The following is a 57,671-nucleotide window of genomic DNA, read 5'->3' on the forward strand; positions in this document are numbered from 1 at the left end:
GCTGATGGCGAATACGAATCCCCATGTCGATCAGGAGGAAACGCTTTCCTATGTTCTGGAAAAAGGTGCAAAGACCGGCATCCATGTCTATACCTGCGCGAACGTGACGATGGACATGGAGGGGGACGAGCTGACGGATATGGAAGCGCTGGCAAAGGCTGGCGCGGTCGGCTTTACGGATGACGGCAAGCCCCTGTTGGATGCCAAAATTGCGAGAAAAGCGATGCAGGAAGCGGCAAGGGTGCACAAACCCATCAGCTTCCATGAGGAAAACCCGGCATATATTCAAAATAATGGGGTCAATGCCGGAAAGGCGAGCGAATATTTCGGCATCGGCGGTTCGGACAGGCAGGCGGAGATCGATATGGTGCGTCGCGATCTGTCGATTGCGCTGGAAACGGGTGCGGAGATCGTGATTCAGCACATCAGCGCGGCGGAGGCGGTCGAACTTGTCCGCCAGGCGAAGAAAAAGAGCACGAAAATCCACGCAGAGGCGACACCCCATCATTTCACGCTGACGGAGGACGCCGTGATGGAACACGGTACGATGGCGAAGATGAACCCGCCGCTTCGCACGGAAGCTGACAGGCAGGCGATTATCCGCGGTTTACAGGACGGAACGATCGACCTGATTGCGACAGACCATGCGCCGCATGCGGATTATGAAAAAGCGAAGCCCCTGACGGAAGCGCCCAGCGGAATCATCGGATTGGAAACGTCTCTGGCGCTCGGCAACGAGGCGCTCGTCGATACAGGGGAACTTACGATGATGCAGCTGCTGACCTGTATGACCATGAACCCCGCAAAGCTTTACCGCCTGGACGCTGGCTATCTGGCAGAGAACGGACCGGCAGATCTGGTTTTGTTCGATCCTGCAAAAGAGTGGGTTCCGGAACGTTTTTATTCGAAATCCCAGAACTCGCCGTTTTTGGGCCAGAAGCTCAAAGGAAAAGTGGAATACACGATCTGTAAGGGCAAAGTGATTTTTGAGGCGTAAAAACCGGTTGCGCCGGCACGTAAAAACACTATGGGCATAAAAGCTGGCAGCTTTTGTGCAGCAAGCGCCCGTAAACCGAGTGAAAATGGAGAAAATTATGGCACAGAAGAAAAAGACAAAGGCAATGGTAGTCAGTCAGGAAAAGCTGGCGGACGGAATTTATGATCTGAGACTGGAAACAGAGCTGGCGCAGGACGCTGCGTGCGGACAGTTCGTAGGCGTTTACCCTAAGGATAAAAGCACGCTCCTGCCCAGACCGATCAGCATCTGCGAAATCGATAAAGAAGAAAATCAGCTTCGTCTGGTTTATCGCGTGGCAGGCAAGGGAACGGCAGAATTTTCGAATCTTAAGACAGGCGACAGTGTGTATCTGCTTGGCGTTTTGGGAAATGGTTTCCCGGTGGACAAGGCAAAGCCGGGCACGAAGGCGATGCTGTTTGGCGGCGGAATCGGCGTTCCTCCGATTTTACAGCTGTCTAAAGAGCTTTCCTGTGAAAAACAGATCGTTGTGGGTTATCGCAACGCACAATGCTTTTTGAAAGAAGATTTTGAACAAAACGGCGCTGTCTATGTGGCAACCGAGGACGGAAGCGTTGGCACAAAGGGAAACGTCATGGATGCGGTAGCTGTAAATGGACTGGAAGCGGATATTATTTATGCCTGCGGACCGATGCCGATGTTGCGCGCGATTCGGCAGTATGCGATCGAACATGATATTCCGGCATATATTTCCCTGGAAGAACGGATGGCATGCGGTGTGGGCGCCTGTCTTGGCTGCGTTTGTAAAACGACCCACAAGGACGCGCATTCCCATGTAAACAACGCAAGAATCTGTACCGACGGACCGGTATTTGAAGCACGGGAGGTGGAAATCTGATGAATACAGCGGTAACAATTGCAGGAGTAACCTTTCAGAACCCGGTCATGACCGGCTCGGGGACCTTTGGCTCCGGAATGGAATACAGTGAATTTGTAGATTTGAACCGTCTGGGTGCGGTGGTGACAAAGGGCGTTGCAAACGTGCCGTGGCCGGGCAACCCGACACCGCGTGTCGCGGAGGTTTACGGAGGCATGTTGAATGCAATAGGTCTGCAGAATCCCGGTATTGACGTGTTTATCGAGCGCGATCTCGCATTTTTAAAACAGTTTGATACAAAGGTTATCGTCAATGTCTGCGGCAAATCTGTCGAAGATTATCTGGAAGTCGTAGAGCGCTTGGCGGACACGGACATAGCGATGATGGAAATCAACGTTTCCTGCCCGAATGTCAAGGAAGGAGCCATCGCGTTCGGACAGAAAGCGGATGCATTATTCGACATCACGTCCAGGATTAAAAAGGCTGCAAAGCAGCCCGTTATGATGAAGTTGAGCCCGAACGTAACAGACATCACGGAGATGGCAAAAGCCGCAGAGGCAGGCGGCGCGGACGCGATTTCCCTGATTAACACGCTGACCGGTATGAAAATCGACATCCGGCGCAGAAGCTTTGCCCTTGCCAACAAGACCGGCGGCATGTCCGGCCCTGCAATCAAGCCGGTTGCGGTGCGGATGGTATGGCAGTGTGCAAACGCGGTCAAAATCCCCATTGTCGGCATGGGCGGCATCATGACCGCAGAGGACGCGATTGAATTTCTGATGGCAGGCGCAACGGCAGTTTCCGTCGGCGCGGCAAACTTTATCAATCCTTATGCGACGGCAGAAATCGCAGACGGAATTGAAGCATTCATGAAAGAGCAGGGCATCGAGGATATCAACGAAATAATCGGCTGCGTACGGTAAGACAGATTGCGGGAGTGCGAAGCACGGAGCAATCCGCGGATATCATTTGAAAAAAGAATCTCCCTCCCGGCTGCATATCGTCTTTGACGGCAGCATACTGTTAGATAGAACAGCATGTTGTCTGGAAAAGGCGAAGGTGCCCGGGAGGTATTTTTATGGAATTTCTCAAAAAAAGCATACATATGGATCAGATCGGATGTGAGGAACAGACGCAGATTACGCTCGAGGACGACGTCAATATCGCGGACGCAAAGCCGGACGTCTATCAGGTCGTGACGCAGCAGGGGCACGTCGAGCTGGAAGAGGTGCGTGCCTCGGATGGGCATGTGCATGTAAAGGGCGTGCTGCATTTCAATGTGCTTTATCTCGCAGATGAGGAAACGCACCATCCGGCATGCATGGAGGGGGAGCTGGCGTTTGAGGAACAGATTCTGATGGGCAGCGTGTCGGGGACGGATCAGGTACAGGCGCAGGCGATTTTGGAGGATTTAAGCGTCGGCATGATCAATTCCCGGAAGCTTTCGGTGCAGGCACTTTTGCAGATCCGCCTGTTTACAGAGCGGATGAAGCAGCTGGATGTGGCGGTGGGTCTGGACGGCACAGAGCAGATCGAAGTAAAGAAAAAAGACCTGCAGGCGCTGGATCTGATCGTTGCAAAAAAAGATATCCTGCGGGTAAAAAAAGACCTCCTGTTGCCGGGCGGCATGCCGAACATTTTTGCACTGCTGTGGAAATCCTGCCAGATTCGGGAAATGACGTTCCGGGTGCTGGACGGAAAGCTGCAGGCGACAGGCGAGCTTTCGCTGTTTTTCTTTTATGAAGAGGAAAGCGAGACTAAAAAGGCGGTATGGTATGAAACCACTGTGCCGGTGAGCGTTGCCATTGAGTGTCAGGGCGTCCGCGAGGGGATGCTGGAGCAGATCGGCTGCAGCATCGGGCATCTGGAAATCGAAGCGAAGGCGGACGAGGACGGGGAAGAACGCGTGATTTTGCTCGACCTGGTACTGGATCTGGATATTCGGATTTACGAGGAAACGAATCTTTCGATGATTGAGGATCTCTACGGCGTTACGAAGCAGGCGGACGTCGTGAGAGGAAAAGGGCAGTACCGGAGGCTTCTGGTCAAAAATACCGCAAAAACGAGAGTGAACGACCAGTTTTCGATTTCGCCGGGCATGCCGCAGCTTCAGCAGATCTGCGGAAGCTTTGGAGAAGTGTTCGTGCAGGAAATAAAAAAGCAGTCCGACGGCGTGCTCGTAAAAGGGACGGTAAACGTGCAGATTCTGTATGAGTCTGCGGAGGAAGAGGTTCCGTGCGGCTGTCTAAAGGGCGAGCTTGTGTTTGAAGAGCTTCTGGAAACCGCAGAGCCGGTAAAAAATACATGCAGCTGCAGGATCGAGGCGTCGCTGGAACAGCTTTCCGTGCAGGCGCAAAACGAGCAGGAAGCAGAGGTTCGAGCAGTTGTGTGCGTCAAAGGACTGATCTGCGCCGACTGCGAGGAAGAGATCGTGACGGATGCCCTGCTGCGTGCTCCCGACCCGGAAAAGCAGGCGAACCAGCCGGGCATCGTAGTGTATCTGGCGGGCGAGGGCGAGACGCTTTGGGATATCTGTAAAAAGTACGACGTTCCGATGGATGGAATGCGCGAAATGAACAATCTGACGCAGGATGAAATCCGTCCTGGCGATCAGCTCCTGATTGTGAAGGGATATGCAGTTGACAAAGAGATGCAGATTGTATAAAATTAAATACAATCAGTGTATACAAAATGCAGAGGCAGACGGCTTTTCGGATCGCCTGCCTTTTCAACGGAAATGAGGATTGAATTGAAAATGAAAACCTTTCGGATAAAGGCATATGCCAAAATCAATCTCGGGCTGGATGTGCTGCGGCGCAGACCGGACGGATACCATGAAGTCAAGATGATCATGCAGACCGTCGATTTATATGACGATTTGGAATTTACAAAGCTGGCAGAGGATGAGATTCGGATTTTTACCGATAAAGAAGAGCTTCCGGCGGATCAGGGCAATCTGATCTGGCGGGCGGCAGCGCGGATGAAGGAGCTGTATCAGATCTCAGAGGGCGTGAGCGTGAAGCTGACGAAGCGGATTCCGATTGCGGCTGGCATGGCAGGCGGCAGCGCAGATGCAGCGGCGACCATTCATGCGATGGATGCGTTGTTTTGTCTCGGACTTTCCCTGGAAGAAAAACAGAAAATCGGCGTAAAGCTCGGCGCGGATATCCCGTACTGCCTGATGGGCGGCACGGCGCTTTCGGAGGGCATCGGAGAAATCCTGACAAAGCTGCCGGACGTCCCGAAGGCGAAGCTTGTGATCGCAAAGCCCGATCTGGATGTTTCGACGAAATTTGTCTATGAAAATCTGCATGCAGACAGCCTGCAATATCATCCCGACATCGACGGAATGGTTGCGAGCATCGAAAAAGGCGACCTTTGCGGCATCACAGACCGGATGGGAAATGTGCTTGAGACGGTTACCTGCAAGCACTATCCGGTGATCGAGCAGATGAAAGGGATTTTAAAGGAGCACGGTGCGGTCAATGCGCTGATGAGCGGCAGCGGCCCTACCGTATTTGGTATTTTTACAGACGATCAGAACGCAAAAGAGGCGTATGAGGCGATGCAGGAGGCAGGTCTTGCCAGACAGCTGTTCCTGACAGGATTTGCCGACGGCAGAGGGAGAGAAGAATGAAAGAATTTGAAGCAAATAACGAAAATGATTACCTGCCCCTGCGGGACGTGGTGTTCAATACGCTTCGGACGAGTATTCTGACCGGTGAGTTAAAGCCGGGGGAGCGCCTGATGGAAATTCATCTGGCGGATAAGCTCGGAGTGTCCCGGACGCCGATCCGCGAGGCGATCCGCAAGCTGGAGCTGGAGGGGCTCGTTACGATGATTCCAAGACGCGGCGCAGAGGTGGCGCAGATCACGGAAAAGAACCTGCGGGACGTTTTGGAGGTGCGCCGGGCGCTGGACGCGCTGGCGGTAGAGCTGGCATGCGAGCGCATCACGGAAGATGAGCTTGCAGAACTGAAAAAAGCGTGCGAGAACTTCGAACTGGAAACAAAGCGCGGCAACGCCAACCAGGTTGCACAGGCGGACGTGGAGCTGCACGATATTATTTTAAAGGCGAGCGGAAACGAGCGGCTGATGCAGATGATCAGCAAGCTTTCTCAGCAGATGTACCGCTACCGCCTGGAATATGTCAAGGACGAGGCAAACTACAAACGCCTGATCGCAGAGCACCGCGTGATCTACGAGGCGATCCGCGACCGCGACAGACAGACTGGAGCAGAGGCGATCAAAAACCATATTGACAATCAGGAAAAGGCTGTGATCCGGATGATTACATCGGCGTCCGGGAAGACAAAACGCTGACCGGGTGTATAACCGGCGCGCGGATGGGTATGCTCTTTCGAAACAGAGAAGGGAGAAAGAGTATGCAGAAGAAACCGCGCGCCGGTATTTTATTTTTGACAATTATGATGTTATGGGGGATAATATACCCACAGTATGCATTTACGGAAGAAATGTATGAGACAGTGCAAAGCGCTGACGCAGCGGATGGCAGCGACAAAACCGCTGTAGCTGCGGGCAGGGACTGCCTGCGGGATTACCGCCGGATTCTGACTGCGGCGCCTGGGGAGGTATCGGTGCGCTTTGCAATCGTCGATCAGATAGAAGAGTGGTTTGGAGAAAAAGATGAAAACAGTACAGGATAAAAATCTGCTGGAAATGCCCATCGGCGTATTTGATTCCGGCATGGGCGGTCTGACTGTGATGCGTGAGATCATGCGTCAGATCCCCAATGAAAAGGTGATTTATTTTGGAGATACGGCGAGAGTTCCCTATGGAAGCAAGTCAAAGGAGACGGTGACACGCTTTTCCAGGCAGATTGTCCGTTTTTTGCAAAGCAAACAGGTCAAGGCAATTGTTGTCGCCTGCAATACGGCGAGCGCCTATGCGCTGAATGATCTGGAAAGGGAAATCGATATTCCAATCATCGGCGTGGTAAAGCCGGGCGCAAAGGTTGCAGCGGAGGTAACCCGCAACGGACAGGTCGGCGTCATTGCGACGGAAGGGACCATCAGCAGTAATATTTATACAACTTACATCCGCCAGCTTCGGCCGGAGGTACAGGTAACCGGCAAGGCGTGCCCATTGTTTGTGCCTCTGGTAGAAGAAGGACTCTGGCAGGATCCGGTGACGGACGAGATTGCAAAACGTTACTTAAGCAGCTTAATCGATACCGGAATCGACACTCTGATTCTTGGCTGCACCCATTATCCGCTGATCCGTTCCACGGTCGCAAAGGTGATGGGCGACCATGTGACACTGGTAAACCCGGCGTATGAGACGGCTCGGGAATTAAAAGAGCTTTTGATGGAAAAAGGGTTATTCAATCCGGTTCCGCCGCAGCTTGGGACAAATAAATACGAGTTTTTTGTCAGTGACGGCGCGGAGAAATTTGTCCATTTTGCCAATTCAATTATCAAATACGGCATTTTGGGCGCGAAAGTAATACAGATAGAGGATTATTGAGCATGACAAAGGATGTAGTGATATCCGTCCGCGGTCTGCAGGTGATGGACAACGAATCTGCGGAGGACATCGAGACGGTACAGCAGGGCGAATATTTTGAACGAAACGGCAGCATTTTTTTATTGTATGACGAATATTATGAGGGCTTTGACGAGCCGGTCAAAAATGTCATGAAAATCAGGGGAAACGAAATGACTCTGACCAAACGCGGCATCATCAACGTCCAGATGAACTTTGAGGCGGGCAAAAAGAACCTGACCCGTTACCAGACGCCCTACGGTGTAATGATGATCGGGCTGGACACCAGCCGCGTCGTCTGTCTGCAGGAAGAAAAAAGCCTTGCGATAGAAATTGATTATACGCTGGAAGCAAACTACCAGTACGTTTCGGATTCCAAAATCCGGATCATGGTACGGGAGAGAAAACAGCAGGCATAAAATGCGTCCCTGCGTCGGCACGCATTCAACAGCGTGCTGTGCAGGGGCTTTTATTCATGACAATAGAATGCTCGCAGAGCATGCATTCTATTGTTGAAAGAAAACCAATTGACAATTCGAAATGATGCGCCTACAATATTTGCATATGCAAATATTGTAGGCGCATTTTTTGCACACGCAAAAATTCGTCTGACCACGGAGGAAAGCAATCATGCTGAAGGAACTGTTTTCTTATATGAAGCAATACAAAAAGTATGCCTGGATCAGTCTGGTCTGCATTGCGGTGGAATGTATCTTCGAGCTGGTTATTCCGCTGATTATGGCGGACATGGTGGATGTCGGAATCGCTAACGGGGATCAGGACTATATTTTGCATAAGGGGCTGGTGATGATAGGCTGTGCAGGGCTGGCACTGGTGCTGGGGATCTGCAGCGCACGGTTCTGCGCACTGTGCGGTCAGGGCTTTGGGGCGAATCTGCGGGAAGCAGAGTACCGCAAGCTGCAGAGCTATTCCTTTTCCAATATCGACCATTTTCAGGTGTCATCACTGGTAACCCGCCTGACCAGCGATGTGACGGTGATCCAGAATTCAGTTTCAACGGGGATCCGTCCGCTGTGCCGTGCACCGGTCATGCTGTTTATGGCCACAGGCTCGGCGTTTGTGATCAACGCGCGTCTGGCACTTGTTTTTTTGGTGGCGCTGCCGGTGTTAGGATTTTTGCTGTTTGAGATCGTCAGTCATGTCGGACCTTTGTATACAAAGATGCAGACCGGCATCGACCGCGTCAACCGCATTGTGCAGGAAAATCTGACAGCTGTGCGCGTCGTCCGTTCCTATGTCAGAGAAAATTACGAGCAGGCAAAGTTCGATGAAGCAAATCTTGCCCTTCGTACAGAATCCGAAAAAGCCTTCGGCTTATCTTCTATGAATATGGCAGCGATGCAGTTTGTCATGTATGGAACGATCTTGGCGATCCTGTGGTTTGGCGGCAGCTCTATCCGTACCGGAAAGATGCAGGTTGGGGAGCTGACCGGCTTTTTGAGCTATGTGCTGCAGATCTTAAACTCCCTGATGATGCTGTCGAACGTTTTTATGATGCTGACCCGTTCGATGGCGAGCGGAACCCGAATTCTCGAGGTTTTGAACGAAAAGGTGGAGATCACGGAGGAAAAGGCACGTCCGGTCAGCGTGAAAAAGGGCGCGATCCGTTTCGACCATGTATTTTTTCAGTACAGCAAAAACGCGGAGGAATATGTGCTTTCGGACATTTGTCTGAATCTGGAAGCCGGACAGACGATCGGAATTATCGGTCAGACTGGTGCAGCAAAATCGACCCTCGTGCAGCTGATTCCGCGCCTGTACGAGGCGACAAAGGGCTGTGTGTATGTAGACGACGTGCCGGTGCAGGAATATCCGCTGGAGCATCTGCGGGATGCGATTGCCATGGTGCTGCAGAAAAATACGCTGTTTTCCGGGACGGTACGGGATAATCTTCGCTGGGGCAAAGAGGACGCGACGCAGGAGGAAATCGACGAGGCGTGTCGGATCGCCTGTGTGGATGAATTTATCGACCGGCTGGATAACGGCTATGATACAGAGCTTGGACAGGGCGGTGTGAACGTGTCCGGAGGACAGAAGCAACGGCTCTGCATTGCGCGCGCGATCTTAAAGCAACCGAAGGTACTGATTTTGGACGATTCGACGAGCGCAGTGGACACGGCAACGGAAGCAAAGATCCGGGAAGGTCTAAAAGCAAAGCTCCCGGAGATGACGAAAATTATTATCGCACAAAGGATTTCTTCTGTACGCAGTGCCGATCAGATTGTCATTTTGGACGATGGAAAAATAAACGCGGTCGGCACCCATGAGCAGTTGCTTGCAGAGAACCGGATTTATCAGGAAATTTATCATTCCCAACAGGAAGGAGGTGCTCTGTAATGGCAAAATATGTCGGCTATAAGCGCCCGAAAAATACGAAAAAAGCCATGAAAAATCTGCTGAGATATCTTGGATATCACAAGTGGCTGTTGCTTTTAGTTGCAGTTTTGGTAGCGATCAGCAGTGGGGTGAGCATTGCAGGCACTTATCTTATCCGCCCGGTCATCAATGATTACGCGATCCCGGGGGATATTCCGGGACTGATCCGGATGATGCTTGCGATGGGGATCCTGTATTTGTGCGGTGTGTGCGCGACCTTTGCCTATAACCGGCTGATGGTGCACACATCCCAGCAGGTAGTGACGGAAATCCGGAGAGATCTGTTTGCCCATATTCAGAAGCTGCCGCTGGCCTATTTTGATGCGCACACCCACGGGGAGCTGATGAGCCGTTTTACAAACGATGTCGATACAGTACAGGAAGCATTAAACGGCACGTTTTCCATGCTGATCCAGAGCTTTTTGATACTGACAGGAACCCTCAGCATGCTGTTTGTTTTGAGTGCGCGTCTGACACTGATCGTATTACTGTTTTTAGCAGCGAGCGGATTTTTTATCTGGTACAATGGAAAACGCAGTAAAAAATATTTCAACGCACAGCAGGAGGCACTGGCTGCAGTCAACGGCTTCGTGGAGGAAATGACTGCGGGGCAGAAGGTGGAGAAGGTATTCAATCATGAAAAGCAGGATCTTGAAGAATTTTTAGTGCGAAACGAAAAGCTGCGCAAAGCCTCTACCAACGCCCTGACCTGGTCCGGTATGCTGGTTCCGGTCAATGTCAGCATGTCCTACTTCAACTATGGAGTTTCTGCGGCAGCAGGCGGTATATTTGCACTGACCGGACACATGGATCTTGGAACCCTTGCCTCTTATCTGGTTTATGTGCGTCAGAGCGCGATGCCCTTAAATCAGTTTACAAACCAGTTCAACTTTCTTCTGGCGGCTCTCTCCGGTGCAGAGCGGATTTTTGACCTGATGGAGCAGGAGCCGGAAATCGACGAGGGAACAGTAACTCTTTGTCCGGTTGAGGTCAGGATGGACGGTTCCCTGAAGGAGACAGAAAACTATACCGGAAGCTTTGCCTGGAAAGATGCAGACAGCCTGACTTTATTGCAGGGTGATGTGCGGTTTCATCAGGTTGTATTCGGATATACGGAAGAACATAAAATATTGGATGGCATCAGTCTGTTTGCAAAGCCGGGACAGAAGATCGCCTTTGTCGGTTCGACAGGCGCAGGAAAGACAACGATTATTAACCTGATCAACCGATTTTACGAAATCCAGAGCGGGACGATCACCTACGACGGCATCGATATTCGCAGGATCAAAAAGGATGACTTGAGGAAATCGCTGTCGATGGTGATTCAGGATACTCATTTGTTTACCGGAACGATCGCGGAGAATATCCGTTACGGACGGCTCAATGCAACAGAGGACGAGGTCAGGGCGGCTGCGAAAATCGCGAATGCTGACTCCTTTATCCGTCGTCTGCCCAAGGGGTATGACACGATACTGCACAGCGACGGCAGCAATCTATCCCAGGGACAGAGACAGCTGCTTGCGATTGCCCGGGCAGCAATTTCCCGGCCGCCGGTGCTGATCCTGGATGAAGCCACCAGCTCCATCGACACGAGAACGGAGCGGCTGATCGAAAAAGGCATGGATCGCCTGATGGAAAACCGTACCGTTTTTGTCATCGCACATCGGCTTTCAACGGTGCGAAACTCAAAGGCAATTCTTGTGCTGGAAAAGGGCACGATCATCGAGCGCGGAGACCACGAGGAGCTGCTGGGGCAAAAGGGTCGCTACTATCAGCTGTATACCGGACAGTTTGAACTGGAGTAATGCCTACGGTGCTGGTTGTACGTGTTGCAGTTTCTCTGCGCGCACTTGACACAAACTCGACATGCGCAAAAAAACGTGCGCAGAAATGAGGGAATATATGGAAAAAGATATCAGACAGAGTCTGCAGGAGCATATTTTCAGACTGGAAAACCGGCGCAGGGAACTGATGCGTCCGGAATATTTACGGCTGGGGCTGACGATCGGGCAGGGACAGCCGCGGATTTTGATGTATCTTTTGACAGAAGACGGCTGTAGTCAGCGGGAAATTGCAGAGAACTGTCACCTCGATGTGACGACGCTCTCGCGCACGCTGGACCGGCTGGCGGAAAAAGGGCTTTTGGAGCGGCGTATCAATCCACAGTCGCGTCGGGAGTGCCAGATCTTTCTGACAGAGGAGGGAAGGAAGACGGCAGCAGAGGTCTGCAGCTGCTTTCGCGAAACGGAAAAAAAGATGTGCAGCGGGCTGACTGAAAAAGAACTGGAAGCGCTGGATGCCGGATGCTGCCGGATGCTGGAAAATTTGACCGAAGCCTGAAGAAAACTGGAATCTTAATAAAAAGTTTATACACATATCCGCCGCCAATGTTTTACAAGGCGGCGGATTTATGATATCCTGAGAGCAGATGCGAATTTAGGGCAATCGGAATGGATTGGAGCAGGATATGAGCGACAAACAGGATTTTTCGGAAATTGGAGACAGAATCAAGGATGCAGTACAGGATGCGGTAAATTCAGGTGACTTCGGACAACTAAACCATGTCATCAATGATTCCGTAAACGGAGCGCTGGATGAGGTGCGCTGGCAGGTCAATCAGGCGCACGAACGGGTTTATAAGCGAACGGACAAAACCGTGGAATACAAATCCGCCAAGCGCAGTATCGCTTCTTCCTACAGCACATCGCAGTCGCCCTACAGACGACAGATGGAGCAGAAGCAGCGTTATACGACGGCAAAGCAGTATCAGCGCCCGGACGGCACGATCATTTATAAGAACACCATCAACGTGCCGCAGATTTTTGTAAAAAAGGGTAAAGTCAGTGGTGTTTTATTGAGCGTATTTGGAGGAATCGGGCTTGGAACCTTCGGGCTGACCGCACTGATCATGGCGATCATTTGGGCAGCAACCTCCAGCGCGTCTCTGGGTGGGATGACCATATTGTTCGGTCTTATGGCAGCAGCCTGCGGAGGTGTATTAAAACGCGGCGGAGGACTCTGCAAACGGCTTGGAAGAGCAGAACGATATCTGAGGCTTGCAGGGGAGGAAATGTATATCCGAATTTCTGAGCTTTCTGAAAAAACCGGATGGACTCCAAAGAAGCTGGGACGGGATATTCGGACGATGATCGAGAGCGGCATGTTCCCGGAAGGACACATGGATGAGAAAAACGATATTTTTGTCATCGATGACGAAACATGGGAGCAGTATCTCGAGGAAAAAGAAGAATATGAACAGCAACTTGCGGAAAAAAAGCGCAAAGAGCTGACAGCGGACGTCGGGCAAAGTGCTGGCGGAGCAAACCGTGCAGATGGCAAGGCTGCCGGACAGAACCAGACAGCTGATGGTGCGGCGGCGCACAGCGAGGAAGCGCTGACAAAAGAGGCGCAGATCGAAAAAGACGGTCAGGCCTACATGGAGCGGCTTCGGGAGTTAAACATCCAGATCCCGGGAGAGGTGATTTCCAACAAGCTTTACAAGCTGGATTATCTGCTGAAGCGGATTTTTCAGACGCTTCGGGAGCATCCTGAGAAGAGTGACCAGATGCGGCGGTTTATGGAGTATTATCTTCCTACGACGGTCAAGCTTGTGGAATCCTATGCAGAATTTGACAGCGCCGGGGTTGAGGGCGAGAACATCCGCACCGCTAAGGAAGAGATCGAAAAGACGATGGATACGATTAACGAAGCGTTTGAAAAGCTTCTGGATGATCTGTACCAGAACGCGGCATTTGAAGCGTCCGCAGATGCAAGGGTGCTGAAAACAGTGCTGGCGCAGGACGGGTATATGAAGAGTGATTTTGAAAAACAGGAGGAGTAACCGATGAACGAAGATATGGAAAAGATGCTGCAGGAAGCGCCTGCGCCGACCCTGACTCTGGAGCCTTTTGCAGAGGAAAAGGAAGAACCGGCAGTTGTGGAAAAAGAAGAAGCGGTGCAGCCGGTTGATGAAAAAGAAAAAATAAAGGCGATTTTAACTCCCCAGGAACAGAAGCAGGTTGATGCGTTTGTCAAGCAGATCGACATCACGAATTCCCAAATGGTGCTGCAGTATGGCGCAAGCTCCCAGAAGAAGATCGCAGATTTTTCAGAATCAGCTCTGGGCAACGTCCGGACAAAGGATCTTGGCGAGATCGGCAACGAGCTGACCGCCGTTGTGAACGAATTAAAGAGCATCGAGGACGGTGACGAGGAAAAGGGCTTCCTCGGACTGTTCAAAAAAGGCGGCAATAAGATCGCAAATATGAAAGCAAAATATGCCAAAGCAGAAGTTAATGTGGATAAAATTTGTAAGGTGCTGGAAGGACACCAGATTCAGCTGCTGAAGGATGCGGCAATGCTGGATCAGATGTATCAGCTGAATCTCACCTATTATAAAGAGCTTTCCATGTACATCCTTGCCGGAAAAGAAAAGATCCAGCAGGTAAAGGAGCAGGAGCTTCCGGAGCTGATCAAACGCGCAGAAGAAAGCGGACTGCCGGAGGACACGCAGAAGGCGAAGGATTTGGCAGAGCTGTGCAATCGTTTTGAGAAAAAGATTTACGACCTGGAGCTGACGCGGACGATTTCCATGCAGATGGCGCCCCAGATCAGACTGATCCAGAGCAACGATACTGCAATGTCTGAAAAGATCCAGTCCACGCTGGTCAACACGATTCCGCTCTGGAAGAGCCAGATGGTGCTGGCGATTGGCGTCGAGCATTCCGCGCAGGCAGCCAAGGCACAGCGTGAAGTGACGGATATGACCAATACCCTGCTGAAAAAGAATGCGGAAACCTTAAAGCTTGCAACCGTTGAGACGGCAAAAGAGTCTGAACGCGGTATCGTAGATATTGAAACGTTAAAGCAGACGAACGAAACTCTGATCTCCACGCTGGATGAAGTGCTGCAGATTCAGGAAGATGGCAGAAACAAACGCCGCGAAGCGGAAGCAGAGCTGACACAGATCGAAACAACTATGCGCAACAAACTGATGGAGATGAGCAGAACGAAATAAAATAGAATGCGCGCTCTGTGAGCATTCCAGCATTCCATTGCCAGAAATAAAGGAAAGGTCAGGTGGCTGTTTGGGAATCCGAAAAAAACTGAAAGAAAAGCTGAAGGAGGCGCTGCAGGCAGTGCTGCCCATCATCGGGCTGGTGCTGCTGCTATCCTTTACGATTGCGCCGATTTCTCCGAGTATTTTGCTGTGTTTTCTGATTGGAGGGATATTGCTGATCGCCGGAATCGTGTTTTTCACGCTTGGCGCGGAGCTTGCAATGTCCCCGATGGGAGAACGGGTCGGCACGGCGATGACACAGTCCAAAAAGCTGTGGGTCGTTGTGGCGCTGTCTTTTTTGCTGGGCTTTATTATTACAATATCTGAACCGGATCTGCAGGTGCTTGCACAGCAGGTTCCGGCTGTTCCGAATCTGACATTGATTCTCGCAGTTGCCTGCGGAGTCGGTGTGTTTCTTGTGGTGGCGCTTCTCCGTATGCTGTTCAGCATCGCGCTGCCCCCTTTGCTTGTCTGCTTCTATGCGGTGATTTTTATTCTCGCGTTTTTTGTTCCCAAAGAATTTTTGAGCGTAGCGTTCGATTCCGGCGGTGTGACCACGGGACCGATGACGGTGCCGTTTATTATGGCGCTGGGCGTTGGTATTTCTGCAACGCGAAGCGACCGCCATGCAGCGGATGACAGCTTCGGTCTGGTTGCGCTGTGTTCGATCGGTCCGATCCTGGCAGTCATGATGTTGGGGTTGATTTACAATCCGGACAGCGCGGCGTATACGCCTCCTGTAATCCCGGAAATCGCAGATTCAAAGCAGTTGTGGAACCTGTTTGCGGTAGAGCTTCCCACATATATGAAAGAAATCGCACTGTCCCTGCTTCCGATTGTGCTGTTTTTTGCAGTGTTCCAGGCATTGATCCTGAAGCTTTCGGGCAGAAACCTGACGAGAATCCTGATCGGTCTGGTTTATACCTATATCGGTCTGGTACTGTTTTTGACCGGCGTAAACGTCGGCTTTATGCCGGCGGGCAACTATCTGGGACAGGTGCTGGCGGGGCTTTCCCATCCGTGGGTAATTGTGCCGATTGCGATGGTGATGGGTTACTTCATCGTAAAAGCGGAGCCTGCCGTTTATGTCCTGAACAAACAGGTTGAAGAAATCACGGACGGCGCGATCCCGGCGCGTGCAATGGGTACGGCGCTTTCCGCAGGTGTGGCGATCTCCCTCGGAATTGCGATGATCCGCGTGCTGACCGGCATTTCAATTCTCTGGATTCTAATTCCGGGCTATACGATCGCCCTTGTGATCTCGTTTTTTGTACCGAAAATCTATACGGCGATCGCATTTGACTCCGGCGGTGTTGCTTCCGGACCCATGACGGCGGCATTTCTGTTGCCACTGGCACAGGGGGCGTGCGTGGCGCTCGGCGGTAACATCGTAACGGATGCGTTTGGCGTAGTAGCGATGGTTGCGATGACGCCGCTTATCACGATTCAGGTGATGGGGCTGTATTCCAAACTGGCAGAAAAGAAAAAGACAGCAGCGGTTCCTACGCCTGCCTATGCCTTCGACCTGCTGGATGACGATGCAATCATTGAGCTGTAATACGCGCGGGGAGCGCGTATTACAGCGATGGCAGCACGGAGAGGCAGGAAGGAAGCAGAGGATATAGGAGCGCCGTGCTGCAGAGAACATACGCGCGGGGAGCGCGTATTACAGCGATGGCAGCACGGAGAGACAGGAAGAAGGCAGAGGATTTAGGAGCCCCGTGCTGCAGAGAATATACGCAGCGCAACGCTGCGGAATGTGAGGATAAATGAGCGAATTATATTTAATGGTTACGATCAGTGACCGGAATTTTCACCGCCGGCTTCTGGCGTTTTATAAAGAATACGGCGTGACTGTGACGATGGTGACGCTGGGCAGGGGAACGGCGACGAGCGAGGTGCTGGATTCTTTCGGCCTGGAAGCGGCGGAAAAAGCAATCCAGTTTGCGTTCGTGACAGGCAGGGAATGGAAGGAAATCCGCAGCGGGCTGGAAAAGCGGCTGAAAATTGATATCCCCGGAACCGGAATCGCCTTTGTGATTCCCGTCAGCAGCATCGGCGGAAAGAAGCAGCTGCAGTTTCTGACGGAAGGGCGTGGATTTGAAAAAGGAGAGGAAAGCACATTGAAGGACACAAAGTATGAACTTCTGGTAGTGGTGGCGAATCAGGGCTACACGGAATATATCATGGAAGCGGCGCGCAGCGCGAACGCGGCGGGCGGAACGGTCATTCATGCAAAGGGAACCGGCATGCAGAAAGCGGAGCAGTTCCTCGGTTTTTCTCTTGCAACCGAAAAAGAGATGATCCTGATTGTCGTCAAGAACTGTGACAAAAATGCAATTATGAAAGCGATCATGGAAAAGGCGGGGCTGGAAAGCAAGGCAAAGTCGATCGTTTTTTCGCTTCCAGTGACGGAAACCGCCGGAATGCGGCTGGTGGAAGACGAATAAAAGAAACTTTAAACCTGCCCTGGATAGTAAGTTTGCACAGAAAAATGGTCTGGGTTTTGTATGATATATTTACAAAAGAAAATTGACAAAGCGAAGAAATTACAGTAAAATATCGATTAGTTGTAGGGAAGAATAAGAGAGGGGGGCTCTCTTTCTCTAAGAAGGAATTTATAATTTTGAGAAGAGAGTGTTGCAACACGCGATGCCGTTGTGTACAATAGAACGGTGAGCCCATAAGTCAATTCATGACAAGATGATTTACGAAACAACAATGGAGGGAAAGAAATGACGAAGGCACAAATTCTGAAAAAGGAAATTTTAAGTCAGTACAGAAGTGTAAGACAGTTTGCGATGGATATGCAGATTCCTTACAGCACATTGGTAACGGCGCTGGAGAGAGGCATCGATGGCATGGCATATGGTACCGTAATCAAAATGTGCAATAAGCTGAACTTAAATCCAGTGGACTTCAGCTCTTTGGAAAGAGACACCACCATCAGCGAGCAGCTGCTGGAGAACCGTGTCATGCAGGCATATGTAAAGCTGAACCAGGAAGGACGTGACAAGGTCATGGATCTGATGGAAGACTTTGGGCAGATTAAAAAATACAAAGCGAAATAATCGCTGACAAAGCAGGAGACAAAGTATGCACTATGATTATCTGATTGCAGGAGCTGGGCTCTTCGGCGCTGTATTTGCACATGAGATGCACAAACAGGGACGTAAGGTTCTGGTAGTGGAGAAGAGAGATCATATTGCCGGGAATATTTATACGGAAAAGGTTATGGGCATCAACGTACATCGGTATGGTGCCCATATTTTTCATACTTCCGATGAAGAAGTTTGGAATTATGTAAACCAGTATGCCCGGTTCAACCACTATGTCAATTCTCCGGTTGCAGTTTATCGGGATGAACTCTATAACCTTCCTTTTAATATGAACACATTCAGCCGGATGTGGAATATTAAGACGCCGAAAGAGGCGAAGAAAATCATCGCAAAGCAGACCGGAGAGTTTGCCGGGATTACGCCGCAGAACCTGGAAGAGCAGGCACTGCAGCTTGCGGGACGCGACGTTTATGAAAAGCTCATCAAGGGCTATACGGAGAAGCAGTGGGGACGTGACTGCAAAGACCTTCCGGCGTTTATTATCCGCCGCCTGCCACTTCGGTTTACCTATGATAACAACTATTTTAATGACCGTTTTCAGGGAATCCCCGAGGGTGGTTATACGCAGATTGTTGAGAAACTGTTGGAAGACATTCCGGTTCTGACCGGTGTTTCCCTTCAGGAATACCAGACAGCCAATGCGGCCAGGACTGCAGACGAACAGGACAGCTGGGACAGACTGCTCTATACCGGTATGATCGACGAGTATTATCATTATCGCCTCGGGACGCTCGAATACCGTTCCCTGCGGTTTGAAACCGAAGAGCTTCCGGAAGAGGATAACTATCAGGGCAACGCAGTTGTCAACTACACGGAACGCGAGGTTCCTTACACCCGCATCATCGAGCACAAGCATTTCGAGTTCCAGACCGGAGAAGGAACCGTCATCACGAGAGAGTATCCCGCGACCTGGAAAAAGGGTGACGAACCGTACTATCCGATCAACGATGAGAAAAACGGCGCACTCTATGCGCAGTATGCAGAGCTTGCGAAGAAGGAAGCAAATGTCCTGTTCGGCGGACGCCTGGGACAGTATAAATATTATGATATGGATAAAGTTATCCGGAGTGCACTGGACATGGTAAAAGAGGAGCTGGCACGATAAGTCCTTCCTGTGTTTACCGCGCCATTCGCAAAACGCATCTTCGATGCTCGCCGCGCTGGCTGCGCCATCGCTCCTTTTGCTCATAGAGAGGCGCTTCCTTCGTGTCCTGCGTCAGACGAATTTTCATGCAAGCATGAAATTCGCTTGCAGGCGCATTCCAGGAGGTTACGAAACAGTTTACCGCGCCATTCGCAAAAACGCATCTTCGATGCTCGCCGCGCTGGCTGCGCCATCGCTTCTTTTGCTCATAGAGAGGCGCTTCCTTCGTATCCTGCGTCAGACGAATTTTCATGCAAGCATGAAATTCGCCCGTCGCAGGATACGAGTAAACTGTGTAAAAATGTATTGACGAAAGGCCTCAGTTTATGGTATAGTCGAAAGGCAAGATAGATCTGAGGTCTTTTTTTTGTGCGCAAATTTTGAAAGTTTTCAGAAGGCGCGGGCAAGAAGGAGTGACCCAGGCAGACGACCTCATACCGCCGTTTGACGGGATTTTGAGGGAGTGCACGAGAGACGCGCAGAGCGACGGACGGATGTAAAAAGTCGCTGACAGAGCGATCTGGCGGAAGTTTTTTACAGCAGGACGTAAGAAGGCGCGCGAAGAATAAGAGCACGCACGGAGGTGGAAAAATGCGTACAAGAATCACACTGGCATGTACAGAATGCAAACAGCGCAACTATAACACAACCAAGGATAAGAAGGCGCATCCTGACAGAATGGAAACCAAGAAATACTGCAGATTCTGCAAGAAGCACACAACGCACAAAGAGACAAAATAATTGCCGTGATGTGTCCTGAGGGACCGCTGTCGGCGGCGCGTTGCTTTTGAAAGGAGTTTGCAGAGTATGTCAAACGAACAAAAAGTGTCCAAGACGCCTAAGGCACCCAAAGTAAAATTCTTTGACGGTGTCAAAGCCGAGTTCAAGAAGATCATCTGGCCGGATAAGGATACCCTGTTAAAACAGTCCGTTGCTGTCGTATTTGTTTCTATTGTTATGGGCATTATTATTTCGCTCATCGATGTAGCAGCGCAGTACGGTGTCAATTTCTTGACAATGTAAGTGAGGAGATTCTTATGGCAGAAGCAAAATGGTATGTAGCTCATACCTATTCCGGATATGAGAACAAGGTCAAAGCTGACCTGGAAAAAACCATCGAGAACCGGCATTTAGAAGATGAGATCCTGGAAGTTCGCGTCCCCATGCAGGAAGTTGTGGAGATGAAAAACGGTGCGAAAAAGACCGTTCAAAAGAAGCTGTTTCCGGGATACGTTCTTGTAAATATGATTATGAATGATGACACATGGTATGTTGTCCGCAACACCAGAGGTGTGACCGGATTCGTTGGACCGGGAAGCAAGCCTGTTCCGCTGTCTGAAGCCGAGATGAAGCCGCTGGGCATCAAATCGGACAATGTCTCCATCGATTTTGCAGAAGGAGATACCATCGTAGTCGTTGCCGGCGCATGGAAAGATACTGTCGGCGCTGTTTACAAGATCGACTATAACAAGCAGACCGTAACCATTAACGTAGAACTGTTCGGCAGGGATACCCCTGTAGAGATCAGCTTCTCGGAGGTTCGGAAATTAGATTAAGCGTTTTAGGACGCGGTCACAGAGACGTTCAGTGGAGCGATCCGTTGAGCAGTGGAAGCAGTGTCCTGCCGCTGGAGCAGGAGAAAACGCTGCGCCATACCACAATATATTTAGGAGGTGCCTGACATGGCAAAGAAAGTTACCGGTTACATTAAGTTACAGATCCCTGCTGGCAAGGCAACACCGGCTCCCCCGGTAGGTCCTGCACTGGGTCAGCATGGTGTAAACATTGTAGAGTTTACAAAGCAGTTCAATGCAAGAACAGCTGACAAGGGCGATGTTATCATCCCTGTTGTAATTACCGTTTATGCGGACAGAAGCTTCAGCTTCATTACCAAGACTCCGCCCGCTGCTGTATTGCTGAAGAAGGCATGCAATCTGAAGTCTGCTTCTGCAGTTCCGAACAAGACAAAGGTTGCTACGATTTCCAAGGACAAGGTTCGTGAAATCGCAGAGCTGAAGATGCCTGATCTGAATGCTGCAAGCATCGAATCTGCTATGAGCATGATCGCCGGCACAGCAAGAAGCATGGGTATTGTTGTAGAGGACTGAGTAAATAGAACTGGGAGTAATGCAGAGTAGAAAGCATTACGTTAACAACCAATGGAGGTAATGAACATGAAACATGGAAAGAAATACGGCGAAGCCGCTAAACTGGTGGATCGCGCAACACAGTACGATCCTGCAGAAGCGATTGGCCTTGTAAAGAAAACCGCAACAGCTAAATTCGATGAGACTGTAGAAGTGCATATCAGAACAGGCTGCGACGGCCGTCACGCTGAGCAGCAGATCCGTGGTGCAGTTGTACTGCCCAACGGAACTGGTAAAACCGTTAAGGTTCTGGTATTCGCTAAGGGCGCTAAGCTCGATGAGGCTCAGGCAGCAGGCGCTGACTTTGTTGGCGGCGATGAGCTGATCCCCAAGATCCAGAACGAAGGCTGGCTGGATTTCGATGTTGTAGTTGCAACTCCTGACATGATGGGCGTTGTAGGTCGTCTGGGTAAAGTCCTTGGACCGAAAGGTCTGATGCCTAACCCGAAGGCCGGCACAGTTACCATGGATGTAACCAAAGCGATCAATGATATCAAAGCAGGTAAGATCGAATACAGACTGGACAAGTCCAACATCATCCACGTTCCGGTTGGTAAGGCTTCCTTCTCTGAAGAAGCTCTGGCTGAGAACTACAAAGCGCTGATGGATGCTATCATGAAAGCAAAACCGAGCGCACTGAAGGGTCAGTATTTAAAGAGCATCACCCTGGCTACCACCATGGGCCCTGGTGTGAAGGTTTCTACCGCTAAATACTGCTAATCCAAAGGGAATAAATGTGAGTATTGCGTGTGACGTGAGCTTACGTATAAAAGACAGGTTCTGCAGAGCTTCGGCTCGCAGACCTGTCTTTTTTTATGTGTGCAGTGTGCCGGGTGGTGTAGTTGTTGCTGCAGTCAGCGCTTTTGCAGGTACCTGCATGAAAATAGAAAAGTCCCATGTCTGTTCCTTTTCGGGTTCAGACATGGGACTTTTTAATTTCATAGGAAAATGCGTCCTATGAAATTAAAACGCTCCGCGAGGATGCGCACTCGGCGCAGGGGTAGATGGTTGCCGAAGCAACCGCGCCTCGGCGCGAGAATGTGCCAAGGCACATTCTTTTTTATTCATGGCAATAGAATGCTCGCAGAGCGTGCATTCTATTGTTTCATAGGAAAATGCGTCCTATGAATTTTATCAGCCATCAGACCACTCACACATTCTCCAGGGGCTCTACGCAAGGGCAGATGATTTCGGGCTTTTTGGTAGCAGGTGCTGCCCAGCGAACTGCGTTGGTGATGACCTTCTGAATGTTTTCATTATGGAAGGTCGGGTTGGCTTCGTGTCCGGGCTGGAAGTAAAATATGTTGCCAAGACCACGCCGGAAGGTTACGCCGCTTCTAAATACTTCGCCGCCGTTGAACCAGCCGATGAATACGGTTTCAAGAGGTTCGGGAATATCGAAGAATTCGCCGTACATCTCTTCCACGTCCAGTTCGAAGTGCTCCGGAAGACCCTGTGCAATGGGATGACCGGGATTTGCGCACCAGAGACGTTCTCTGGCACCGTCACGCCATTTTAAGCTGCAGCTGGTTCCCATCAGTCTTCTGAAGATCTTGGAAAAATGTCCGGAATGCAGGACGATCAGGCCCATGCCGCGCAGAACGTGATCCTGAACCTTATCTACAACTGCGTCGGATACCTGATCGTGAGCCATATGACCCCACCAGATCAGAACGTCGGTGTTGTCCAGAACATCATCGGTCAGACCGTGCTCAGGATCATCCAGACATGCCAGGCGGCATTCGATGTCATCATTTTTGCCCAGGAACTCGGCAATTGTTGCATGCAGGCCGTTCGGATAAATGGCTGCAACCTCTTTGGAGGCTTTTTCATGGCGGAACTCATTCCATACAGTTACTCTGATCATGTGATTACTCCTTTTCTGCTTTTTATGAAAAAAGAATCGTGTTCTTTTTTTCTTCATCATACCTGAAAACAGTAAAAACATCTAGCCTGCTTTTGCTGTTTTTTTCATATGAAATTGCTGTTTTACGGCAAAGGACTTCTGGGATTTTTTCGGTCCATGTCTGCGCCTTCAGAAAAAAAGAGGATGTGGAAAAACAAGGAATAATGTTGTAGTATGTGGATTTATATGTTATTATGTGTAAAGATCTTGTAAAAGAAATGAAACATGTTGAGCTTTCAGGAGGAAAAGGGATGCTTGCAATCGAACGACAGGAACAGATCGTAAGCCAGATCAGGAGGAACGGAGCAGTTCGGATTCATGAGCTCACAAAGCAGTTTGGTGTGTCAGTTGAGACGATCCGCAGAGATCTTCTGGAATTGGAACGGCAGGATTGTCTGCATCGGGTACACGGCGGTGCAGTCGGCATAGCTGTGGCAAAGCAATATCACCGGCTGGAAGAAAGGACAGAAGAAAATCCGCAGAAGAAGGAAGAGCTTTCCGGGTATGCTGCAGGCCTGATCCGGGAAGGAGATGTGCTGATGGTGGATTCCGGAAGCACTGCGATAGCGTTTGCAAAAATGCTTGCAGAAGAGTTTGAACGGCTGACAGTGATTACCTATTCCTTGCATGTGTTTGAGATATTGAAGAAAAAAGAAGGATTTACCCTCTATCTGTGTGCAGGGGCATACCTTCGGGATGAAAGTGCATTCTGCGGGCAGTGGGCATTGCAAATGCTGGAACAGTTTCATGCAAAGACAGCATTTTTGTTTCCATCCGCTATTTCTCTGCAGAACGGCATAATGGACTATGATCAAGAGCTGTACCATTTACAGCGGGCGATGATGAAGCATGCGGATCGGAGTGTTTTTCTGGCGGACAGTGACAAGTTTGAAAAGAGTGCGCTGCTAAAGCTTGCGGATGTCAACGAAGCCGTAACATTTGTCACGGACAGCGGCCTGCGGAAAGAAATCCTGGAGCTCTATCAGGAAAACGGAATAGAAATGATCAGAGGAGAGCAGAAGAAGTGAAACAACAGGATCATCAGGCGGAAAGAATATTAATCGGATTTTGTGTTGCTGCATATTTTGTCAGCTATATTACACGGATCAACTACGGCACAGTGCTTCTGGAAATTGTCAATTCAGAAGGAATCACGAAAATGTCAGCATCCATGGCGGTAACCGGAAGCTTCGTGACCTATGGTATCGGACAATTGATCAGCGGATGGCTCGGAGACCGGATCAAGCCGCGCTATCTGATGTTTATCGGACTGATGGTATCTGCAGGTATGAATGTCTGCGTTCCACTGTTTTCAAGACCGGCCGCGATGCTTGTTTTCTGGTGTATCAACGGTTTTGCCCAGGCACTGATGTGGCCTCCGATGGTCCGGCTTTTGTCAGATTATCTTGACCAGGATACCTATAAGAAAAGCTGCGTCTGGGTCGGCTGGGGATCTTCTGCCGGCACGATCTTCCTTTATCTGTTTGCACCTGTCTGCATTGTGTGGAAAGGCTGGAGAAGCCTGTTTTTCCTCTGTGCAGGCTGTGCGGTCCTCTTTGCATTTGCGTGGATAAAAGCCATCGGTTCTGCGGAAAAAAGAATGCAGAAGAGTTCTGCAGGGAGCTTTACGAAGGCAACTGCAGGTGCCTCCCGTGGCGATGCGGGCACGAAAAATGGCACAAGCCTGGAAGAAAATACATCTGCTTTGCAAAAAACAATTCCCTTACCGGAACAAACCGCGCCGATGCTTGCAATTATCATGCTTGCAATTATGATGCAGGGCATTTTGCGTGACGGTATTACGACCTGGATGCCAAGCTATATTTCCGAAACCTTTCATTTGGCAAGCTCTATTTCGATCCTGACCGGTATTGCTTTGCCTCTGTTTGGTATTATGTGTTCACAGATCGCATCCCTGATCAATCGAAAGCTGATCCACAACGAATTGCGCTGTGGGATGGCAATCTTTGTTCCCGGATTTGTGGCAGCGTTTCTATTATGGCTGATGCCAAACGGCAATGCAGTGTTGTCCGTTTTTCTGTCTGCGCTGATTACGGGATGCATGCACGGCGTCAATATGATTCTGGTCAGTATGATTCCGCCGTTCTTCAAAAAGTTCAACCGTGTCGGTTTTATCTCCGGCCTGGTAAACTCCTGCACCTATGTGGGCAGTGCAATTTCCAGCTATGGGATTGCGTGGATTGCGGATAAGAGTGGCTGGAACTTAGTTATCCTGTTCTGGACAATCGCCGCACTGTGCGGTACGCTTCTGTGCCTGATGGGGATCAAGCCCTGGAAAAAATTTGTGAGAAAGTGTGTGTAAAATTCTAAAAGTACAACGTGCGAAAGCTGTAGAAATCTTGTTCCAGCGGGAGGAAAAAACCCAGAAACATTTTTAAAATATAGAAGAAAACCAGGCGGCATGCTGTCCGAATCAGGAGCATGCCGCCTGGTTTTGGCTTCCGCCCACTGCGGTTGACAAACCGCCTAAAACAGGTCACAATGTTAGATACAAGGGAATAACTGTAGGAAAAAGTCCGGGAGATGTCCGGAGGGAGAATTATGGAAAAAGAAATCAGAAGACACTTTTCGAAAATTGGTTTTGCTTATCTGGCAGGATCGATTGTAATATACGCTGTACAGTTTCTGGCGGCGATGGTCGGTAAAAAATTCGTGCCGGGTGTAATGGCGGATGCAAACGGCTCCTTTATCTTACTGATGCTGACGATGTATGGGATTTCCATGCCGTTTATGGGCTGGCTGGTCAGCAGAATTCCGGCCCAGAAGATCGAAGAAAGGAAAATGACCGCAGGACAGTGGATCATAGCATTTCTCATGTGCTACGGTCTGATGTACGCAGGAAACCTGATCGGGACGGCGCTGACCTTTGGGATCGGAATGGTAAAAGGAACCGGCGTTGATAATCCATTGGTATCGACGGTGATGCAGCTGAATCCGTGGGTGACGTTTGTTATTGCAGTTTTGATCGCGCCGACGGCAGAAGAACTGCTGTTTCGGAAGCTTTTGACGGAGCGGATTGTAAAATATGGAGAGCTCGCGGCGGTGCTTGCCTCCGGACTGTTTTTTGGACTGTTCCATGGAAATTTGAATCAGTTTTCCTATGCATTCCTGCTCGGTCTGTTTTTGGGATTTATATATGTAAAAACCGGAAAACTGCGATATACCATCGGACTCCATATGGCGATCAATTTTATCGGCTCTTCCCTCGGCACATGGATGCTTCGGGTGACGGGCTATATGGATACGATGGAAACACTGACGAAATTTTTAAATACAAAGGATCTGACGGTTCTGGCGGATCTGGGGAACGGAATTGTCGGAATGTTCATTTTCGGCTCTTATGCGTCCCTGATTCTGATGATGGCAGGAGCTGGACTGATTCTGACGTGGCTGAACCGCAAAAAGTTTGTATGCTGCGCACCGGAAGAGAAAGTTGCTTCCTTAGGTAAAAAGAAAGCGGCGGTCATGATTGGAAATCCCGGAATCTTACTGTATGGCGCATTCTGGATTGGAATCATGATCTGGCAGTTGCTACAGTAAAATGTTTACAGGAAAAGTGAGGAGCTATGATCGAAAAAAGACGAAGAAAAAGACATGGAAGCCATATTTTTCTGATTACACTGATTTTGACGATTGCGCTCGGAAGCGTAGTTTTGGGCTGCAGCATGATCTGGGCTGTTGGAAGCCCACAGCTTGTAGCGGTGAAGCTGGAAAGCCAGCTGGCGAACCTTGTGGAAGATGTCCAAGCAGCGGAAAACGTTTTGGCGAGTGCACAGTCGGCAAAGCCCGTAGGAAAATACGACGCGTTGCTTGCAGATGAGGCGTTGTGTCGGCAGCAGAATATTTATGCAAAAACGGCGGCAAGCCCGAATGAAACGACGATTGTGTTTGCGGGGGACATTCTGTTCGACGACCATTATGCGGTCAAGGTAAAAATGAACCAGCGCGGCAGGGGCATTGAGGGCAGCATTTCGCAGGAAATGCTGGATGTGATGCGCAGCGCGGATATTTTTATGGTAAATAACGAATTTCCCTACAGCAACCGTGGAACTCCGACAGAAAACAAGAAATTCACGTTCCGTGCCAAGCCGGAATATGCATCCTATCTGCTTGACATGGGGGCTGACATCGTTTCTCTGGCGAACAATCACGCGTATGACTACGGCAAGATAGCGTTTCTGGATACATTGGATACCTTAAATGGAATCGGAATGCCCTATGTCGGCGCGGGGCGCAATCTGGAAGAAGCGATCAAGCCGGTTTATTTTATTGTAAATGACCAGAAGATCGCATTTGTTGCCGCAACGCAGATCGAGCGGACAGAGAATCCGGATACAAAGGAAGCGACGCAGAACAGTCCGGGTGTATTTCGCTGTTGGAATGTGGACAAACTGTTAGAGGTAGTTGCAAACGCAAAACAGGTCAGCGACTATGTGATCGTTTATATTCATTGGGGAACGGAAGCTACGGATCAGCTGGATTGGGCACAGAAGGATCAGGCGGTCAAAATTTCGAATGCAGGTGCGGATCTGATCATCGGAGATCATCCGCATGTGCTGCAGCAGTTCGGTTACTGTGAGGATACACCGGTGATGTACAGCCTTGGAAACTTTCTGTTTAATTCCAAAGCACAGGATACCTGTCTGGTAAAGCTGACGCTGGATGCAAATGGCTTTAAGAGCCTGCAGTTTATTCCGGGCAGACAGCAGGACTGCAGCGTAACGATGCTGCAGGGGACGGAAAAGGAGCGCGTGCTTTCCTATATGAGAAAGATTTCTCCGGGCGTAACGATTGATGGGGATGGATTTGTGACAAAGAAAGGATGAGAAAATTATGTGTACAGCAGCAACGTATCAGACAAAAGACTTTTATTTCGGCAGGACGCTGGATTATGAGTTTTCTTATGGAGACGAGATTGTGGTAACACCGCGTAAATTTCCGTTGGATTTTTGCCATATGGGAAAATGCGATGCGCATTATGGGATGATCGGTATGGCACATGTGGCGAATGGATATCCGCTGTACTATGATGCGGTCAATGAAAAGGGTGTCGGCATGGCAGGATTGAATTTTGTCGGCAACGCAGTGTATCAGAAAGTGGAAGAAGGACGAGAAAATGTGGCGCAGTACGAGCTGATTCCATGGGTGCTTGGACAGTGTGCCAATCTGCAGGAGGTCAGAAAACTGCTTGCAAAGATGAATCTGGTCGGAACGCCCTTTGGAGATTTTCCTGCTGCACAGCTGCACTGGATCATTGCGGATGCAAGTGGGGCGATAACGCTGGAATGCACGAAGGACGGGCTGCAGGTCTATGACAATCCGGCAGGAGTTTTGACGAATAACCCGCCCTTTCCGATGCAGATGTTCCAGTTAAATAACTATGCAGGATTATCTCCGAAGCAGCCGGAGCACAGATTTTCCGGCCAGATTCCGTTTACAAGCTACAGCAGGGGTATGGGTGCGATGGGGCTTCCGGGAGATCTCTCTTCGGAGTCGAGATTTGCGCGCGTGGCGTTTGTGAAATGCAATTCCGTTTCCGGGGATTCTGAAAAAGAAAGCGTCAGCCAGTTTTTCCACATTCTGGGCTCGGTTGATCAGCAGAGAGGCTGCTGCGAGGTGGCGGAGGGAAAGTATGAGATCACGATTTACACGTCCTGCTGCAACGCTTCCAAAGGAATTTATTATTATACAACCTATGACAACCACCAGATCAGCGCAGTAGACATGCATAGAACCGATCTGGACAGCAAGACACTGAGCTGCTACAAGCCGGCTATGGAGGAGCAGATTTTCTGTCAGAACTGACGCAGGAGGCAGAGCTATGTCAGAGGAACGGGAAAAAATCGTTGGCGTAAATCTTGGCAACTGGCTTGTTCTGGAAAAATGGATGCAGCCATTTTTGTTCGAGGAAAACTGCGCAGAGGACGAGGTCTGGCTAAACCGCAAGGTTCCGGCAAAAAAGCTGCGTCCGCTGATGAAAAAACACAGGGATACCTATATCGAAGAAGTGGATTTTGCAAAAATTGCTGCGCACGGCATTAACGCGGTGCGCCTGCCGGTTCCATATTTCGTGTTCGGGGACAGAAAACCATATTCCGGCTGCATCGAATATGTCGATCAGGCGATGGACTATGCGGAAAAGTATGGGTTAAAGGTGCTGATCGATCTGCATACCGTGCCGGGCGGGCAGAACAGCTATGACAACGGCGGCATCACCGGCGTCTGCAAATGGCACCGGAATCCGAAAGAGGTCGCTTATGTATTATATGTGTTAGAACGGCTGGGGAAGCGTTACGGGCATCGGAAAGGGTTGCTTGGCATCGAAGTGCTTAACGAGCCCATCAGCTTTCGGGTCTATCTGTTTGCGCCGAGTCGGAAGCAGGCGCTCGATCAGGGAGAAGCAATCGGCAGCAGCCATGTGCCCATGCGTTTCCTGAAAACCTTCTATAAAGAAGCCTATGAAACGCTTCGGGCGGTCATGGATCCGGAGAAGCTGATCGTGTTTCATGACGGGTTCCGGCTGAGCCGCTGGAAAGATTTTTTTGTAAAAAACGGTATGAAAAATGTCATGTTGGATGTTCACGTTTATCTGTGGGTGCTGGACAGCTTTCTGCATTTACATAATCTGCTGCCGTATCAGCTTCTTTTACGCTTTTACGAACGCCAGATCCGGCGGGCGGGACGCTATACGCCGGTGCTGGTGGGGGAATGGTGCCTGTGCAACCGCGTGGCGGATCGCTATGGGAAATCTTCCTATGAAAAAGACGAAGCATGGCGTAAAAAGGTCTACCGGAGGGTTGCGCGGATGCAGTTAAAAACCTGGGACGACTGCAACACAGCAGGCTCGTTTTACTGGAATTACCAGCTCTACCGCGACAGACAGGAACCGATGTACACAACGAGCCTGGACAGCTGGGACCTGTGCCGCTGCTGGAGCCACGGGTGGATGCCGAAGAACATGCGGTGAAACAGTAGTTTACCGCGGGAAGATTCCACGAGGTTACAGTTCACCCGCGCCATTCGCAAAAGCGCGTTTTCGACGCTCTCCGCTGCTTCGCAGCTCCTTTTGCTCATAAAATGGCGCTCCCTTCGTACCTTCTTGTAAGCAGATTTCCATGCGAGCATGAAATCTGCCCCTCGCTCCGGGAGGTTACAGTTCACTCGCGCCATTCGCAAAAGCGCGTCTTCGACGCTCTCCGCTGCTTCGCAGCTCATTTTTGCTCATAAAATGGCGCTCCCTTCGTACCTTCTTGTAAGCAGATTTCCATGCGAGCATGAAATCTGCTTACAAGAAGGTACGAGTGAACTGTAATAAAAAATTAGAAAAAACTCCTTGACAACCCCTTCCTTTTTATGCTAATGTAAACAAGGTCGTTGAGACCGTGCCGAAGACAGCAGGTACCGGATAACCGGTGTAAGAAGAAACGCCTGCCGAGGAGTGAAAGAAATGCGATGAATTTCCCTCTCTGTCTTTGGATAGAGAGGTTTTTTTGTACAAACAACTTCTTTTATTCGGCAGAAGAATCTAAAAGGAGGTAAGAAAATGGCAAAAGTTGAACTGAAAGCACCTGTAGTAGCAGAGATCGCTGAAGCAGTGAAAGATGCGCAGTCTGTTGTTCTGGTAGACTACCGTGGTCTGACCGTTGATCAGGATACCGCACTTCGTAAGCAGCTTCGTGCAGCTGGTGTTACTTACAAGGTGTACAAAAACACAATGATGAACTTTGCGTTCAAGGGAACAGATTTCGAGGCACTGGCTCCGTATCTGGAAGGCCCCAGCGCAATCGCAATCTCTACTACCGACGCAACCGCTCCTGCAAGAGAGCTGGCTAATTTCGCTAAGACAGCTGAAAAGCTGGAGATCAAGGGCGGCGTTGTAGAAGGCAATGCATACGATGCAGCAGGAATCATGGAGATCGCTAAGATCCCTGGAAGAGAAGCTCTTATTTCCAGATTGCTGGGCAGCATGCAGTCCCCTATCACCAACATGGCTCGCGTTCTGAATCAGATCGCAGAGAAAGGCGGCGCAGCAAACTGCGAAGCAGCACCTGCAGAAGAAGCACCCGCTGCAGAATAATCTTTTTTCCGAAAAAGAAACTGAGCCGCAGATGCGGCTGACAAAACAATAATTTAAAACGGAGGTAAATTAAAATGGCAAAATTATCCGCTCAGGAATTTATTGAAGCAATCAAAGAGATGACCGTATTAGAGTTAAACGATCTGGTAAAGGCTTGCGAAGAGGAGTTCGGCGTATCCGCAGCAGCAGGCGTTGTTGTAGCAGCAGCAGGCGGCGAAGCAGCAGCAGCTGAAGAAAAGACCGAGTTCGACGTAGAACTGACCGAGGTTGGCCCTAACAAGGTTAAGGTTATCAAGGTTGTTCGTGAAGTTACCGGTCTGGGCCTGAAGGAAGCTAAGGAAGTTGTAGACGGCGCTCCTAAGGTTCTGAAGGAAGGCGTTTCCAAGGAAGAAGCTGAAGATATCCAGAAGAAGCTGGATGCTGAAGGCGCTAAGGTTACTCTGAAATAATTGAGACCATATCTTACCACAAAGGCGTTCGCGAATGCGGACGCCTTTCCTTTTCGCGATTTTTTAAAAATATCAGTTGACAGACAGAATGGATTGTGTTAGATTGTAGTGTGCACTATTGTGTTAGAGTATGCCATTTTTTATGCAATGGATTTACTTGCTTAGATACCGAAAAGTAATAGTTTCAAGAAATCAATGATAAGAACGGGGTGAAGTGTCAATGGAAAAAAACAGAATACGTCCAATTGCCACCGGCAAGAACATGCGTATGAGTTATGCACGACGGAAAGAAGTATTGGAAATGCCCAACCTTATAGAAATTCAGAAGAATTCCTATAAGTGGTTCCTTGATGAAGGTTTAAAAGAGGTGTTTGATGATATTTCTCCGATTTCCGATTACAGCGGACATCTGAGTCTGGAATTTGTAGACTTCGAGCTGTGTGAAGAAGACGTGAAGTATTCTATTGAGAAGTGCAAGGAAAGAGATGCAACATATGCAGCTCCTCTCAAGGTGAAGGTACGTCTGTATAATAAGGAAAAAGAAGAAATCAGTGAACACGAGATCTTTATGGGCGATTTACCGTTGATGACCGAGACCGGCACGTTCGTTATCAACGGCGCGGAGCGTGTAATTGTCAGCCAGTTGGTGCGTTCCCCCGGCATCTATTACGGCATCGGTCATGATAAGATTGGTAAAAAGCTGTATTCCTGTACAGTAATCCCGAACCGTGGCGCATGGCTGGAGTATGAGACTGATTCCAACGACGTATTTTACGTTCGTGTGGACCGTACCCGTAAGGTACCGATCACCGTACTGCTGCGTGCCCTGGGTCTTGGCACCAATGACGAGATCCGCGAAGTGTTCGGCGATGAACCCAAGATTGAAGCCAGCTTTGCAAAAGACACTTCTGAGAACTATCAGGAGGGTCTGTTAGAGTTATACAAGAAAATCCGTCCGGGTGAGCCTCTGAGCGTAGAGAGCGCAGAAAGCCTGATTAACGCGATGTTCTTCGATCCCAGAAGATATGATCTGGCGAAAGTAGGACGTTATAAATTCAATAAGAAGCTGCTGCTGCGCAACCGTATCCGCGGCCACGAACTGGCTGAGGATGTTGTGGATACCACAACCGGTGAAATTCTGGCAACAGCAGGCACCAAGGTAACAGCAGAACTGGCTGACCTGATTCAGAACAGCGCAGTTCCCTATGTATATATCCAGACTGAGGAAAGAAAAGTCAAAGTGCTTTCCAGCATGATGGTTGAGCTGACCCACTATGTAGATTGTGATGCCAAGGAGCTGGGCGTGACAGAGCTGGTATACTATCCGGTACTGGCACAGATTCTGGAAGAGTATTCTCAGGATCCCGAAGCGCTTGCAGAAGCAATCCGCAAGAATGTGCACGAGCTGATTCCGAAGCATATCACCAAGGAAGATATTTTAGCTTCCATTAACTATAACATGCATCTGGAGTACGGCATCGGTAACGAAGACGATATCGACCATCTGGGCAACCGTCGTATCCGTGCGGTCGGCGAACTGCTGCAGAACCAGTACAGAATCGGTCTTTCCAGACTGGAAAGAGTTGTTCGTGAGCGTATGACCACTCATGATGCAGAGGAGATTTCTCCTCAGGTTCTGATCAACATCAAGCCCGTACAGGCTGCAGTTAAGGAATTCTTCGGATCTTCCCAGCTGTCTCAGTTCATGGATCAGAACAACCCGCTGGGCGAGCTGACGCACAAACGTCGTCTGTCCGCACTGGGACCTGGCGGTCTGTCCCGTGACCGTGCCGGATTCGAGGTTCGAGACGTACACTACTCCCATTACGGAAGAATGTGCCCGATCGAGACACCAGAAGGTCCTAACATCGGTCTGATCAACTCTCTTGCAAGCTATGCAAAGATCAACGAATACGGCTTCATTGAAGCGCCTTACCGTAAGATCGACAAAACCGATCCGGAAAACCCGCGCGTAACCAATGAAGTTGTATATATGACAGCGGATGAAGAAGATAACTACCATGTGGCGCAGGCAAACTCCGAATTGGACGAGGAAGGACATTTCGTAAATGCCAACGTATCCGGTCGTTATCTGGATGAAACATCCGAATATCCGAAGACAGTTTTCGAGTACATGGACGTATCCCCTCAGATGGTATTCTCCGTTGCGACTGCACTGATTCCGTTCCTGCAGAACGACGATGCGAACCGTGCGCTGATGGGTTCCAACATGCAGCGTCAGGCAGTGCCGCTTCTGACAACCGAGGCTCCTGTAGTCGGAACCGGTATCGAAGTAAAGGCAGCCGTTGACTCCGGTGTCTGCGTTGTTGCAAAGAAGTCCGGTACCATCGACTATGTATGCTCCAATCTGATCCGTATGACGGCAGATGACGGCGAGAAGATGGAATACCACCTGACCAAGTTCTCCAGAAGTAACCAGTCTAACTGCTACAACCAGAGACCGATCGTATTTAAAGGCAACCACGTTGAAGCAGGACAGGTAATTGCAGATGGTCCTTCGACATCCGAAGGCGAACTTGCACTCGGTAAGAACCCTCTGATCGGGTTCATGACCTGGGAAGGTTATAACTACGAGGACGCTGTACTGTTGAGTGAACGTCTGGTTATGGATGATGTTTATACCTCCATCCATATTGAAGAATATGAGGCAGAAGCCCGTGATACGAAGCTCGGACCGGAAGAAATCACAAGAGATGTTCCCGGTGTCGGCGACGAAGCGCTCAAGGATCTGGATGACAGAGGTATTATCCGTGTCGGCGCTGAGGTTCGTGCCGGAGATATTCTGGTCGGCAAGGTAACTCCCAAGGGAGAAACCGAGCTGACAGCTGAGGAGCGCCTGCTGCGTGCGATCTTCGGTGAAAAAGCGCGTGAGGTGCGTGATACCTCTCTGAAGGTACCTCACGGTGAATATGGTATTATCGTAGATGCCAAAGTATTTACAAGAGAGAATGGCGATGAACTGTCTCCCGGTGTAAATCAGGCGGTTCGTATCTATATCGCACAGAAGAGAAAGATCTCTGTCGGCGATAAGATGGCAGGCCGTCATGGTAATAAGGGTGTCGTTTCCCGTGTACTGCCTGTAGAAGATATGCCGTACCTGCCCAACGGTCGTCCGCTGGACATCGTACTGAATCCTCTGGGCGTACCTTCCCGTATGAATATCGGTCAGGTCCTTGAGATTCACCTCTCTCTGGCTGCAAAAGCCCTCGGCTTTAACGTAGCAACCCCGATCTTCAACGGCGCAAACGAAAAAGATATTCAGGATACCCTGGAACTGGCAAACGATTATGTAAACCTGGAATGGGATGAATTCAAAGAGAAGCATGGCGAAGAGCTGCTTCCTGAGGTTCTGGATTATCTGTATGAAAACCGCGATCACAGAAAGCTCTGGAAGGGCGTTCCGATCTCTAAGGAAGGTAAGGTAAGACTGCGGGATGGCCGTACCGGCGAAGAATTCGACAGCATGGTAACCATCGGTCACATGCATTACCTGAAGCTGCACCATCTGGTAGACGATAAGATCCATGCACGTTCTACCGGTCCTTACTCTCTGGTAACACAGCAGCCCCTGGGTGGTAAAGCTCAGTTTGGTGGCCAGCGTTTCGGTGAGATGGAGGTTTGGGCACTGGAAGCATACGGTGCATCCTACACCCTGCAGGAGATCCTGACTGTGAAGTCTGATGACGTAGTAGGACGTGTCAAGACCTACGAAGCGATCATCAAGGGCGACAACATCCCTGAACCCGGTATTCCGGAATCCTTCAAGGTACTGCTCAAAGAGCTGCAGTCCCTCGGCCTGGATGTCAGAGTGCTGCGGGAGGATAATACAGAAGTTGAGATCATGGAAACTGTCGATTACAGCGATACGGATTACCGCTATGAGATGGAAGGAGATTCCAAGGGCTACAACTACAACGAAGAAGAAAATCTGGGCAAGATGGGTTATCAGAAGCAGGAATTCGACTCCGAGAAACAGGAACTGGTGAACGCAGATGATGATTACACCGAAGATGCTGCAGACGACGGATTTGAGGAATCTTTTGACGAAGAGTAAGCCGAATCGAAGATATGTAAAGGAGTGCCAAGATGTCTGAAACAAAAAACGAAGTTTATCAGCCGATGACGTTTGATGCGATCAAGATCGGACTTGCGTCCCCGGAGAAGATTCGTGAGTGGTCCAGAGGCGAGGTAACAAAGCCTGAGACGATCAACTACAGAACACTCAAGCCCGAACGGGACGGTCTGTTCTGTGAGCGGATTTTCGGACCCAGCAAGGACTGGGAGTGCCACTGCGGCAAATATAAAAAGATCAGATATAAAGGCGTTGTCTGCGACCGCTGTGGTGTTGAAGTAACCAAGTCCAGCGTCCGCAGAGAGCGTATGGGACATATTGAACTGGCAGCGCCGGTTTCCCATATCTGGTATTTCAAGGGAATTCCGAGCCGGATGGGACTGATCCTGGATCTGTCCCCCCGTGTTCTGGAGAAGGTGCTTTACTTTGCTTCCTATATCGTACTGGACAAGGGCGACACCAATCTGGAATACAAGCAGGTTCTTTCCGAGAAAGAATACCAGGATGCAAGAGAAACCTGGGGCAACCGTTTCCGTGTCGGCATGGGTGCAGAATCCATTAAGGAGCTGCTGCAGGCCATCGATCTGGAAACTGAAGCGGTTGACCTGAAAAATGAACTGGTGGATGCAAGCGGACAGAAGCGTGCGAGAATCATCAAGCGTCTGGAAGTTGTAGAAGCGTTCCGTGAGTCCGGCAACCGCCCTGAATGGATGATTCTGGATGCCGTACCGGTAATCCCTCCGGATCTGCGCCCGATGGTACAGCTGGACGGCGGACGTTTTGCAACGTCTGACTTAAATGACCTGTACAGAAGAATCATCAACCGTAACAACCGTCTGAAGAGACTGCTGGAGCTGGGTGCTCCGGATATCATCGTCCGCAACGAAAAGAGAATGCTGCAGGAAGCGGTAGACGCTCTGATCGATAACGGCAGAAGAGGCCGTCCGGTAACCGGCCCCGGTAACCGTGCACTGAAATCACTGTCTGACATGCTGAAAGGTAAATCCGGTCGTTTCCGTCAGAACCTGTTAGGAAAGCGTGTTGACTATTCCGGACGTTCCGTTATCGTCGTTGGTCCCGAACTGAAAATTTATCAGTGCGGTCTTCCGAAGGAAATGGCAATCGAGCTGTTCAAGCCCTTTGTAATGAAGGAGTTGGTAAGCAGAGGCATTTCCCAGAACATCAAAAATGCGAAGAAGCTGGTAGAACGGCTGGATACGCAGGTTTGGGACGTTCTGGAAGATGTCATCAAAGAGCATCCGGTTATGCTGAACCGTGCACCTACACTGCACAGACTGGGTATCCAGGCATTTGAGCCGATCCTTGTAGAAGGTAAGGCGATCAAGCTGCATCCCCTTGTTTGTACCGCGTTCAACGCCGACTTCGATGGTGACCAGATGGCTGTACACCTTCCGCTTTCTCAGGAAGCACAGGCAGAGTGCCGTTTCATGCTGCTGTCTCCCAACAACCTGTTGAAGCCTTCCGATGGCGGACCGGTAGCCGTACCTTCCCAGGATATGGTCCTTGGTATTTATTATCTGACCCAGGAACGTCCCGGTTCTGTCGGCGAAGGAAAATACTTCAAGAGCGTAAACGAAGCCATTCTGGCTTATGAAAATAAAGCCTGCACCCTGCATTCCCGCATCCATGTCCGCATGAGCAAGGTCAATGCAGAGGGCGAGACCGTAACAGGATTCGTAGAATCCACACTGGGCAGATTTATCTTCAACGAGATCCTGCCTCAGGACCTGGGCTATGTAGACCGTACCCAGCCGGAAAACCTCTTAAAGCTGGAGGTTGACTTCCATGTTGGTAAGAAGCAGTTAAAGCAGATTCTGGAAAAAGTAATCAACACCCACGGCGCTTCCAAGACCGCAGAGGTTCTGGATGACGTTAAGGCAATCGGTTACAAGTATTCCACCAGAGCTGCGATGACCGTATCCATTTCCGATATGACTGTGCCTGCACAGAAGGCAGAGATGCTGGCTGAGGCTCAGAAAACTGTAGATAAGATCGGCAGAAACTTCCGTCGTGGTCTGATCACAGAAGAAGAGCGTTACCGTGCCGTTGTCGAGACCTGGCAGGAAACCGATAAAGAGCTGACCGACGTACTGTTAAAGGGTCTGGATAAATACAACAACATCTTCATGATGGCGGACTCCGGTGCCCGTGGTTCCAACCAGCAGATCAAACAGCTGGCAGGTATGCGTGGTCTGATGGCGGATACAACCGGTCGTACGATCGAACTGCCCATCAAGTCCAACTTCCGTGAAGGTCTGGACGTACTGGAATACTTCATGTCTGCCCATGGCGCACGAAAAGGTATGTCCGATACCGCTCTGCGTACTGCGGACTCCGGTTATCTGACCCGTCGAATGGTAGACGTATCCCAGGAGCTGATCATCCGTGAGATCGATTGTGCAGAAGGTAAGGATAAGATTCCGGGCATGTCTGTAAAAGCGTTCATGGACGGCAAGGAAACCATCGAAGGCTTAAAAGACAGAATTACAGGACGTTATTCCTGTGAAGACATTTATGATAAGGACGGCGAGCTGATCGTCGGTGCAAACCACATGATCACACCCGGCCGTGCAAAACGGATTATGGAAACAGGTGTCAATAAGAAGGGCGAGCCTGTGGAGGAAGTGAAGATCCGTACCATCCTGACCTGCCGTTCCAAGAGCGGTATCTGTGCAAAGTGCTACGGCGCGAACATGGCGACCGGCGAAGCGGTACAGGTTGGTGAAGCAGTTGGTATTATCGCAGCGCAGTCTATCGGTGAGCCCGGTACACAGCTGACGATGCGTACCTTCCACTCCGGCGGTGTCGCTGGTGACGATATCACACAGGGTCTTCCCCGTGTCGAGGAGCTTTTCGAAGCAAGAAAGCCGAAGGGTCTTGCGATTATCGCAGAGTTCGGCGGAACTGCTGTTATTAAGGATACCAAGAAGAAGCGGGAAATTATCATTACCAATAAGGAAACCGGCGAGAGCAAGACTTACCTGATCCCTTACGGTTCCCGTATCAAGGTTGTTGACGGTCAGGAATTAGAGGCCGGCGATGAGCTGACAGAGGGTTCTGTAAACCCGCACGATCTGTTAAAGATCAAGGGCATCCGCGCCGTTCAGGATTACATGCTCCGTGAAGTACAGCGTGTATACCGTCTGCAGGGTGTAGATATCTGTGATAAGCATATCGAGGTTATCGTTCGTCAGATGCTGAAGAAGATCCGCATCGAGGAAAGCGGCGATACCGAATATCTGCCCGGCACAATGGTTGACGTTCTGGATTACGAGGACTTAAACGAAGAGCTGATCGCAGCCGGCAAGAAGCCTGCTGAGGGCAAACAGGTAATGCTCGGTATTACCAAGGCTGCTCTGGCAACCAACTCCTTCCTGTCTGCCGCATCCTTCCAGGAAACCACGAAGGTTCTGACGGAAGCAGCGATCAAGGGTAAGGCTGATCCACTGATCGGTCTGAAGGAAAACGTTATTATCGGTAAGCTGATTCCTGCTGGTACCGGTATGAAACGTTACCGCAATGTCAAGTTAAACACGGATGCGATGATTGCCGCTGAGGAAGCAGAGCGCGCAGCCAGAGCAGAAGAGGAAGCGAGACTTGCTGCAGAAGCTACAGCAGCGGAAAAGAAATCCAAAGAGGATGACGAGCTGCTGGAAGAAACCACTGACGAAGATGTAACCGATGAAGAACTTCCCGAAGAGGAAGCGATTCTGGACGAGGACATCGACGAAGAACTGGACGAGGAAGCCGAAGCAGAAGAAAACGGCGAGGAGTAATCTGACCCGGGTGTTCCATTCAACAATAAAAAGTACACCTTGCAAAAATGCCGGTGTCGTACACAATAGAATGCGCGCTCCGCGAACCTTCTATTGTTACAAATGAAGAAACAGAGCAGGCGGATGTTCCTCAAAATGAGCATCCGCCTGTTTTGTGCGTCTGATGGTGTGTTTGTGCTTACCCTTCAGCAAATCCGGAAAGCGATTTTTCCTGCCGTTTCTTTGCCGGAAAATCCCGCAAAAAAGTAGAAAAACCGCTTGACACGGCAATTAAAAGCACTTATACTAGGAGAGCATGCATTGGGAGAGGATTTTATTTTGATGCGCGAAAATTGCTGTAAAACAGCGGTTTTATCCTGATAGAACCGCAGGTTGAGTGTAGCTTGTCCCTGACATAGTTACGCATAGCTTCGCATGAAAGAAAACCTTTGCTATGTATGAATAAGACCGGAGAACCGGTCAAGAATAGAGCAAGAGAGAAAAATCGCAGGAGGTGAAACAGAATGCCAACATTTAACCAGTTAGTAAGAAAAGGACGTCAGACATCTGTAAAGAAGTCTACAGCACCGGCTCTGCAGAGAGGTTACAACTCCCTTCACAAGAAGGCAACCGATACCTCTTCCCCGCAGAAGAGAGGCGTGTGCACAGCTGTTAAGACAGCGACTCCTAAAAAGCCTAACTCCGCTCTTAGAAAGATCGCCAGAGTACGTCTTTCCAACGGAATCGAAGTAACCAGCTACATTCCCGGTGAAGGCCACAATCTGCAGGAGCACTCCGTTGTTCTGATCAGAGGCGGACGTGTTAAGGACTTACCTGGTACCAGATACCACATCATCAGAGGTACCCTGGATACCGCAGGCGTTGCAAACAGACGTCAGGCAAGATCCAAATACGGCGCTAAGAGACCTAAAGCCGCTAAGAAATAATCCGCGGTAGCTGGAAGTACCACAAACGGAAACTAATTTTAAGTGTTGGAATTCTTATGCAGAGAAATCTGCAGTTCGCTTACGCGATGAGATAGACCGCACGAACACATTAGATGACACATGTGAGTACCGATGAATTAATTGAGATGATTAAGGAGGGAAGAAACGTGCCACGTAAAGGACATATTCAGAAAAGAGACGTATTAGCAGATCCTTTATACAACGACAAGGTTGTAACCAAGCTGATCAATAACATCATGCTGGATGGTAAGAGAGGCGTTGCACAGAAGATTGTATACGGCGCATTTGCAAGAGTAGAAGAAAAAGCCGGCAAACCGGCTCTGGAAGTATTTGAAGAGGCAATGAACAACATCATGCCTGTTCTGGAAGTCAAAGCAAGACGTATCGGCGGCGCAACCTATCAGGTGCCGATCGAAGTCAGAGCTGACAGACGTCAGGCTCTTGGTCTTCGCTGGCTGACCATGTTCTCCCGCAAAAGAGGCGAGAAGACCATGGAAGAGAGACTGGCTAACGAGATCCTGGATGCATCGAACAATACCGGTGCTTCCGTGAAGAGAAAAGAAGACGTTCATAAGATGGCTGAAGCGAACAAGGCATTCTCTCATTACAGATTCTAATCGAATCTGTAATGCAGAAGAGCGTTGCAGTTGCTTCTGGCTGATTCAATTAGGAGGAAAAACCTTTGGCTGGAAGAGAATATCCCTTAGAGAGAACCAGAAATATCGGTATTATGGCTCACATCGATGCTGGTAAAACTACCACCACCGAGCGTATCCTGTATTATACCGGTGTTAACTATAAAATTGGTGATACTCATGAAGGTACTGCAACCATGGACTGGATGGCTCAGGAGCAGGAGAGAGGTATTACAATTACTTCTGCTGCTACCACCTGTCACTGGACCTTGCAGGAAAATTGCAAAGCAAAGCCCGGCGCAGAAGAGTGTCGTATCAATATCATTGATACCCCTGGACACGTTGACTTCACAGTAGAAGTTGAGCGTTCCCTGCGTGTACTGGACGGCGCTGTCGGCGTGTTCTGTGCAAAGGGCGGTGTAGAACCTCAGTCTGAGAACGTATGGCGTCAGGCTGATACCTACAATGTACCCCGTATGGCATTCATCAATAAGATGGATATCCTGGGTGCAAACTTTTATGGCGCAGTAGAGCAGATCAAAACCCGTCTGGGCAAGAACGCAATCTGTGTTCAGCTGCCCATCGGTAAAGAAGAAGACTTTAAAGGTCTGATCGATCTGTTCGAAATGAAAGCCTACATCTACAATGACGATAAGGGCGATGATATTTCTATCGTTGATATCCCGGAAGATATGAAGGATGAAGCTGAGCTGTATCGTTCTGAGATGGTAGAGAAGATCTGCGAGCTGGATGACGATCTGATGATGGCTTATCTGGAAGGTGAGGAGCCCTCTGTTGACGAGCTGAAAGCAGCTCTGAGAAAAGGCACCTGCGAATGTACCGCTGTTCCGGTATGCTGCGGAAGCGCATACAAGAACAAGGGCGTACAGAAGCTTCTGGATGCAATCGTAGAGTATATGCCTTCTCCTCTTGATATCCCTCCGATTAAAGGTGTGGATCTGGAAGGCAACGAGGTTGTCAGACATTCTTCTGATGATGAGCCGTTTTCTGCTCTGGCATTCAAGATCATGACAGACCCCTTCGTAGGTAAGCTTGCTTACTTCCGTGTGTATTCCGGTACTATGAACGCTGGTTCTTATGTGCTGAATGCAACAAAAGATAAAAAGGAACGTGTTGGACGTATCCTGCAGATGCATGCAAACAAGAGAATGGAGCTGGAAAAGGTTTATTCCGGTGATATCGCTGCTGCAGTAGGCTTCAAGTTTACTACAACCGGTGATACCATCTGTGATGAGCAGCATCCGGTAATCCTGGAGTCCATGGAATTCCCTGAACCCGTTATTGAGCTGGCAATCGAGCCTAAGACCAAAGCAGGTCAGGATAAGATGGGCATTGCTCTTGCAAAGCTTGCAGAAGAAGATCCTACCTTCCGTCAGCATACCGATCAGGAGACAGGCCAGACCATCATCGCCGGCATGGGCGAGCTGCATCTGGAGATCATCGTAGACCGTCTGCTGCGTGAATTCAAGGTAGAGGCTAATGTAGGTGCTCCTCAGGTTGCTTACAAAGAGACCTTCACCAAGGCCGTTGATGTGGACAGCAAGTATGCGAAGCAGTCCGGTGGTCGTGGTCAGTATGGTCACTGTAAAGTTAAGTTCGAGCCTATGGATCCTAACGGCGAGGAAACCTTCAAGTTCGAGTCCACCGTTGTCGGCGGCGCGATCCCGAAGGAATATATCCCTGCTGTAGGCGAAGGTATCGAAGAGGCTACAAAGGCTGGTATTCTGGGCGGCTTCCCGGTTCTGGGTGTACATGCAAATGTATACGACGGTTCCTACCATGAAGTCGACTCCTCTGAAATGGCATTCCACATCGCTGGTTCCCTTGCATTCAAGGAAGCTATGCAGAAGGGTAATCCGGTTCTGCTGGAGCCTATCATGAAGGTTGAAGTAACCATGCCTGAAGAATACATGGGTGATGTAATCGGAGATATCAACTCCCGCCGCGGACGTATCGAAGGTATGGACGATATCGGCGGCGGCAAGATGGTAAAAGCTTATGTACCGCTTGCTGAAATGTTCGGTTACTCCACAGACCTGCGTTCCAAGACTCAGGGTCGTGGCAACTACTCCATGTTCTTCGAAAAGTACGAACAGGTTCCGAAGAACGTGCAGGAAAAGGTACTGGCAGCAAAAGCAAAATAATCTGATTTGCTGTTGCAGTTCACTCGTATCTTCCCGGGTACAGGTTTCATGTCCGCATGAGAAACTGTGCAGAGGAAGAAGTTTACACCGCGAAATTGTACTTGAAAATCCAGCTATTATCGAATATAATCAATAATAGCTGGTTCAAATTAAAACTAACTCACTGAATTAAGGAGGATTACAAGAAATGGCTAAAGCTAAATTTGAAAGAACAAAGCCCCATTGTAACATTGGTACCATCGGCCACGTTGACCATGGTAAAACAACTCTGACTGCTGCTATTACTAAGGTTCTTCATGAGAGACTGGGCACTGGCGAAACAGTTGCTTTCGATAATATCGATAAGGCTCCCGAAGAAAGAGAACGTGGTATCACCATTTCTACCGCTCACGTTGAATACGAGACCGAGAAGAGACATTACGCACACGTTGACTGCCCTGGACATGCTGACTACGTTAAGAACATGATCACTGGTGCAGCTCAGATGGACGGCGCTATCCTGGTTGTAGCTGCAACTGATGGTGTTATGGCTCAGACCAAAGAGCACATCCTGCTGTCCCGTCAGGTAGGCGTTCCTTACATTGTTGTTTTCCTGAACAAGTGCGATATGGTAGACGACGAGGAACTGCTTGAGCTGGTTGAGATGGAAGTTACCGAGCAGCTGGAAGAGTACGATTTCCATGACTGCCCGATCATCAGAGGTTCTGCTCTGAAGGCTCTGGAAGATCCTAACAGCGAGTGGGGCGACAAGATCCTTGAGCTGATGCACACTGTTGACGAGTACATTCCGGATCCTAAGCGTGACACCGACAAGCCTTTCCTGATGCCTGTCGAGGACGTATTCACCATCACAGGTCGTGGTACTGTTGCTACTGGCCGTGTTGAGAGAGGCGTTCTGCATCTGAATGATGAAGTAGAAATCGTTGGTATCAAAGAAGAGACCAAGAAGACTGTTGTAACCGGTATCGAAATGTTCCGTAAGATGCTGGATGAGGCACAGGCTGGTGATAACATCGGCGCTCTGCTGCGTGGTATCCAGAGAACTGAAATCGAAAGAGGACAGGTTCTGGCAAAACCCGGCACTGTTACCTGCCACCACAAATTCACCGCTCAGGTTTACGTTCTGACCAAGGATGAAGGCGGCCGTCATACACCTTTCTTCAACAACTACAGACCTCAGTTCTACTTCCGTACAACTGACGTTACCGGCGTTTGCGAACTGCCTGCTGGCACAGAGATGTGCATGCCTGGTGATAACGTAGAGATGACCATCGAACTGATCCATCCCGTAGCTATGGAGCAGGGTCTTACCTTCGCTATCCGTGAAGGCGGCAGAACCGTTGGTTCCGGCCGTGTAGTTTCCATCATCGAGTAATTCGAACATAGGAAATTCAATTTTAAATATTGTGCTCAAGCGTAAGATGCCCGTAGAACTTCGGTTCTACGGGTTTTTCTGTTCCACAGTTCACTTGAAACCTTCTATTGTCATGAATCGCATCTTCAATGCTTTCCACTGCTTTGCAGCTCTTTTTACTCATAAAATGGCGCGTGAATTTCCAACACCGCATATTGACGTGCCTATTTGCAGGGTGGTATAATTTGTTACATATGGATTGATATCGCAAAAGGAGATGTGAGAATACAGATGCAGGGAAGAACACACAACTGCGGCCAGCTCAGACTGGAAAACGCAGGAGAAAAAGTAACTCTGGTCGGATGGTTTGAGAACATCCGTAAGGTGAGCAAAAATCTCGGATTTGTTATCCTGAGAGATTTTTATGGAACGACACAGATCGTCGTTGAAACAGAAGATCTGATGGAGCAGTTTTCTGCAATCAATACAGAGTCTACCATTGAAGTAACAGGAACCGTGCGAGAGCGCAGCTCGAAGAACCCGAAGCTGGCAACCGGGGATATTGAAGTAGTTCCCGAAACCGTTAAGGTACTGGGCAAGTGCCAGTATCAGGAGCTTCCGTTCCAGATTAACCGTTCGAAAGAAGCAGATGAAAATACAAGACTGAAATACCGTTATTTGGATCTCAGAAATCCGGAGGTAAAATCCAAGATCGTATTGAGAAGCAAGATTGTAGCAGATCTTCGTTCCGCAATGGTTGCCCATGATTTCATGGAAATTACAACGCCGATCCTGACCTGCTCTTCTCCGGAGGGTGCAAGAGACTATCTGGTTCCTGCCAGAAAGCATCCGGGTAAGTTTTACGCGCTGCCTCAGGCTCCGCAGCAGTTCAAGCAGCTGCTGATGGCTTCTGGCTTTGACCGTTATTTCCAGATTGCTCCCTGTTTCAGAGACGAGGATGCGAGAGCAGACCGTTCTCCGGGTGAATTCTATCAGCTGGATATGGAAATGGCATTTGCCAATCAGGAAGATGTCTTTGCTGTTCTGGAAGACGTTCTTCCTCCGATTTTTGCAAAGTATGGTATTTATCATGAAGCCTCTACCGCTCCCTTCAAACGGATTCCCTACAGAGAGGCCATGGAGAAATACGGCTCTGATAAGCCAGATCTGAGAATCAGCCTGCTAGTTCAGGATGCGACAGAAGCTCTGGCAGACTGCGGCTTTGAACCCTTTGCAGGCAAAACGGTAAAGGCTGTCGTAGCGCCTGATTTCAAGGGTACCAGAAAGCAGATCGATAAGATGTGCGCAGAAGTAGAAGTGATCAGCGGTCAGAAGGCATACTGGTTTAAGATGGATGAAAACGGTGAGCTGGCTGGCGGTATTGCGAAGTTCTTGCAGGAAAAGAAGGACGCTGTTATAGAAGCTCTCGGCTTAAAGAATGGTGACTTTGTAGCACTGAGTGCAGGTACCCTGGGCGCAGCACAGAAGACTGCAGGTGTTATTCGCAAGCTGGTTGGCACATCCTTCGATGGCTATATGAAAAAAGAATGCTATGAGTTCTGTTGGGTTGTTGATTTCCCGATGTACGAAATCGGCGAAGAGTCCGGCGAACTGGAATTTTGCCACAATCCTTTCTCCATGCCTCAGGGCGGCGTAGAAGCGCTGGAGAATCAGGATCCGCTGGAGATTCTGGCATATCAGTACGATCTGGTCTGCAACGGAATTGAGTTGTCTTCCGGTGCGGTGCGTAACCACGATCCTGAGATCATGGTAAAAGCGTTCGAGCTGGTTGGACTGGGCGAAGAAGATGTGAAAGCGAAATTCCCTGCTATGTACAATGCATTTTGCTACGGCGCACCGCCGCACGCAGGGATTGCTCCCGGCGTAGACCGTATGGTTATGCTGATTGCAGGTGAAGACAGCATCCGCGAGATTATTCCGTTCCCGATGAACAAGAATGCTCAGGACGTTATGATGGGCGCTCCTGCAGAGGTAGACGAGAAGCAGCTGAGAGAGGTTCATATCAAGATCAGCGCTCCGGAGAAGCAGTAAGTAAGAAAACAATAGAATGCACGCTCTGCGAGCATTCTATTGTCATGAATAAAAACGTGCGGAACACTTTCAGATCGAAGGTGTTTCGCACGTTTTGTTGTTTCGGACAATAGAATATTTGCAGAGCATGCATCATTCTATTGTACGAGAAAATAGAATATTCGCAGGGATTGGGATCAGCCGTAGCTGATAACAACCTTATGCCTGCGTGCCAAAGCAATGCGGAAGCAGCAAAACTCTGAAATGGCACAGAGTTTATCGGCAAGGCTGATTAACCATGCCTCCCGGCTTTCGGGAAGAGGTCCAAGCGGAAACATGTGGGACAGGATCGCCTGTCGCTCTTTGTCGGAAATCAGGAAATGCCTTTCGCTGGTGCTGGCGGCCACTCTGGGATGATAGTAGGCCTGTATTTCCCCTTTGGGAAGCTTATCTTTGAAATCGTAAACACAGAAGTCATGAAGAAGTCCGGCCCGGGCAGCTGTTTGGGCATCCCATCCGAGCTTTCTGGCAATGAGCCAGGAGATATAAGAAACGTTCAGACTGTGCATGAAGCGGGTTGTCTGAAAATGCTGCTTATACCGTTGAAGCTTTTTGAATTCGGGATTGTCCAGAATGCTCTGCACCAGACCGCGGTACTCGGCGCTGATATCATCCGCGACTGTAATCTCCATCGGCTGTCACATCCTTTCCGGCGGGAACGAGTACGGATTTTCCGTGGTTTAAAAAGCGGAGAACCGTTGTTCCTCCTGCTTTTAAGTATACTGCACCGGGAGTGAAAAACAAGTGGAAAAGACTGGATTTCACGAAGATTTCATAAACGGTGCGGGGAAAACTGTAACTGCTGAAATTTTCTTTTACATGGAATCAGAGCCTTACGACAAGCAGATTTTGTACTTGCCGAAAGGCTCTGAGGAAATTTTAATATTTCATAGAAATATTCTGACTGACGAGCCCGTGCCACACCACGCTGCCGGAAGAAAGCGTTGCGGGAACGTCGATCAGGCGCTGATTTTCGGAGCCGCGGAATGCAAGGCTGATGTTTTTCTGAGCCTCGATAAATTCCCCATCAACGAGGACATCGAGCAGGGAAAGCATCTCATCTGTGCATTCGCACCGAGCGCGGCTTTCGGACAAAAGATCTGATTCCAGGGTGTAGCCGGTATAGCACCAGATTGTTTTACCGGGATACTGCGCACGGACTTTTTTCAGGAAAGGGACAAGCGCCCGCTGATTATCCGGTTCAAACGGTTCTCCGCCCAGCAGGGACAGTCCGTCGATATAATTTGGAGAAAGCAGCGTAAGCAGTTTGCTTTGCGCTTGTTCATCGAATGGGGAGCCGTAGGAAAAGCTCCAGGTTTCCGGGTTGAAACAGTTATGGCAGTGATGAGTGCAGCCGGAGACGAAAAGGGAAACCCGTACGCCCTCTCCGTTTGCAATATCACAGTTTTTGATTGTACCGTAGTTCATTATAGATGAAGCACCCTCTCTTTAATTTCCTGCGTCCGTCCCTGATTCCAGAACTGAGTGCCAATATAGCCGCAGGTACGCCTTGCGACGTTTAATTTGTTCTGATCGGTGCAGCCGCATTTCGGACATTTCCAAATGAGCTTTTTGTGTTCATCCTCAACGATCTGAATTTCGCCGGTATAACCGCATTCCTGGCAATAGTCGCTCTTGGTGTTTAACTCTGCGTACATGATGTTGTCGTAGATAAAGCGCATGACCTGAATGACAGCCGGGATGTTGTCCTGCATGTCGGGAACCTCCACATAGCTGATCGCTCCGCCGGTGGAAAGCGCCTGGAACTGGGACTCGAATTTCAGTTTGGAAAAAGCGTCGATTGGCTCGGTAACGTGCACATGGTAGCTGTTGGTGATATAGTTCTTGTCCGTTATGCCGTCGATGATGCCGAAACGCTTCTGCAGGCATTTGGCGAACTTGTAGGTTGTACTTTCGATCGGAGAACCGTAAATGGAGAACGCGATATTGGTTTCCTGTTTCCATTTGTTGCAGGCATCGTTCATGTGCTGCATGACTTCCAGTGCGAACGGGGTCGCTTCCGGATCGGTGTGGGATTTGCCGGTCATGTATTTGACACATTCGTACAGACCAGCATAGCCAAGGGAAATCGTGGAGTAGCCGCCGTAGAGCAGCTTGTCGATCGTTTCGCCTTTTTTGAGACGGGCAAGAGCACCGTACTGCCAGAGGATCGGGGCAGCGTCAGATAACGTACCCTCTAAACGCTTATGGCGAAGCATCAGGGCGCGATAGCACAAATCAAGACGCTCGTCGAAAATTTCCCAGAATTTCTTGAAATCCCCGCCGGAGGAAAGTGCGACGTCAGGTAGGTTGATGGTTACGACGCCCTGGTTGAAGCGGCCGTAGAATTTGTAATTGCCGTTTTCATCCTTCCAGGGACTCAGGCAGCTGCGGCAGCCCATAACGGGGAAGCAGTTGCCTTCTTTTAATTCTTTCATTTTCTTTTCAGAAATATAATCAGGAACCAGACGCCTTGCGGTGCATTTTGCTGCGAGCTGTGTCAGGTAGAAGTATTCGGAATCCTCTTCCACGTTGTCGTCTTCGAGCACATAGATCAGCTTGGGGAACGCGGGAGTAATCCATACGCCTGCTTCGTTCTTGACGCCCTGATAGCGCTGTTTTAAGGTTTCTTCGATAATCAGTGCGAGATCCTTTTTTTCCTGCGCATTTTTTGCCTCATTCAGATACATGAAGACCGTCAAAAACGGTGCCTGGCCGTTTGTGGTCATCAGGGTGATGATCTGGTACTGAATGGTCTGTACGCCCTTGGTGATCTCACGGTGCAGACGGGTTTCCACGATATCGTTGAGCTGTTCGGGAGTCGCCTGGGTGTTGAGAATTTTCATTTCTTCGGCAACCTCGGTGCGGATCTTTTCCCGGGAAACCTGTACGAAAGGCGCGAGGTGTGCGAGAGAAATACTCTGTCCGCCGTACTGGTTGCTTGCCACCTGCGCGATGATCTGGGTCGCGATGTTGCAGGCTGTGGAAAAGCTGTGGGGCTTTTCAATTTTGGTTTCGCTGATGACGGTGCCGTTCTGCAGCATATCCTCGAGGTTTACGAGGTCGCAGTTGTGCATGTGCTGTGCGAAGTAGTCGGAATCGTGGAAGTGGATCAGTCCCTTCTGGTCAGCCTCTACGATGTCGGAAGGCAGTAAAAGGCGCTGGGTTAAGTCTCGGCTGACCTCGCCTGCCATGTAGTCACGCTGTACGCTGTTGACCGTAGGGTTTTTGTTGGAATTTTCCTGTTTGGCCTCTTCGTTGTTGCATTCGATCAACGAAAGGATCCGGGTATCCGTGGTGTTGGATTTGCGGATCAGAGAGCGCTGATAGCGGTACTGGACATAGTGCTTCGCGAGGTCGAAAGCGCCGGTTGCCATGATCTGGTTTTCTACCATATCCTGTACTTCTTCTACGGATACAGCGCGTCCGATCTTGTTGCATTTATATTCGACGTAGTCTGCAATATCGTGAATCTGTTCCGGAGAAAGTCTGGTTCCTTCCTCAGAGTTGTTGGCCTTTGTGATGGCCGCCACAATTTTTTCGGAATCGAAAGTGGCTTCAGAGCCGTTCCTCTTGATGATTTTCATAGTCTACCTCTCCTTTTTCGTGCAAAAATCTCGGAAAACGGAGTAAATGACAGTTTCTCGAGATTTAACATAAAATCTGACATGCTCCGGCAGTGTTCTTCTACTGTGGAGTGCAAGCATTATTATATAACCGAAGTCCTGATAAAATAGTTGCACAAGCAACAAATATAGGATATAATACAAAATATAGTGGTTTGCACAAAAATAGACTACATGATGGTGTGAAAATATGGAACAATTTATTGGCTTTTGGGACTTGACAAAAGAACAGCAGGAGCGTTTGGCAGCGGACGGGATGTTGAATATCCGGACGTTTGGAAAGCGCCAGGTGCTGATGAATCAGGACGACGACGCGGACAATGTGGGCGTTATGCTGAGCGGAACCGCCTTTTTGGAGAGTATGAATCAGGAGGGACAGCGACGGATTCTGGATTATTATGAGCCGAAGGAGAGTTTTACACGGAAATGCTTTCCGGATGTGGAGGGCGTATGCTACGTCATTTCGCGTTCCAGCTGCCAGGTCGCTTTTTTGAACGACAGAAAGCTGTCGTCGGCTTATAAAAAATATGAAAAGCGCGGGCAGCTTCTGGAGGAAATTCTGATGGGAACCCAGAAACGTGCGCTGATGCACGCGGATGTGCTGGGGCAGAAGACGCTGCGGCAGAAGCTGATGACGTATTTTCAGTTTTTGAACCACCAGAAGGGCAGAGATGGTTTTTCTTTACCGTTTTCCTATACGGACTGTGCGGACTATCTGTTTGTGGATCGCAGCGCGATGATGCGCGAACTGGGACGGATGAAGGAGGAAGGACTGATTCGGACGGAAGGGAAGAAAATCTGGCTGGAGGAGAAAAAACTGCGGTGAAGATATCAGGGAGAAGGGAAGATAAAAAAACAACAGCTATTATTGGTAGAATTCGCAAAGACGTGGGGGATTATTGGGGCTTTGCTGTCGTGTTTGTTTTGTACGATATTGCAGCGCATGCGATGTTTCATGCGTTCTGTCCCTCCGTGTTTTTATTTGGTCTGCCCTGTCCCGGCTGTGGGATGACGCGGGCGGTATTCTTTTTTATCACAGGGCAGTTTCAGAGGGGAATGCAGATGAATCCGCTGGGGCTTCTGTGGATTCTATGGGCTGCTTATCTGGTGGTTATGCGGTATGGGTTTGGGAAAAAAGCGAAAGGGCTGATGAAGGCTGCAGGCGTGATTGTAGTGCTGATGGTCGCAGTCTATTTGTATCGAATGTATTGCTTCTTCCCCGGAGAGCCGCCGATTAGCTACACATCGGGCAGTCTGGCGGAGCGGCTTATTCCGGGGTATCGGAAGTGGATTCTGGGATTGGTTCGAATGCTGCAGGGGTGAGAGACGCTGCGTTACTCATGACAATAGAATGCTCGCAGAGCGTGCATTCTATTGTTTGCTCCAGCGTCCGGACGCGCCGCAGGGCAGCACCAGTCCGTTGTCTGTAACGGGCAGTCCGATTTCGGATGCTTCGGTGTGTCCGCCGAATTTCGGCGTAATGGCAGTCTGCATCATATAGTTTAAAACAGCAGGCTGTAGACCGGTTGTATAGGAGTTGATCAGGAAAAAGAGCGGGTCATCGGACAGAATCTGAGTCGTCAGTTCGATGAAGGGATAGATGCTCTCTTCAATTTTCCAGATTTCGCCTTTAGGACCTCTGCCGTAGGAGGGAGGATCCATGATGATGCCGTCATAGTGGTTGCCGCGGCGGATTTCACGTTCGACAAATTTTACACAGTCATCTACGAGCCAGCGGATCGGAGCATCGGAAAGACCGGAAGCCGCTGCGTTTTCTTTTGCCCAGGTAACCATGCCCTTGGAAGCGTCCACATGGGTGACTGCCGCGCCTGCCTTCGCTGCGGACAGGGTAGCGCCGCCGGTGTAGGCGAACAGATTCAGCACTTTAACCGGGCGACCAGCGTTGGCAATCAGGTTGCCAAACCAGTCCCAGTTTGTTGCCTGTTCCGGAAACAGACCGGTATGTTTGAAGCTAAACGGCTTTAAACGGAAGGTCAGTTCGCGGTAATGGATGCTCCATTCCTCGGGCAGATTGAAAAATTCCCATTCGCCGCCGCCTTTGGAGCTGCGATGATAATGGCCGTTTTTCTTTTTCCAGCCGGGATTTTTGCGGGGGGTATTCCAGATGACCTGCGGATCGGGACGCACGAGAAGATAATCTCCCCAGCGTTCCAGCTTTTCTCCGCTGGAGGTATCCAGCACTTCATAATCTTTCCATTGATCTGCGATCCACATATTTTCCTCTCATTTCTGCGCACGCCTTTTGCGCATGTCGAGTTTGTGTCAAGTGCGCACAGACACAAATCTCGCGATTGAAAAATTTTATTTTTCAATCTTTATTCTTCATTTTGTAAGTAATATAGTTACAGGAATTATCTGCAAGGTATCCGGGCAAAACTGCATTTGCGCGTGTATACACAGGATAATAATACGAGATTATCATACAGGAAGTACGCCCAAAAAGCAATCATTCTATTGCTGGAGCGTTGCGATGAAAAAAATCGTTACTGTTCACTCACTTAAAATTTCCACATCCGGCATAAATTCAGAAATTCCTCTGCGGAGGACGAAAGGTATTTGTTGCGGTGCCGGATCAGGTATAGGCTGCGGGTCAGGATGTCGGGCGGAAGCGGAAGGGAGACAAGATCTCCGGATTTCAGTGCATCCCGGACGAGAAGCTCCGGTAAAATTGCGATGCCGAGACCGTTTTGGGCGGCGCGGATGAGGGCGAGGGTGCTGACGCTTTCCCAGACGGGCGTGATCTGGATACCGGCGGATAAAAAGAGACTTTCGACGATTTCCCTGCCGGCACTGCCCGGTTCGCGTAAAAGGAGGGGGCAGGAAGCAGCGTCGGCGAGGGTGACCGTCCGGTTGGCGGCAAGCGGATGGCCGGGAGCTGCGACCATGCAGAGCGTATCGGCAGAAAAGACCTCTGAAATGATTTCCGGGTGAGTGACAGTGCCTTCGACCAGGGCAAAATCCAGCTGATTGTCGACGACTGCCTGCTCGATTGTGCCGGTATTTTTGATCGTTACATAGATTTTGATTTCCGGGTGCTGCTCCTGATAGGTTTTGACAAGGGAGGGGAGCAGGCAGGTGCCGAGAGTGATGCTGGAGCCAATATGGAGCGGGGCATTTGCATCCCAGGCGGGAATTTTGTTTTCCATTTCTGAAAAAAGTGACACGATATGGAGTGCATATTCATAGAAGCGATGCCCGTTCTCCGTCGGGTAAATCCGTCGGGAGAGGCGGTCGAACAGGCGGATATGATAATATTCCTCCAGCTCCTTGATCGCCAGACTGACGGACGGTTGAGCCAGATGCAGTCTGTTCGATGCGAGGGTGATGCTTTTTTGCTGATATACGGCGACAAAAATTTTCATATGACGCAGAGTCATGGCGGTTCCTCCAAGGTGATCGGGTGAAAAATAAGTGTGATCGCTTATTTTCACGCAGTTATTTGTACCGAAGGTGTCAAAAGGCTGCTCCTGCACAGCTTATGTAATAAAAATATTATATATTTTATACTATAATACTATTTTACTTATATTACAAGAAAAGGTATGATAAGAACGATTACAAGAGGCTGTACGATGTTAGAAACAAACAGAAGCAGCGGGCATGCGAAAAAGCGTGCGCAGAAATGAGAGGAAAGCATGAAGGAGAAATGGACGAAGATCCGAAAAGTATTTTTTTCCACGCTGTATTTAAGCACGTTTACGTTCGGCGGCGGATACGTCATCGTCACGCTGATGAAAAAGAAATTTGTAGATGAGCTGCACTGGATCGATGAAGAGGAAATGCTCGATCTGGTGGCGATTGCGCAGTCTGCGCCGGGAGCGATTGCGGTAAACGGTGCAATCGTCGTAGGTTACAAGCTGGCGGGCATCGCAGGGGCACTCGCAGCGATCATCGGAACGATTATTCCGCCGTTTGTGATTTTGTCGGTGATCTTTTATTTTTATGCGGCATTTTCTTCTAATTATATTGTAAAAACGGTGCTGGACGGCATGCAGGCGGGCGTCGGCGCGGTCATTGCGTCGGTTGTCTATGACATGGGCAGCGGCATCGTGGAAGGAAAGCAAAAATCATCCCTCGCAATTATGGCGGCAGCGTTCCTTGCGGTCTGCATTTTTAATGTCAACGTGGTCTATGTCGTGATCTTCTGCATCGTGCTCGGAGTGGTACGGACCCTGATCCGGAAGAGAAAGGAGAAAAAGAGATGATTTACTGGCAGCTTTTTCTGAGCTTTTTGCAGATCGGCATGTTCAGCTTCGGCGGCGGCTATGCAGCGCTTCCGCTGATTCAGGAGCAGGTAGTGACGCAGCATGAGTGGCTGTCGAGATCGGAATTTACCGACCTGATTACAATTTCCCAGATGACGCCCGGACCGATTGCAGTCAATTCCGCGACGTTTGTCGGCATCCGGCTGGCAGGCTTTTTGGGAGCGCTGGCGGCGACATTTGGCTGTATTTTGCCCTCGTGCATCCTGGTAACGGTGCTGTCCTATCTTTATTTAAAATACCGTAAAATGAGCATGCTGCAGGGCGCGCTGGAAACGCTGCGTCCGGCAGTTGTGTCGATGATCGCTGCGGCAGGCGTATCGATCCTGATCACTGCGTTCTGGAACGACGCGGTGAGCTTTATGTCGACGAAGTGGGATTCGATCGTGATTTTTGTTGTCGCAGTATGGCTGTTAAAAAAGAAAAACTGGAATCCGATTCTTGTGATGGTGCTGAGCGGTTTTGCAAAGCTGGCAGTGCAGGGTGTGCTTGCGCTGGTTGGCATAGTATGATAAGGTAGGAATAGAACAAAGCATCCGGATGCGCGCAGGCGGAGGCACAGTAAAATGTCGTTCAAAGTGCGCAGCCAACAATAGAATGCACGCTCTGCGAGCATTCTATTGTCATGAATAAACGCCGTCGGTCTAGGAACGCGGCAGAAAAGAGGGACGTATGGAGTATCGTGTAAAAACAATATTTAATAAGGAAGAAATCGAATCCTGTCAGCGGTTTTCGATGGATCATTTTATGTGGACATGTCTGCAGAAGCCGGAGGCTTACGGGTGGATGGGCTACCTGAAGGATCAGGGACTTTTCGTGAAGCTGGTCTGCAAAGAAAAGGATCCGAAGCGCGTTTACCACAATTTTATGGATATGGTCTGTGAGGACAGCGCGATGGAGGTTTTCCTTGCATTCCCCGAAAAGGGTGAAGCGCTGACCAACGATGTAATGTATTTAAATTTTGAAGTCAATTCCAACGGTGCGATGTATGCAGCATATGGAAAGGGAAGAAAAGGCCGTAAACCGATGCCGGAGAAATATCTGCAGGTTGTAGACTGCAAAGCGGACAGACAGGAGGACAGCTGGACACTGACTTATCTGATCCCTGAGAGCTATCTGAAGGAAGAGGCAGGAGTGGAAAAGCTGGATGGGGAGACCGAGTTTTACTGTAACTTCTATAAGATAGCCCAGACTCCTGAAATTGAGCATTATGCTTCCTGGTCTCCGATCGATAATCCGACACCGAACTTCCATTTGCCGGTATTCTTCGCGAAGGCACAGATCGAGGAGTAAGTGTGACGAGTTTTTGCCACAGTTCACCGCGCCATTCGCGATACAATAGAATGTACGCTCCGCGAACATTCTATTGTCATGAATCGCAGCTGCGCTGCTTTCCGCTGCTTGCGCAGCTCCTTTTGCTCATCGATTGGCGCTCCCTTCGTGATTCCTTGTGCACAGATCCTCATGCGAGCATGAATCCGTGCGCAAGGAATCACGAGTGAACTGTTGTATCGAAAAATGTACAAAAAAAGAGAAAAGTTTTTGAAAAAAAGCCTTGCAATTTTGTAGGGCTTACTTTATACTACTAAGTGCTGTGACATGATAGCGAAGAAGCATAAGGTTGCTGCAACGGAAAATACATAATCCCTGCAGGTTTTTATGCGGAGCGAATGTCAAGTTAGTAAACTGACGACAAGTCACTGTACCAGATAACAGCACCTGTCACGAGACAGGGGAAACGACGTGGAGTCCACGATAAGAGAAAGAAAGGATCTTTCAGGGTTGCTTATCAAGAGGACACACACGGGAACGTGTACAGTCACCGCTTGTCGCACTTATCTCAAAAGCGCGAAAAGGAGGCGACTTTTTTTATGGCAAATCAGGTAATGAGGATTACACTGAAAGCTTACGATCATCAGTTAGTTGATGCGTCTGCGAAGAAAATCATCGAAACAGTCAAGAAAAATGGAGCACAGGTGAGCGGACCGGTACCGCTTCCCACTAAGAAGGAAGTAGTTACGATTCTGCGTGCCGTACACAAGTACAAAGACTCCAGAGAACAGTTCGAGCGCCGCACACACAAGAGACTGATCGATATCATTGCACCCACACCCAAGACCGTTGATGCTCTGCAGAGACTGGAAATGCCTGCTGGTGTGTACATCGATATCAAAATGAAAACAAACAAGTAATTGCAAGAACCTCTACAGAGACGTATGAATAGTCCAACTGCTTTAACCACTTCTGATGCAGAAGCAGGAAAGTTGCGAACATTCCGCTATGTAGAAATCAACAGGAGGTCAAACGAACAATGAAAAAAGCGATTTTAGCTACCAAAGTCGGAATGACTCAAATCTTCAACGAAGACGGCGTGCTGATCCCGGTAACCGTACTTCAGGCTGGTCCCTGTGTCGTAACACAGATCAAGACCGTAGAAAATGATGGTTACGAAGCAGTTCAGGTTGGTTTCGTTGATAAGAAAGAAAAAGTTATCAACAGAGACAAGGCTGGCAAGAAGGAAGTCATTCACAGACATGGCGTAAATAAAGCTCAGAAGGGACACTTCGAAAAAGCTGGTGTTTCCTGCAAGAGATATGTAAGAGAATTCCGGTTTGAAAATGCGTCTGAGTACGCACTGGCACAGGAAATCAAAGCTGACATCTTCGCAGCTGGCGACAGAATCGACGCTACTGCAATCAGCAAAGGTAAGGGCTTCCAGGGTGCGATCAAGAGATTTGGTCAGCACAGAGGACCTATGGCTCATGGTTCCAAATTCCATCGTCATCAGGGTTCCAACGGTGCCTGCTCCTCTCCGAGCCGCGTATTCAAGGGCAAGGGAATGCCTGGTCACATGGGCTGCGTAAAGGTTACTGTACAGAATCTGGATGTTGTAAGAGTAGATGCTGACAAGAACCTGATCCTGGTTAAGGGTGCTGTACCCGGACCTAAGAAAGCTCTGGTAACCATCAAAGAGACCGTTAAGGTTGAGGCTTAAAACTGGAA

Annotated in this window: 53 protein-coding genes and 1 other annotated feature (1 of these 54 only partly in view); of the genes, 45 read left to right on the forward strand and 8 right to left on the reverse strand. The window is 49.6% G+C overall.

The genetic code is table 11. The features are described 5' to 3' along the window. From ACLTOQ_RS09980 to glf, 18 genes are all read left to right on the forward strand, one after another. A protein-coding gene (locus ACLTOQ_RS09980) for a dihydroorotase (RefSeq protein ID WP_412319344.1) crosses the window boundary here: on the forward strand, positions 1-997 show its 3' portion. Its footprint begins 296 nt before the window's first position; 997 of the gene's 1,293 nt are visible here — the last part of the coding sequence; its start codon lies off the left edge, out of view; the stop codon is at positions 995-997. 97 nt (positions 998-1,094) lie between these two features. Then, positions 1,095-1,874 (forward strand): dihydroorotate dehydrogenase electron transfer subunit, encoded by a 780-nt coding sequence (locus tag ACLTOQ_RS09985; protein WP_412319345.1) that lies wholly within the window; start codon positions 1,095-1,097, stop codon positions 1,872-1,874. Then, entirely contained in the window at positions 1,874-2,776 is a 903-nt protein-coding gene (locus ACLTOQ_RS09990) for a dihydroorotate dehydrogenase (protein ID WP_021914184.1), read from the forward strand. Before ACLTOQ_RS09985 ends, ACLTOQ_RS09990 begins: the two co-directional genes overlap by 1 nt. Positions 2,777-2,931: 155 nt before the next feature. Further along, entirely contained in the window at positions 2,932-4,518 is a 1,587-nt protein-coding gene (locus ACLTOQ_RS09995; RefSeq protein WP_412319346.1) for a DUF3794 and LysM peptidoglycan-binding domain-containing protein, read from the forward strand. A 90-nt stretch (positions 4,519-4,608) separates the two neighbouring features. After that, positions 4,609-5,490: a 4-(cytidine 5'-diphospho)-2-C-methyl-D-erythritol kinase gene (ispE, locus tag ACLTOQ_RS10000; protein ID WP_412319347.1), complete on the forward strand. Its 882-nt coding sequence runs from the start codon at positions 4,609-4,611 to the stop codon at positions 5,488-5,490. Further along, on the forward strand, positions 5,487-6,176 hold the full coding sequence (locus tag ACLTOQ_RS10005) for a GntR family transcriptional regulator (RefSeq protein WP_021914181.1): 690 nt from the start codon (positions 5,487-5,489) through the stop codon (positions 6,174-6,176). The genes ispE and ACLTOQ_RS10005 overlap by 4 nt, the downstream gene beginning before the upstream one ends. A gap of 62 nt (positions 6,177-6,238) precedes the next feature. Then, the gene (locus ACLTOQ_RS10010) at positions 6,239-6,520 is read left to right on the forward strand and encodes a hypothetical protein (protein ID WP_021914180.1); all 282 of its coding nucleotides are present in this window, start codon (positions 6,239-6,241) and stop codon (positions 6,518-6,520) included. Beyond that, a complete protein-coding gene (gene murI / locus ACLTOQ_RS10015; protein WP_262586901.1) occupies positions 6,501-7,340 on the forward strand; it encodes a glutamate racemase in 840 nt (279 codons plus the stop codon). Before ACLTOQ_RS10010 ends, murI begins: the two co-directional genes overlap by 20 nt. 2 nt (positions 7,341-7,342) lie before the next feature. Then, complete coding sequence (locus ACLTOQ_RS10020) at positions 7,343-7,777, forward strand: DUF1934 domain-containing protein (RefSeq protein WP_117960472.1); 435 nt, start codon at positions 7,343-7,345, stop codon at positions 7,775-7,777. 211 nt (positions 7,778-7,988) lie between these two features. Next, a complete protein-coding gene (locus ACLTOQ_RS10025) occupies positions 7,989-9,716 on the forward strand; it encodes an ABC transporter ATP-binding protein (RefSeq protein ID WP_412319348.1) in 1,728 nt (575 codons plus the stop codon). After that, positions 9,716-11,560: an ABC transporter ATP-binding protein gene (locus ACLTOQ_RS10030; protein WP_412319349.1), complete on the forward strand. Its 1,845-nt coding sequence runs from the start codon at positions 9,716-9,718 to the stop codon at positions 11,558-11,560. Before ACLTOQ_RS10025 ends, ACLTOQ_RS10030 begins: the two co-directional genes overlap by 1 nt. A gap of 97 nt (positions 11,561-11,657) precedes the next feature. Beyond that, on the forward strand, positions 11,658-12,095 hold the full coding sequence (locus ACLTOQ_RS10035) for a MarR family winged helix-turn-helix transcriptional regulator (protein WP_412319350.1): 438 nt from the start codon (positions 11,658-11,660) through the stop codon (positions 12,093-12,095). 127 nt (positions 12,096-12,222) lie between these two features. Continuing rightward, on the forward strand, positions 12,223-13,596 hold the full coding sequence (locus ACLTOQ_RS10040) for a 5-bromo-4-chloroindolyl phosphate hydrolysis family protein (protein WP_412319351.1): 1,374 nt from the start codon (positions 12,223-12,225) through the stop codon (positions 13,594-13,596). A gap of 3 nt (positions 13,597-13,599) precedes the next feature. Continuing rightward, a complete protein-coding gene (locus ACLTOQ_RS10045; protein WP_021914173.1) occupies positions 13,600-14,772 on the forward strand; it encodes a toxic anion resistance protein in 1,173 nt (390 codons plus the stop codon). A gap of 70 nt (positions 14,773-14,842) precedes the next feature. Then, positions 14,843-16,372 carry a DUF1538 domain-containing protein gene (locus tag ACLTOQ_RS10050; protein ID WP_412319352.1) on the forward strand — a complete coding sequence of 510 codons (1,530 nt, stop codon included), beginning with the start codon at positions 14,843-14,845 and terminating at the stop codon, positions 16,370-16,372. 211 nt (positions 16,373-16,583) lie between these two features. Next, positions 16,584-17,264, forward strand: a complete 681-nt coding sequence (locus ACLTOQ_RS10055) for a P-II family nitrogen regulator (RefSeq protein ID WP_262586914.1) — start codon at positions 16,584-16,586, stop codon at positions 17,262-17,264. 285 nt (positions 17,265-17,549) lie between these two features. Further along, complete coding sequence (locus ACLTOQ_RS10060) at positions 17,550-17,885, forward strand: hypothetical protein (RefSeq protein WP_021914170.1); 336 nt, start codon at positions 17,550-17,552, stop codon at positions 17,883-17,885. A 25-nt stretch (positions 17,886-17,910) separates the two neighbouring features. Beyond that, complete coding sequence (gene glf, locus ACLTOQ_RS10065) at positions 17,911-19,038, forward strand: UDP-galactopyranose mutase (RefSeq protein WP_337427277.1); 1,128 nt, start codon at positions 17,911-17,913, stop codon at positions 19,036-19,038. Between the two features lie 13 nt (positions 19,039-19,051). Here glf and ACLTOQ_RS10070 read toward each other — a convergent pair whose 3' ends face one another. Next, positions 19,052-19,330, reverse strand: coding sequence for a hypothetical protein (locus ACLTOQ_RS10070; RefSeq protein ID WP_412319353.1), 279 nt, complete (start codon positions 19,328-19,330; stop codon positions 19,052-19,054). Positions 19,331-19,668: 338 nt separating this feature from the next. Here ACLTOQ_RS10070 and rpmG point away from each other — a divergent pair, with 338 nt between their 5' ends. The 5 genes from rpmG (at position 19,669) to rplA (ending at position 21,944) form a co-directional block, all read left to right on the forward strand. After that, positions 19,669-19,818 (forward strand): 50S ribosomal protein L33, encoded by a 150-nt coding sequence (gene rpmG, locus ACLTOQ_RS10075; protein ID WP_021914166.1) that lies wholly within the window; start codon positions 19,669-19,671, stop codon positions 19,816-19,818. 66 nt (positions 19,819-19,884) lie between these two features. Further along, the gene (gene secE / locus ACLTOQ_RS10080) at positions 19,885-20,100 is read left to right on the forward strand and encodes a preprotein translocase subunit SecE (protein WP_021914165.1); all 216 of its coding nucleotides are present in this window, start codon (positions 19,885-19,887) and stop codon (positions 20,098-20,100) included. A gap of 14 nt (positions 20,101-20,114) precedes the next feature. Next, the gene (nusG, locus tag ACLTOQ_RS10085; protein WP_308727945.1) at positions 20,115-20,633 is read left to right on the forward strand and encodes a transcription termination/antitermination protein NusG; all 519 of its coding nucleotides are present in this window, start codon (positions 20,115-20,117) and stop codon (positions 20,631-20,633) included. A gap of 126 nt (positions 20,634-20,759) precedes the next feature. After that, positions 20,760-21,185, forward strand: a complete 426-nt coding sequence (gene rplK / locus ACLTOQ_RS10090; RefSeq protein ID WP_021914163.1) for a 50S ribosomal protein L11 — start codon at positions 20,760-20,762, stop codon at positions 21,183-21,185. Positions 21,186-21,251: 66 nt separating this feature from the next. Beyond that, positions 21,252-21,944 carry a 50S ribosomal protein L1 gene (gene rplA / locus ACLTOQ_RS10095; protein ID WP_021914162.1) on the forward strand — a complete coding sequence of 231 codons (693 nt, stop codon included), beginning with the start codon at positions 21,252-21,254 and terminating at the stop codon, positions 21,942-21,944. 93 nt (positions 21,945-22,037) lie between these two features. On the opposite strand, the gene ACLTOQ_RS10100 is transcribed toward rplA, so the two are convergent. Both ACLTOQ_RS10100 and ACLTOQ_RS10105 read right to left on the reverse strand, forming a co-directional pair. Further along, positions 22,038-22,166 carry a hypothetical protein gene (locus ACLTOQ_RS10100; RefSeq protein WP_262587294.1) on the reverse strand — a complete coding sequence of 43 codons (129 nt, stop codon included), beginning with the start codon at positions 22,164-22,166 and terminating at the stop codon, positions 22,038-22,040. A gap of 208 nt (positions 22,167-22,374) precedes the next feature. Beyond that, the gene (locus ACLTOQ_RS10105) at positions 22,375-23,091 is read right to left on the reverse strand and encodes a ThuA domain-containing protein (protein WP_412319354.1); all 717 of its coding nucleotides are present in this window, start codon (positions 23,089-23,091) and stop codon (positions 22,375-22,377) included. Positions 23,092-23,381: 290 nt separating this feature from the next. Between ACLTOQ_RS10105 and ACLTOQ_RS10110 the strand changes: the two genes are divergently transcribed. From ACLTOQ_RS10110 to aspS, 15 genes are all read left to right on the forward strand, one after another. Then, positions 23,382-24,158 (forward strand): DeoR/GlpR family DNA-binding transcription regulator, encoded by a 777-nt coding sequence (locus ACLTOQ_RS10110; RefSeq protein WP_412319355.1) that lies wholly within the window; start codon positions 23,382-23,384, stop codon positions 24,156-24,158. Beyond that, positions 24,155-25,453 carry an MFS transporter gene (locus ACLTOQ_RS10115; RefSeq protein ID WP_412319356.1) on the forward strand — a complete coding sequence of 433 codons (1,299 nt, stop codon included), beginning with the start codon at positions 24,155-24,157 and terminating at the stop codon, positions 25,451-25,453. The genes ACLTOQ_RS10110 and ACLTOQ_RS10115 overlap by 4 nt, the downstream gene beginning before the upstream one ends. A 239-nt stretch (positions 25,454-25,692) precedes the next feature. Next, positions 25,693-26,691, forward strand: coding sequence for a CPBP family intramembrane glutamic endopeptidase (locus ACLTOQ_RS10120; protein ID WP_412319357.1), 999 nt, complete (start codon positions 25,693-25,695; stop codon positions 26,689-26,691). 26 nt (positions 26,692-26,717) lie between these two features. After that, the gene (locus ACLTOQ_RS10125; RefSeq protein WP_021913974.1) at positions 26,718-27,977 is read left to right on the forward strand and encodes a CapA family protein; all 1,260 of its coding nucleotides are present in this window, start codon (positions 26,718-26,720) and stop codon (positions 27,975-27,977) included. A gap of 7 nt (positions 27,978-27,984) precedes the next feature. Then, positions 27,985-28,956, forward strand: coding sequence for a choloylglycine hydrolase (gene bsh, locus ACLTOQ_RS10130; protein WP_412319358.1), 972 nt, complete (start codon positions 27,985-27,987; stop codon positions 28,954-28,956). 16 nt (positions 28,957-28,972) lie between these two features. Next, positions 28,973-30,118, forward strand: a complete 1,146-nt coding sequence (locus ACLTOQ_RS10135; protein ID WP_412319359.1) for a glycoside hydrolase family 5 protein — start codon at positions 28,973-28,975, stop codon at positions 30,116-30,118. A 400-nt stretch (positions 30,119-30,518) separates the two neighbouring features. Then, positions 30,519-30,651: a sequence feature (ribosomal protein L10 leader region), on the forward strand. Positions 30,652-30,694: 43 nt separating this feature from the next. After that, positions 30,695-31,228, forward strand: a complete 534-nt coding sequence (gene rplJ / locus ACLTOQ_RS10140; protein WP_262587311.1) for a 50S ribosomal protein L10 — start codon at positions 30,695-30,697, stop codon at positions 31,226-31,228. 74 nt (positions 31,229-31,302) lie between these two features. Beyond that, positions 31,303-31,677, forward strand: coding sequence for a 50S ribosomal protein L7/L12 (gene rplL, locus ACLTOQ_RS10145; RefSeq protein WP_021914152.1), 375 nt, complete (start codon positions 31,303-31,305; stop codon positions 31,675-31,677). A 220-nt stretch (positions 31,678-31,897) separates the two neighbouring features. Next, positions 31,898-35,752, forward strand: coding sequence for a DNA-directed RNA polymerase subunit beta (locus ACLTOQ_RS10150; protein ID WP_308727954.1), 3,855 nt, complete (start codon positions 31,898-31,900; stop codon positions 35,750-35,752). A 32-nt stretch (positions 35,753-35,784) separates the two neighbouring features. Beyond that, a complete protein-coding gene (gene rpoC / locus ACLTOQ_RS10155) occupies positions 35,785-39,567 on the forward strand; it encodes a DNA-directed RNA polymerase subunit beta' (RefSeq protein WP_349174269.1) in 3,783 nt (1,260 codons plus the stop codon). A 503-nt stretch (positions 39,568-40,070) separates the two neighbouring features. Then, positions 40,071-40,493, forward strand: coding sequence for a 30S ribosomal protein S12 (gene rpsL / locus ACLTOQ_RS10160; RefSeq protein ID WP_021914044.1), 423 nt, complete (start codon positions 40,071-40,073; stop codon positions 40,491-40,493). Between the two features lie 167 nt (positions 40,494-40,660). Then, positions 40,661-41,131 (forward strand): 30S ribosomal protein S7, encoded by a 471-nt coding sequence (rpsG, locus tag ACLTOQ_RS10165; protein ID WP_262587318.1) that lies wholly within the window; start codon positions 40,661-40,663, stop codon positions 41,129-41,131. Positions 41,132-41,196: 65 nt separating this feature from the next. Further along, positions 41,197-43,314 (forward strand): elongation factor G, encoded by a 2,118-nt coding sequence (gene fusA, locus ACLTOQ_RS10170; protein ID WP_337598242.1) that lies wholly within the window; start codon positions 41,197-41,199, stop codon positions 43,312-43,314. 187 nt (positions 43,315-43,501) lie between these two features. Next, positions 43,502-44,689 carry an elongation factor Tu gene (tuf, locus tag ACLTOQ_RS10175; RefSeq protein WP_117960431.1) on the forward strand — a complete coding sequence of 396 codons (1,188 nt, stop codon included), beginning with the start codon at positions 43,502-43,504 and terminating at the stop codon, positions 44,687-44,689. 270 nt (positions 44,690-44,959) lie between these two features. Beyond that, the gene (gene aspS, locus ACLTOQ_RS10180; protein ID WP_021915953.1) at positions 44,960-46,720 is read left to right on the forward strand and encodes an aspartate--tRNA ligase; all 1,761 of its coding nucleotides are present in this window, start codon (positions 44,960-44,962) and stop codon (positions 46,718-46,720) included. 176 nt (positions 46,721-46,896) lie between these two features. On the opposite strand, the gene ACLTOQ_RS10185 is transcribed toward aspS, so the two are convergent. The 3 genes from ACLTOQ_RS10185 to nrdD form a co-directional block, all read right to left on the reverse strand. Next, positions 46,897-47,391, reverse strand: coding sequence for an HD domain-containing protein (locus tag ACLTOQ_RS10185; RefSeq protein ID WP_021915954.1), 495 nt, complete (start codon positions 47,389-47,391; stop codon positions 46,897-46,899). A 247-nt stretch (positions 47,392-47,638) separates the two neighbouring features. Next, positions 47,639-48,187 (reverse strand): anaerobic ribonucleoside-triphosphate reductase activating protein, encoded by a 549-nt coding sequence (nrdG, locus tag ACLTOQ_RS10190; protein WP_412319360.1) that lies wholly within the window; start codon positions 48,185-48,187, stop codon positions 47,639-47,641. Continuing rightward, positions 48,187-50,346, reverse strand: a complete 2,160-nt coding sequence (gene nrdD, locus ACLTOQ_RS10195; protein WP_412271492.1) for an anaerobic ribonucleoside-triphosphate reductase — start codon at positions 50,344-50,346, stop codon at positions 48,187-48,189. Before nrdD ends, nrdG begins: the two co-directional genes overlap by 1 nt. A gap of 229 nt (positions 50,347-50,575) precedes the next feature. On the opposite strand from nrdD, the gene ACLTOQ_RS10200 reads away from it, so the two are divergent. Together ACLTOQ_RS10200 and ACLTOQ_RS10205 are read left to right on the forward strand one after the other, a co-directional pair. Further along, positions 50,576-51,211, forward strand: a complete 636-nt coding sequence (locus ACLTOQ_RS10200; RefSeq protein ID WP_412271490.1) for a Crp/Fnr family transcriptional regulator — start codon at positions 50,576-50,578, stop codon at positions 51,209-51,211. Further along, a complete protein-coding gene (locus tag ACLTOQ_RS10205) occupies positions 51,208-51,708 on the forward strand; it encodes a DUF2752 domain-containing protein (protein WP_412271488.1) in 501 nt (166 codons plus the stop codon). Before ACLTOQ_RS10200 ends, ACLTOQ_RS10205 begins: the two co-directional genes overlap by 4 nt. 48 nt (positions 51,709-51,756) lie before the next feature. On the opposite strand, the gene ACLTOQ_RS10210 is transcribed toward ACLTOQ_RS10205, so the two are convergent. Beyond that, entirely contained in the window at positions 51,757-52,620 is an 864-nt protein-coding gene (locus ACLTOQ_RS10210) for a class I SAM-dependent methyltransferase (RefSeq protein WP_021915959.1), read from the reverse strand. A gap of 284 nt (positions 52,621-52,904) precedes the next feature. Further along, complete coding sequence (locus tag ACLTOQ_RS10215) at positions 52,905-53,783, reverse strand: LysR family transcriptional regulator (protein ID WP_412271486.1); 879 nt, start codon at positions 53,781-53,783, stop codon at positions 52,905-52,907. 258 nt (positions 53,784-54,041) lie between these two features. Between ACLTOQ_RS10215 and ACLTOQ_RS10220 the strand changes: the two genes are divergently transcribed. From ACLTOQ_RS10220 to rplC, 5 genes are all read left to right on the forward strand, one after another. Continuing rightward, complete coding sequence (locus tag ACLTOQ_RS10220; protein WP_412319361.1) at positions 54,042-54,611, forward strand: chromate transporter; 570 nt, start codon at positions 54,042-54,044, stop codon at positions 54,609-54,611. Then, complete coding sequence (locus ACLTOQ_RS10225) at positions 54,608-55,180, forward strand: chromate transporter (RefSeq protein WP_412319362.1); 573 nt, start codon at positions 54,608-54,610, stop codon at positions 55,178-55,180. Before ACLTOQ_RS10220 ends, ACLTOQ_RS10225 begins: the two co-directional genes overlap by 4 nt. A gap of 160 nt (positions 55,181-55,340) precedes the next feature. Next, on the forward strand, positions 55,341-55,961 hold the full coding sequence (locus ACLTOQ_RS10230) for a carbohydrate-binding family 9-like protein (protein ID WP_118762369.1): 621 nt from the start codon (positions 55,341-55,343) through the stop codon (positions 55,959-55,961). Positions 55,962-56,539: 578 nt separating this feature from the next. Further along, positions 56,540-56,860, forward strand: coding sequence for a 30S ribosomal protein S10 (rpsJ, locus tag ACLTOQ_RS10235; RefSeq protein ID WP_021915964.1), 321 nt, complete (start codon positions 56,540-56,542; stop codon positions 56,858-56,860). Between the two features lie 119 nt (positions 56,861-56,979). Continuing rightward, positions 56,980-57,663, forward strand: a complete 684-nt coding sequence (gene rplC / locus ACLTOQ_RS10240; protein WP_117960412.1) for a 50S ribosomal protein L3 — start codon at positions 56,980-56,982, stop codon at positions 57,661-57,663. Positions 57,664-57,671 lie beyond the last annotated feature (8 nt).

The organism is Gallintestinimicrobium sp. (assembly GCF_046968865.1).
GTDB lineage: Bacteria > Bacillota > Clostridia > Lachnospirales > Lachnospiraceae > Gallintestinimicrobium > Gallintestinimicrobium propionicum.

Bases quoted from the DNA above. Each gene is read 5' to 3' on its own strand.
- ACLTOQ_RS09985 (WP_412319345.1), top strand. From the start codon at position 1,095: ATGGCACAGAAGAAAAAGACAAAGGCAATGGTAGTCAGTCAGGAAAAG.
- ACLTOQ_RS09990 (WP_021914184.1), top strand. From the start codon at position 1,874: ATGAATACAGCGGTAACAATTGCAGGAGTAACCTTTCAGAACCCGGTC.
- ACLTOQ_RS09995 (WP_412319346.1), top strand. From the start codon at position 2,932: ATGGAATTTCTCAAAAAAAGCATACATATGGATCAGATCGGATGTGAG.
- ispE (WP_412319347.1), top strand. From the start codon at position 4,609: ATGAAAACCTTTCGGATAAAGGCATATGCCAAAATCAATCTCGGGCTG.
- ACLTOQ_RS10005 (WP_021914181.1), top strand. From the start codon at position 5,487: ATGAAAGAATTTGAAGCAAATAACGAAAATGATTACCTGCCCCTGCGG.
- ACLTOQ_RS10010 (WP_021914180.1), top strand. From the start codon at position 6,239: ATGCAGAAGAAACCGCGCGCCGGTATTTTATTTTTGACAATTATGATG.
- murI (WP_262586901.1), top strand. From the start codon at position 6,501: ATGAAAACAGTACAGGATAAAAATCTGCTGGAAATGCCCATCGGCGTA.
- ACLTOQ_RS10020 (WP_117960472.1), top strand. From the start codon at position 7,343: ATGACAAAGGATGTAGTGATATCCGTCCGCGGTCTGCAGGTGATGGAC.
- ACLTOQ_RS10025 (WP_412319348.1), top strand. From the start codon at position 7,989: ATGCTGAAGGAACTGTTTTCTTATATGAAGCAATACAAAAAGTATGCC.
- ACLTOQ_RS10030 (WP_412319349.1), top strand. From the start codon at position 9,716: ATGGCAAAATATGTCGGCTATAAGCGCCCGAAAAATACGAAAAAAGCC.
- ACLTOQ_RS10035 (WP_412319350.1), top strand. From the start codon at position 11,658: ATGGAAAAAGATATCAGACAGAGTCTGCAGGAGCATATTTTCAGACTG.
- ACLTOQ_RS10040 (WP_412319351.1), top strand. From the start codon at position 12,223: ATGAGCGACAAACAGGATTTTTCGGAAATTGGAGACAGAATCAAGGAT.
- ACLTOQ_RS10045 (WP_021914173.1), top strand. From the start codon at position 13,600: ATGAACGAAGATATGGAAAAGATGCTGCAGGAAGCGCCTGCGCCGACC.
- ACLTOQ_RS10055 (WP_262586914.1), top strand. From the start codon at position 16,584: ATGAGCGAATTATATTTAATGGTTACGATCAGTGACCGGAATTTTCAC.
- ACLTOQ_RS10060 (WP_021914170.1), top strand. From the start codon at position 17,550: ATGACGAAGGCACAAATTCTGAAAAAGGAAATTTTAAGTCAGTACAGA.
- glf (WP_337427277.1), top strand. From the start codon at position 17,911: ATGCACTATGATTATCTGATTGCAGGAGCTGGGCTCTTCGGCGCTGTA.
- ACLTOQ_RS10070 (WP_412319353.1), bottom strand. From the start codon at position 19,330: ATGAAAATTCGTCTGACGCAGGATACGAAGGAAGCGCCTCTCTATGAG.
- rpmG (WP_021914166.1), top strand. From the start codon at position 19,669: ATGCGTACAAGAATCACACTGGCATGTACAGAATGCAAACAGCGCAAC.
- secE (WP_021914165.1), top strand. From the start codon at position 19,885: ATGTCAAACGAACAAAAAGTGTCCAAGACGCCTAAGGCACCCAAAGTA.
- nusG (WP_308727945.1), top strand. From the start codon at position 20,115: ATGGCAGAAGCAAAATGGTATGTAGCTCATACCTATTCCGGATATGAG.
- rplK (WP_021914163.1), top strand. From the start codon at position 20,760: ATGGCAAAGAAAGTTACCGGTTACATTAAGTTACAGATCCCTGCTGGC.
- rplA (WP_021914162.1), top strand. From the start codon at position 21,252: ATGAAACATGGAAAGAAATACGGCGAAGCCGCTAAACTGGTGGATCGC.
- ACLTOQ_RS10100 (WP_262587294.1), bottom strand. From the start codon at position 22,166: ATGAAATTAAAAAGTCCCATGTCTGAACCCGAAAAGGAACAGACATGG.
- ACLTOQ_RS10105 (WP_412319354.1), bottom strand. From the start codon at position 23,091: ATGATCAGAGTAACTGTATGGAATGAGTTCCGCCATGAAAAAGCCTCC.
- ACLTOQ_RS10110 (WP_412319355.1), top strand. From the start codon at position 23,382: ATGCTTGCAATCGAACGACAGGAACAGATCGTAAGCCAGATCAGGAGG.
- ACLTOQ_RS10120 (WP_412319357.1), top strand. From the start codon at position 25,693: ATGGAAAAAGAAATCAGAAGACACTTTTCGAAAATTGGTTTTGCTTAT.
- ACLTOQ_RS10125 (WP_021913974.1), top strand. From the start codon at position 26,718: ATGATCGAAAAAAGACGAAGAAAAAGACATGGAAGCCATATTTTTCTG.
- bsh (WP_412319358.1), top strand. From the start codon at position 27,985: ATGTGTACAGCAGCAACGTATCAGACAAAAGACTTTTATTTCGGCAGG.
- ACLTOQ_RS10135 (WP_412319359.1), top strand. From the start codon at position 28,973: ATGTCAGAGGAACGGGAAAAAATCGTTGGCGTAAATCTTGGCAACTGG.
- rplJ (WP_262587311.1), top strand. From the start codon at position 30,695: ATGGCAAAAGTTGAACTGAAAGCACCTGTAGTAGCAGAGATCGCTGAA.
- rplL (WP_021914152.1), top strand. From the start codon at position 31,303: ATGGCAAAATTATCCGCTCAGGAATTTATTGAAGCAATCAAAGAGATG.
- ACLTOQ_RS10150 (WP_308727954.1), top strand. From the start codon at position 31,898: ATGGAAAAAAACAGAATACGTCCAATTGCCACCGGCAAGAACATGCGT.
- rpoC (WP_349174269.1), top strand. From the start codon at position 35,785: ATGTCTGAAACAAAAAACGAAGTTTATCAGCCGATGACGTTTGATGCG.
- rpsL (WP_021914044.1), top strand. From the start codon at position 40,071: ATGCCAACATTTAACCAGTTAGTAAGAAAAGGACGTCAGACATCTGTA.
- tuf (WP_117960431.1), top strand. From the start codon at position 43,502: ATGGCTAAAGCTAAATTTGAAAGAACAAAGCCCCATTGTAACATTGGT.
- aspS (WP_021915953.1), top strand. From the start codon at position 44,960: ATGCAGGGAAGAACACACAACTGCGGCCAGCTCAGACTGGAAAACGCA.
- ACLTOQ_RS10185 (WP_021915954.1), bottom strand. From the start codon at position 47,391: ATGGAGATTACAGTCGCGGATGATATCAGCGCCGAGTACCGCGGTCTG.
- nrdG (WP_412319360.1), bottom strand. From the start codon at position 48,187: ATGAACTACGGTACAATCAAAAACTGTGATATTGCAAACGGAGAGGGC.
- nrdD (WP_412271492.1), bottom strand. From the start codon at position 50,346: ATGAAAATCATCAAGAGGAACGGCTCTGAAGCCACTTTCGATTCCGAA.
- ACLTOQ_RS10200 (WP_412271490.1), top strand. From the start codon at position 50,576: ATGGAACAATTTATTGGCTTTTGGGACTTGACAAAAGAACAGCAGGAG.
- ACLTOQ_RS10210 (WP_021915959.1), bottom strand. From the start codon at position 52,620: ATGTGGATCGCAGATCAATGGAAAGATTATGAAGTGCTGGATACCTCC.
- ACLTOQ_RS10215 (WP_412271486.1), bottom strand. From the start codon at position 53,783: ATGACTCTGCGTCATATGAAAATTTTTGTCGCCGTATATCAGCAAAAA.
- ACLTOQ_RS10220 (WP_412319361.1), top strand. From the start codon at position 54,042: ATGAAGGAGAAATGGACGAAGATCCGAAAAGTATTTTTTTCCACGCTG.
- ACLTOQ_RS10225 (WP_412319362.1), top strand. From the start codon at position 54,608: ATGATTTACTGGCAGCTTTTTCTGAGCTTTTTGCAGATCGGCATGTTC.
- ACLTOQ_RS10230 (WP_118762369.1), top strand. From the start codon at position 55,341: ATGGAGTATCGTGTAAAAACAATATTTAATAAGGAAGAAATCGAATCC.
- rpsJ (WP_021915964.1), top strand. From the start codon at position 56,540: ATGGCAAATCAGGTAATGAGGATTACACTGAAAGCTTACGATCATCAG.
- rplC (WP_117960412.1), top strand. From the start codon at position 56,980: ATGAAAAAAGCGATTTTAGCTACCAAAGTCGGAATGACTCAAATCTTC.